The organism is Arthrobacter sp. 05T420 (assembly GCF_056396305.1).
Map to the genome: position 1 here is coordinate 168,844 of NZ_JBFTLG010000004.1, position 55,589 is coordinate 224,432.

The 55,589-nt window shown below is 66.8% G+C and carries 54 protein-coding genes and 1 pseudogene (2 of these 55 only partly in view); 32 read left to right on the plus strand and 23 right to left on the minus strand.

Translation table 11 applies throughout. The annotated features are described in order from the left end of the window. The 4 genes in view from AC1DEM_RS05935 to AC1DEM_RS05950 are tightly spaced (at most 40 nt apart) and all read left to right on the plus strand, a layout consistent with a single transcriptional unit that may run on beyond the window. Positions 1-25 carry the end of an MFS transporter gene (locus AC1DEM_RS05935; RefSeq protein ID WP_476883584.1) on the plus strand. The gene continues 1,364 nt to the left of window position 1, outside the view, so only the last 25 of its 1,389 coding nucleotides appear in the window; the start codon falls outside the window, past its left edge; the stop codon is at positions 23-25. Continuing rightward, positions 15-782 carry an SDR family NAD(P)-dependent oxidoreductase gene (locus AC1DEM_RS05940; protein ID WP_476883585.1) on the plus strand — a complete coding sequence of 256 codons (768 nt, stop codon included), beginning with the start codon at positions 15-17 and terminating at the stop codon, positions 780-782. Before AC1DEM_RS05935 ends, AC1DEM_RS05940 begins: the two co-directional genes overlap by 11 nt. Before the next feature lie 20 nt (positions 783-802). After that, a complete protein-coding gene (locus AC1DEM_RS05945; protein ID WP_476883586.1) occupies positions 803-1,525 on the plus strand; it encodes an SDR family NAD(P)-dependent oxidoreductase in 723 nt (240 codons plus the stop codon). 40 nt (positions 1,526-1,565) lie between these two features. Continuing rightward, on the plus strand, positions 1,566-2,087 hold the full coding sequence (locus tag AC1DEM_RS05950) for a hypothetical protein (RefSeq protein ID WP_476883587.1): 522 nt from the start codon (positions 1,566-1,568) through the stop codon (positions 2,085-2,087). A 138-nt stretch (positions 2,088-2,225) separates the two neighbouring features. Here AC1DEM_RS05950 and AC1DEM_RS05955 read toward each other — a convergent pair whose 3' ends face one another. Continuing rightward, a complete protein-coding gene (locus tag AC1DEM_RS05955) occupies positions 2,226-2,900 on the minus strand; it encodes an FMN-binding negative transcriptional regulator (RefSeq protein ID WP_476883588.1) in 675 nt (224 codons plus the stop codon). Positions 2,901-3,024: 124 nt separating this feature from the next. Continuing rightward, a pseudogene (locus AC1DEM_RS05960) lies at positions 3,025-3,980 on the minus strand (DMT family transporter). On the opposite strand from AC1DEM_RS05960, the gene AC1DEM_RS05965 reads away from it, so the two are divergent. Further along, positions 3,979-5,394: an aminotransferase-like domain-containing protein gene (locus AC1DEM_RS05965; RefSeq protein WP_476883589.1), complete on the plus strand. Its 1,416-nt coding sequence runs from the start codon at positions 3,979-3,981 to the stop codon at positions 5,392-5,394. The pseudogene AC1DEM_RS05960 and the gene AC1DEM_RS05965 overlap by 2 nt on opposite strands. 21 nt (positions 5,395-5,415) lie before the next feature. Here AC1DEM_RS05965 and AC1DEM_RS05970 read toward each other — a convergent pair whose 3' ends face one another. After that, positions 5,416-5,820, minus strand: coding sequence for a type II toxin-antitoxin system VapC family toxin (locus tag AC1DEM_RS05970; RefSeq protein ID WP_476883590.1), 405 nt, complete (start codon positions 5,818-5,820; stop codon positions 5,416-5,418). Positions 5,821-5,828: 8 nt separating this feature from the next. Next, entirely contained in the window at positions 5,829-6,167 is a 339-nt protein-coding gene (locus AC1DEM_RS05975; RefSeq protein ID WP_476883591.1) for a YnfA family protein, read from the minus strand. 140 nt (positions 6,168-6,307) lie between these two features. On the opposite strand from AC1DEM_RS05975, the gene AC1DEM_RS05980 reads away from it, so the two are divergent. The 4 genes from AC1DEM_RS05980 (at position 6,308) to AC1DEM_RS05995 (ending at position 9,501) form a co-directional block, all read left to right on the plus strand. Next, positions 6,308-7,105, plus strand: coding sequence for a dioxygenase family protein (locus tag AC1DEM_RS05980; protein WP_476883592.1), 798 nt, complete (start codon positions 6,308-6,310; stop codon positions 7,103-7,105). 66 nt (positions 7,106-7,171) lie between these two features. Beyond that, complete coding sequence (locus AC1DEM_RS05985; protein ID WP_476883593.1) at positions 7,172-7,486, plus strand: hypothetical protein; 315 nt, start codon at positions 7,172-7,174, stop codon at positions 7,484-7,486. A gap of 103 nt (positions 7,487-7,589) precedes the next feature. Next, the gene (locus AC1DEM_RS05990) at positions 7,590-8,096 is read left to right on the plus strand and encodes a universal stress protein (RefSeq protein ID WP_476883594.1); all 507 of its coding nucleotides are present in this window, start codon (positions 7,590-7,592) and stop codon (positions 8,094-8,096) included. Between the two features lie 199 nt (positions 8,097-8,295). After that, complete coding sequence (locus AC1DEM_RS05995) at positions 8,296-9,501, plus strand: DUF998 domain-containing protein (RefSeq protein WP_476883595.1); 1,206 nt, start codon at positions 8,296-8,298, stop codon at positions 9,499-9,501. 61 nt (positions 9,502-9,562) lie between these two features. Here the strand turns inward: AC1DEM_RS05995 and trxB are convergent, their stop codons facing one another. Both trxB and AC1DEM_RS06005 read right to left on the minus strand, forming a co-directional pair. Further along, positions 9,563-10,576, minus strand: coding sequence for a thioredoxin-disulfide reductase (trxB, locus tag AC1DEM_RS06000; RefSeq protein WP_476883596.1), 1,014 nt, complete (start codon positions 10,574-10,576; stop codon positions 9,563-9,565). A gap of 149 nt (positions 10,577-10,725) precedes the next feature. Further along, positions 10,726-11,370, minus strand: a complete 645-nt coding sequence (locus AC1DEM_RS06005) for a LysE family translocator (protein WP_476883597.1) — start codon at positions 11,368-11,370, stop codon at positions 10,726-10,728. A 324-nt stretch (positions 11,371-11,694) separates the two neighbouring features. On the opposite strand from AC1DEM_RS06005, the gene AC1DEM_RS06010 reads away from it, so the two are divergent. The 3 genes from AC1DEM_RS06010 (at position 11,695) to AC1DEM_RS06020 (ending at position 14,184) form a co-directional block, all read left to right on the plus strand. Next, entirely contained in the window at positions 11,695-13,290 is a 1,596-nt protein-coding gene (locus tag AC1DEM_RS06010) for an MFS transporter (RefSeq protein WP_476883598.1), read from the plus strand. Positions 13,291-13,565: 275 nt separating this feature from the next. Next, positions 13,566-14,024 carry a DUF6325 family protein gene (locus tag AC1DEM_RS06015; protein ID WP_476883599.1) on the plus strand — a complete coding sequence of 153 codons (459 nt, stop codon included), beginning with the start codon at positions 13,566-13,568 and terminating at the stop codon, positions 14,022-14,024. 1 nt (position 14,025) lies between these two features. After that, positions 14,026-14,184 carry a hypothetical protein gene (locus AC1DEM_RS06020; protein WP_476883600.1) on the plus strand — a complete coding sequence of 53 codons (159 nt, stop codon included), beginning with the start codon at positions 14,026-14,028 and terminating at the stop codon, positions 14,182-14,184. Between the two features lie 245 nt (positions 14,185-14,429). On the opposite strand, the gene AC1DEM_RS06025 is transcribed toward AC1DEM_RS06020, so the two are convergent. The 4 genes from AC1DEM_RS06025 to AC1DEM_RS06040 form a co-directional block, all read right to left on the minus strand. Beyond that, positions 14,430-15,098: a GAP family protein gene (locus AC1DEM_RS06025; protein WP_476883601.1), complete on the minus strand. Its 669-nt coding sequence runs from the start codon at positions 15,096-15,098 to the stop codon at positions 14,430-14,432. A gap of 39 nt (positions 15,099-15,137) precedes the next feature. After that, positions 15,138-16,292, minus strand: coding sequence for an AI-2E family transporter (locus AC1DEM_RS06030; RefSeq protein ID WP_476883602.1), 1,155 nt, complete (start codon positions 16,290-16,292; stop codon positions 15,138-15,140). A gap of 110 nt (positions 16,293-16,402) precedes the next feature. After that, positions 16,403-16,789 (minus strand): PLDc N-terminal domain-containing protein, encoded by a 387-nt coding sequence (locus AC1DEM_RS06035; protein WP_476883603.1) that lies wholly within the window; start codon positions 16,787-16,789, stop codon positions 16,403-16,405. Positions 16,790-16,884: 95 nt separating this feature from the next. Continuing rightward, a complete protein-coding gene (locus tag AC1DEM_RS06040) occupies positions 16,885-17,328 on the minus strand; it encodes a hypothetical protein (protein ID WP_476883604.1) in 444 nt (147 codons plus the stop codon). Between the two features lie 233 nt (positions 17,329-17,561). Between AC1DEM_RS06040 and AC1DEM_RS06045 the strand changes: the two genes are divergently transcribed. Continuing rightward, positions 17,562-18,392, plus strand: coding sequence for a class II glutamine amidotransferase (locus AC1DEM_RS06045; RefSeq protein ID WP_476883659.1), 831 nt, complete (start codon positions 17,562-17,564; stop codon positions 18,390-18,392). A gap of 130 nt (positions 18,393-18,522) precedes the next feature. On the opposite strand, the gene AC1DEM_RS06050 is transcribed toward AC1DEM_RS06045, so the two are convergent. Next, the gene (locus tag AC1DEM_RS06050; protein ID WP_476883605.1) at positions 18,523-20,079 is read right to left on the minus strand and encodes a hypothetical protein; all 1,557 of its coding nucleotides are present in this window, start codon (positions 20,077-20,079) and stop codon (positions 18,523-18,525) included. A 303-nt stretch (positions 20,080-20,382) separates the two neighbouring features. Continuing rightward, the gene (locus AC1DEM_RS06055) at positions 20,383-20,943 is read right to left on the minus strand and encodes an ion channel (protein WP_476883606.1); all 561 of its coding nucleotides are present in this window, start codon (positions 20,941-20,943) and stop codon (positions 20,383-20,385) included. Between the two features lie 248 nt (positions 20,944-21,191). On the opposite strand from AC1DEM_RS06055, the gene AC1DEM_RS06060 reads away from it, so the two are divergent. The 3 genes from AC1DEM_RS06060 to AC1DEM_RS06070 all read left to right on the plus strand — a co-directional run bounded on the left by AC1DEM_RS06060 (position 21,192) and on the right by AC1DEM_RS06070 (position 25,499). Then, positions 21,192-23,735 carry a helix-turn-helix transcriptional regulator gene (locus AC1DEM_RS06060; RefSeq protein ID WP_476883607.1) on the plus strand — a complete coding sequence of 848 codons (2,544 nt, stop codon included), beginning with the start codon at positions 21,192-21,194 and terminating at the stop codon, positions 23,733-23,735. Between the two features lie 225 nt (positions 23,736-23,960). Continuing rightward, a complete protein-coding gene (locus AC1DEM_RS06065; RefSeq protein WP_476883608.1) occupies positions 23,961-24,413 on the plus strand; it encodes a universal stress protein in 453 nt (150 codons plus the stop codon). A gap of 81 nt (positions 24,414-24,494) precedes the next feature. Further along, positions 24,495-25,499, plus strand: coding sequence for a hypothetical protein (locus AC1DEM_RS06070; protein WP_476883609.1), 1,005 nt, complete (start codon positions 24,495-24,497; stop codon positions 25,497-25,499). A 37-nt stretch (positions 25,500-25,536) separates the two neighbouring features. Here the strand turns inward: AC1DEM_RS06070 and AC1DEM_RS06075 are convergent, their stop codons facing one another. The 3 genes from AC1DEM_RS06075 to AC1DEM_RS06085 form a co-directional block, all read right to left on the minus strand. After that, positions 25,537-25,833, minus strand: coding sequence for a hypothetical protein (locus tag AC1DEM_RS06075; protein WP_476883610.1), 297 nt, complete (start codon positions 25,831-25,833; stop codon positions 25,537-25,539). Positions 25,834-25,910: 77 nt separating this feature from the next. Next, positions 25,911-26,765, minus strand: a complete 855-nt coding sequence (locus AC1DEM_RS06080; protein ID WP_476883660.1) for an IclR family transcriptional regulator — start codon at positions 26,763-26,765, stop codon at positions 25,911-25,913. A gap of 127 nt (positions 26,766-26,892) precedes the next feature. Next, a complete protein-coding gene (locus AC1DEM_RS06085; RefSeq protein ID WP_476883611.1) occupies positions 26,893-28,146 on the minus strand; it encodes a glycoside hydrolase family 1 protein in 1,254 nt (417 codons plus the stop codon). 372 nt (positions 28,147-28,518) lie between these two features. Here AC1DEM_RS06085 and AC1DEM_RS06090 point away from each other — a divergent pair, with 372 nt between their 5' ends. From AC1DEM_RS06090 to AC1DEM_RS06150, 13 genes are all read left to right on the plus strand, one after another. Continuing rightward, a complete protein-coding gene (locus tag AC1DEM_RS06090) occupies positions 28,519-30,072 on the plus strand; it encodes an ABC transporter substrate-binding protein (protein WP_476883612.1) in 1,554 nt (517 codons plus the stop codon). A gap of 62 nt (positions 30,073-30,134) precedes the next feature. Beyond that, the gene (locus AC1DEM_RS06095) at positions 30,135-31,088 is read left to right on the plus strand and encodes an ABC transporter permease (protein WP_476883613.1); all 954 of its coding nucleotides are present in this window, start codon (positions 30,135-30,137) and stop codon (positions 31,086-31,088) included. Next, complete coding sequence (locus tag AC1DEM_RS06100) at positions 31,085-33,154, plus strand: dipeptide/oligopeptide/nickel ABC transporter permease/ATP-binding protein (RefSeq protein WP_476883614.1); 2,070 nt, start codon at positions 31,085-31,087, stop codon at positions 33,152-33,154. Before AC1DEM_RS06095 ends, AC1DEM_RS06100 begins: the two co-directional genes overlap by 4 nt. Next, a complete protein-coding gene (locus AC1DEM_RS06105) occupies positions 33,151-34,158 on the plus strand; it encodes an oligopeptide/dipeptide ABC transporter ATP-binding protein (RefSeq protein ID WP_476883615.1) in 1,008 nt (335 codons plus the stop codon). Before AC1DEM_RS06100 ends, AC1DEM_RS06105 begins: the two co-directional genes overlap by 4 nt. A 66-nt stretch (positions 34,159-34,224) precedes the next feature. Continuing rightward, a complete protein-coding gene (locus AC1DEM_RS06110) occupies positions 34,225-36,969 on the plus strand; it encodes an alpha-L-rhamnosidase (RefSeq protein WP_476883616.1) in 2,745 nt (914 codons plus the stop codon). Next, entirely contained in the window at positions 36,966-37,979 is a 1,014-nt protein-coding gene (locus AC1DEM_RS06115; RefSeq protein ID WP_476883617.1) for an alpha/beta hydrolase fold domain-containing protein, read from the plus strand. Before AC1DEM_RS06110 ends, AC1DEM_RS06115 begins: the two co-directional genes overlap by 4 nt. 9 nt (positions 37,980-37,988) lie before the next feature. Then, entirely contained in the window at positions 37,989-38,348 is a 360-nt protein-coding gene (locus tag AC1DEM_RS06120) for a VOC family protein (protein ID WP_476883618.1), read from the plus strand. 182 nt (positions 38,349-38,530) lie between these two features. Further along, positions 38,531-41,242: a family 78 glycoside hydrolase catalytic domain gene (locus AC1DEM_RS06125; protein WP_476883619.1), complete on the plus strand. Its 2,712-nt coding sequence runs from the start codon at positions 38,531-38,533 to the stop codon at positions 41,240-41,242. Next, positions 41,239-42,252, plus strand: a complete 1,014-nt coding sequence (locus tag AC1DEM_RS06130; protein ID WP_476883620.1) for an alpha/beta hydrolase — start codon at positions 41,239-41,241, stop codon at positions 42,250-42,252. The genes AC1DEM_RS06125 and AC1DEM_RS06130 overlap by 4 nt, the downstream gene beginning before the upstream one ends. A gap of 113 nt (positions 42,253-42,365) precedes the next feature. Continuing rightward, a complete protein-coding gene (locus AC1DEM_RS06135; RefSeq protein ID WP_476883621.1) occupies positions 42,366-43,253 on the plus strand; it encodes an alpha/beta hydrolase fold domain-containing protein in 888 nt (295 codons plus the stop codon). Between the two features lie 142 nt (positions 43,254-43,395). Further along, positions 43,396-44,277, plus strand: coding sequence for a fumarylacetoacetate hydrolase family protein (locus AC1DEM_RS06140; RefSeq protein WP_476883622.1), 882 nt, complete (start codon positions 43,396-43,398; stop codon positions 44,275-44,277). Then, on the plus strand, positions 44,277-46,037 hold the full coding sequence (locus AC1DEM_RS06145) for an FAD-dependent monooxygenase (RefSeq protein ID WP_476883623.1): 1,761 nt from the start codon (positions 44,277-44,279) through the stop codon (positions 46,035-46,037). Before AC1DEM_RS06140 ends, AC1DEM_RS06145 begins: the two co-directional genes overlap by 1 nt. Then, complete coding sequence (locus AC1DEM_RS06150) at positions 46,015-47,313, plus strand: DUF3500 domain-containing protein (protein WP_476883624.1); 1,299 nt, start codon at positions 46,015-46,017, stop codon at positions 47,311-47,313. Before AC1DEM_RS06145 ends, AC1DEM_RS06150 begins: the two co-directional genes overlap by 23 nt. Positions 47,314-47,357: 44 nt before the next feature. Here AC1DEM_RS06150 and AC1DEM_RS06155 read toward each other — a convergent pair whose 3' ends face one another. The 8 genes from AC1DEM_RS06155 to AC1DEM_RS06190 form a co-directional block, all read right to left on the minus strand. Next, on the minus strand, positions 47,358-47,750 hold the full coding sequence (locus AC1DEM_RS06155; RefSeq protein WP_476883625.1) for a hypothetical protein: 393 nt from the start codon (positions 47,748-47,750) through the stop codon (positions 47,358-47,360). A gap of 72 nt (positions 47,751-47,822) precedes the next feature. Then, positions 47,823-48,170 (minus strand): DUF6510 family protein, encoded by a 348-nt coding sequence (locus AC1DEM_RS06160; protein WP_476883626.1) that lies wholly within the window; start codon positions 48,168-48,170, stop codon positions 47,823-47,825. Then, entirely contained in the window at positions 48,167-48,904 is a 738-nt protein-coding gene (locus tag AC1DEM_RS06165; RefSeq protein WP_476883627.1) for an FAD-binding oxidoreductase, read from the minus strand. Before AC1DEM_RS06165 ends, AC1DEM_RS06160 begins: the two co-directional genes overlap by 4 nt. A 10-nt stretch (positions 48,905-48,914) precedes the next feature. Next, the gene (locus AC1DEM_RS06170) at positions 48,915-49,418 is read right to left on the minus strand and encodes a molybdopterin-dependent oxidoreductase (RefSeq protein ID WP_476883628.1); all 504 of its coding nucleotides are present in this window, start codon (positions 49,416-49,418) and stop codon (positions 48,915-48,917) included. Positions 49,419-49,816: 398 nt separating this feature from the next. Next, on the minus strand, positions 49,817-50,116 hold the full coding sequence (locus tag AC1DEM_RS06175; protein WP_476883629.1) for a muconolactone Delta-isomerase family protein: 300 nt from the start codon (positions 50,114-50,116) through the stop codon (positions 49,817-49,819). 41 nt (positions 50,117-50,157) lie between these two features. Continuing rightward, positions 50,158-51,525 carry a dihydrolipoyl dehydrogenase family protein gene (locus tag AC1DEM_RS06180; protein ID WP_476883630.1) on the minus strand — a complete coding sequence of 456 codons (1,368 nt, stop codon included), beginning with the start codon at positions 51,523-51,525 and terminating at the stop codon, positions 50,158-50,160. Continuing rightward, positions 51,522-51,689 carry a hypothetical protein gene (locus tag AC1DEM_RS06185; protein ID WP_476883631.1) on the minus strand — a complete coding sequence of 56 codons (168 nt, stop codon included), beginning with the start codon at positions 51,687-51,689 and terminating at the stop codon, positions 51,522-51,524. The genes AC1DEM_RS06180 and AC1DEM_RS06185 overlap by 4 nt, the downstream gene beginning before the upstream one ends. A gap of 27 nt (positions 51,690-51,716) precedes the next feature. Then, the gene (locus AC1DEM_RS06190; protein WP_476883632.1) at positions 51,717-52,217 is read right to left on the minus strand and encodes a VOC family protein; all 501 of its coding nucleotides are present in this window, start codon (positions 52,215-52,217) and stop codon (positions 51,717-51,719) included. Between the two features lie 354 nt (positions 52,218-52,571). Between AC1DEM_RS06190 and AC1DEM_RS06195 the strand changes: the two genes are divergently transcribed. The 3 genes from AC1DEM_RS06195 to AC1DEM_RS06205 all read left to right on the plus strand — a co-directional run. Next, a complete protein-coding gene (locus tag AC1DEM_RS06195; protein WP_476883633.1) occupies positions 52,572-53,153 on the plus strand; it encodes a redoxin domain-containing protein in 582 nt (193 codons plus the stop codon). A 37-nt stretch (positions 53,154-53,190) separates the two neighbouring features. Beyond that, complete coding sequence (locus AC1DEM_RS06200) at positions 53,191-54,132, plus strand: DUF5996 family protein (protein ID WP_476883634.1); 942 nt, start codon at positions 53,191-53,193, stop codon at positions 54,130-54,132. Between the two features lie 605 nt (positions 54,133-54,737). Then, positions 54,738-55,589, plus strand: the 5' portion of a protein-coding gene (locus tag AC1DEM_RS06205; RefSeq protein ID WP_476883635.1) for an MFS transporter. The gene runs 546 nt beyond the window's last position; only the first 852 of its 1,398 coding nucleotides appear in the window; the start codon lies at positions 54,738-54,740; its stop codon lies beyond the right edge, outside the window.

Here is a 55,589-nt window from a genome sequence, read left to right on the forward strand (position 1 = left end):
CGAGGATCACCCCCATGACGTCTGAGAACAGGGTGGCCGTCATCACGGGAGCGGCCAGCGGCATTGGACGGGCCCTCGCGGTCCACTACGCCCACCGCGGCGTGCATTCGGTGATCGGCACCTTTCCGGGCGACCCGCACGACCCGGAGGAAACCCTTCGCCTGGTGAAAACCGCCGGCGGCCAGGGGGTCATCCACGAAGTGGACGTCCGCAGTACCCCCTCCGTCGACGCCTTTGCCGAACGCGCCGTCCAGGAGTTCGGCCGGCTGGACTACGCGGTGGCCAACGCCGGAATCCTGCGCAACTCACCGCTGGAGGAGATGACCGATCAGCGCTGGCACGACATGCTCGACGTCGACCTCACGGGCGTGATGCGGACCCTGCGCGCCGGGTCCGTGAGGATGTCCGACGGCGGAGCGATGGTTGCAGTGTCTTCCATTGCCGGCGGCGTCTACGGGTGGGAGGAACATGCCCACTACGCAGCCGCCAAAGCCGGCGTCCTCGGGCTGATCCGCAGTGTGGCCTCCGAGTTGGGGCCGCGCGGCATCCGCGCCAACGCCGTAATCCCCGGCCTGATCGAAACTCCGCAGTCCCTGGATCCGGTGAACTCCCTAGGGCCCGCGGGCCTGCAGCGCGCCGGTCTGGAAATCCCCTGGGGCCGCGTGGGACGGCCCGAAGAGGTGGCCAGCGTGATCGGCTTCCTGACCTCCGATGACGCTGTCTACGTCACGGGCCAGTCCCTGATCGTCGACGGCGGCCTCACCATCAAGATGCGTGCCTAAAAATCCCCGGAAGGACAAGCATGAACAACCCTGAGGCCTCCCGCAACACGGAGGGCCGCGCCGTTGTGGTCACGGGCGGAGCCAGCGGCATTGGCAAGGCCATCGCCGAAGCCTTCTCCGCCAATGGCGACAGAGTCGCTGTCCTGGACCGCTCGGGCGCGGCGGGAAGCATCGCCGTCGACGTCTCAGATGAAGCGAGCGTAAAGGCGGCCTTTGCCGCCGCACGCTCCCAGCTCGGCACCATCGACATTCTCGTGAACAGCGCCGGCCTGCTGACGGAATCGCCGCTGGAGGAGATGACGCTGGCCATGTGGAACGAGACGATTGCGGTGGATCTGACGGGTGTCTTCCTCTGCTGCCGGGAGGTGGTGGGGGAGATGCGGCAGCAGAAGTGGGGCCGCATCATCAACATCGCCTCCCAGCTGGCTATCAAGGGCGGAACCGGGCTCAGCCACTACAGCGCCGCGAAAGCCGGGGTCGTGGGGCTGACCAAGGCCCTGGCCCTTGAAACTGCCGCCGACAACGTGCTGGTCAACAGCATCGCCCCGGGCCCCATCGAAACGCCCCTGGTTGGTGGCATCTCCGAGGAGTGGAAGGCGGCGAAGCGTGCCGGGCTGCCGCTGCTGCGCTTCGGGCTGGCGGCCGAGGTGGCCCCGACTGCGCTGCTTCTCGCCAGCGATCCGGGCGGCAATCTGTACGTCGGGCAGACACTCGGGCCCAATTCCGGCGACGTCATGCCCTAGGAGGGACGCTCACATGTGCGGTGCCTGCGGACGAAGTGTGGTGAGCGATCCCGTCCTGGGCCCGACCAGGACGCTGCGGCAGCACCTGATCGTCGCCCAAACGATCAACGCGGCCTGCCAATCCTGGCCGGGAGCCCCGAAAGTGGCCGCCACCAGCGGAGGCTGGCTGGTCTCGGGACCGACGGGAGCCACCGAAGCCGTGTCGACCGTCGAAGCGCTGTGGACCACTGTCCTGCGGGGCAGGCCGGGGTTGACGTGGCGGGACTTGAGTGCCGCCGCGGACCTGGAAGCGGGGGACCTGGGCACGGAAGACCTGGAAGCTCCGGACCTGGAAGCGGCGGACCTGGGCACGGCAGACCTGGAAGCGGCGGACCTGGGCACGGAAGACCGGGAAGCTCCGGACCTGGAAACGGGGGACCTGGGCACGGAAGACCGGGAAGCTCCGGACCTGGGCACGGCAGACCTGGAAGCGGGGGAGCTGGGCACGGCAGACCTGGCGCTCCGGGTGCTGAGCCTTGGCCACGAGATGGCACAGGATTCCGCTATAGAAACGGGCGCGTGACGCGCAAAAGGTCCTTCGCTACGGGTATACCCGTAGCGAAGGACCTTCTGCGCGTCGCTGCTGCGAAATCGCAGCGAAAACGGCCGGGCTAGCGGCGCGGCCGGTGCCAGGCTCAGGAGCCGGGCCAGCCATCAGCCATCAGGAAGCAGGCCCGGCCGGGGCGTCGGAGTGTGGGCAGCGAATCTGCTCGCGGGCTTCACGCGCGTGCTCGACGTCGGCGGCGCTTTGCATCTGCCCGCGGGCCCGCAGCCCGGCCACCACACCGTCAACGTCGGCGTCGGGCCGGTTCTGGCTCAGCTTGTGCTTCGCCTCGATCCGGGTGATGAGGAGTTCGACGCCGACGATCGCGCGCAGCTGGCCGGCAATGTAGCGCTCGGGGGCGTCGTCAACAGTCCACGGCCGCTCGGAGCCGGCTTCATTGTGATCACTCAGCCGCCGCACATGGCTGGCCAGCCAGGCGGGATCGTCGTGGATGACGAGGTTGCCGTACACGTGGACGGTGGAATAGTTCCAGGTTGGAACGACCCGTCCGTGCTCTGCCTTGGAGGCGTACCACGACGGCGAAATATAGGCGACCGCACCTTGGATGATGGCGAGCGATTCGCCGGCGGCAGGCTCGGACCACTGGGGATTGTTGCGGGCGAGGTGCCCGTGCAAGGCTCCGTGTTCACCGGCCGTCGGGTCGAAGACAAAGGGCATGAGCGTGGCGAGGATGCCGTTCGCCGTTGCGGTGATCAGGTTGGCGGCGGCCGGGCGGCTTAGCAGCTGTTGGACTGAATCGGGGCCGGCAGCGAAATGTGCGGGGATGTACACGGGAATCTTCCATTCGGATGGCGGATGGCGGATGGGATACGGGTTGCGGAGTGTGGGGCGTTGGATGGGGCAGGGGTGCGGGTGCCGGCAAGGGCGTGGCCGGACCGGGGCGCGGTCAGGGGGACTATTGGGCCCTCACCTCCGCCATCTCCTTGGCTTTGGGCGCACCGGAGCGCGAGCGGACGGCCAGGCCTGCACAGCAGACCACCGCGGCGCCGCCGATGATGGTGGTCCAGGTCAGGTCCTCGGCCAGGATGAGTCCGGCCCAGCAGATGCTCAGCACCGGCTGGACGAGCTGGATCTGGCTGACCTGCGCCATGGGGCCGATGGCCAGGCCGCGGTACCAGGCGAAGAAGCCAAAAAACATGCTCACGACCCCAAGGTACGCGAAAGCCGCCCACTGCACAGGAGTGGCGGACGGCGGCTGACCGGCCATGGAGAAGGCGGCCATGCCAACCATCAGGGGAGATGCCAGAACAAGTGCCCAGGATACGGTCTGCCACGCGCCGAGTTCGCGGGCCAGTTTGCCACCTTCGGCGTAGCCGATGGCCGCTGACACGACGGCGCCGAAGAGCAGCAGGTCCGCGAGCTGCAGTTGTCCGATTCCGCCGGAGTGCACAGACGCGAAGCCGATGGCCGCCACCGCGCCGACGCCGGTGAGGGCCCAAAACGTGATGGACGGGCGTTCGTGGCCGCGAAGGACTGCCATCGTCGCCGTCGCGGCCGGGAGCAGCGCGATGACGACAGCGCCGTGGCTGGCGGGAACGGAGACGAGGGCGAAGGAAGTCAGCAGCGGGAAACCGACCACCACTCCGCCGGCGACCACGGCGACGCGGGCCCACTGGGCGCGGCGGGGCGGGCGCTGCCGGGTCAGGGCGAGGGCGCATGCGGCGAGGACGGCGGCGACAACGGCCCGTCCCGATCCGATGAACAGCGGCGACAGCCCGGCAACCGCCACCCGGGTGAACGGAACCGTGAAGGAGAAGGCCGCGACGCCGAGTAGTCCCACCACAGTCCGGTTGCCGGCCGGGTGGATAGCGGTTGGTCAACAACGATAGTAGCGCTACTGTTGTCTCTCATGTACAACGATAGCACCTCGCGAATTGCGGCACAGCTCCGGGAATGGATTGCCGATGCCGCGCCCGGCGCCCGGTTGCCCTCGACGCGGTCCCTGGTTGCCGAATACCAGGCCAGCCCGGTGACCGTGCAGAAGGTGCTCCGCATGCTCGACGCGCAGGGCCTGATCGAGAGTCGCCCCGGCGTCGGAACCTTCGTGCGGGCCGTCCGGACAGCCCGGCCTGCGGACTACGGTTGGCAAACATCCGCCCTGGGCTCGCCGCGGGCGCCGCTGCGGCCCGTTTCCGCCGCCATGCGCAGCGCCCCGAACGATGTCATCGCATTCCACTCCGGCTATCCGGAGCCGGAACTCCTGCCCGAGCGCCTGGTGCGGGCGGCCTTGACGCGCGCAGCCCGGGGCGAGGCGGCCCTGTCGCGTCCCCCCGCCGCTGGCCTGCCCGAACTGCAGTCGTGGTTCGCGCATGAACTCCGCACCGCTACGCCGGCCGGCGTCACGCCGCCAACCCCGAGCGACGTGGTCGTGCTCCCCGGCAGCCAGAGCGGGCTCAGTTCCGTGTTCCGGGCACTGGTTGGCAGCGGGCAGCCCCTGCTCGTGGAATCGCCGACCTACTGGGGGGCTATTCTGGCTGCGGCGCAGGCCGGTGTCCGGGTTGTTCCGGTGCCGAGCGGCCCCGAGGGCCCGGACCCGCAGGAGCTGGCCCGCGCCTTTGAGGAGACCGGTGCGCGGGTGTTCTATGCGCAGCCGAACTACGCCAATCCCACCGGCGCGCAGTGGCCGGCCCGGGCGGGGGAGCAGGTGCTGGAGGTGGTGCGGTCCTACGGGGCGTTCCTGGTTGAGGACGACTGGGCGCACGATTTCGGCATCACCACCGTTGCGGCGCCCGTTGCCGCCCGTGACGATTCCGGCCATGTGGTCTACCTCCGCTCGCTGACCAAGAGCGTGTCCCCGGGCATCCGCGTTGCTGCGGTAATTGCGCGCGGCCCGGCACGCGACCGCATCCTGGCGGAGCGCGGGGCCGAATCGATGTATGTCAGCGGCGTTCTCCAGGCGGCCGCGCTCGACGTCGTCACGCAGCCGGCGTGGCAGACGCACCTGCGCGCGCTACGGCACCAGCTCCTGGTCCGCCGGGACCTGCTGGTCAGCAGCCTGCGGGAGTATGCCCCCCGGGCCCATGTGGAACACGTGCCCACGGGCGGGCTGAACCTCTGGGCACGCCTGCCCGACGGGACCGACGTCGATCAGGTTGTCCGTGACTGCGAGCACGCCGGGGTCATTATCGCCGCGGGCACCGAGTGGTTCCCGGCCGAGCCGGCGGGACCGTACATCCGGCTCAACTTCGCTGGACCCAACCCGGGTGCTTTCCGGGAGGGCGCCCGGATCCTTGGCCAGGTGCTCGACCGTACTGCCGCCCGGTAGGGCTGGTCCGGAGGGTCCACGTTAGTCAAGGGCGAGCAGAGCCTGGGGTTCCGCGATGATCACCAGTCCCTGAACTGCCATGGCCAGCCCGGCATCGAGAGTCACAAATGCGTCTGCCTGAAGCTGGGTCAGGGCCACGTATTCTGCGGCGAAGGTGTCTTCCCATCCGAGATGCTCGGCGAGCCTCCACGCGGTGCGCTGCAGGACGCGGTCGCCGAGGAGCCGGATCCGAAGGCCGCGGAGGTAGTCGAGCTGACGGTCGGCGTCGGCCTGCGTCACCTCGCCGCGCCGGACCGACTGGTACAGGAGCGAGAGCGCCTGCGAGCGAAGGAGCGTCGGCGCCACCAGGTGGTGTTCGTCGGCGATCGCCGCCCCGGCGCGGGCGAGATGGAGGGCCACATCCGGGCCAATCACAAAGCGGGTCATTGTCGCCTTCAGCCTGCGTCGCGGGGAACGAACATGATGACGGCGACGCCGAACAGGCAGATCACTGTTCCCAGGACGTCCCACCGGTCGGGCCTAAAGCCGTCGAAGATCATGCCCCAGGCCAGGGAGCCGGCCACGAACACGCCGCCGTAGGCGGCGAGAATCCGTCCGAAATGGGCGTCCGGCTGGAGCGTCGCGGCAAAGCCGTAGATCCCCAGCGCCGCGACCCCCAGCCCCGCCCACCACCAGTCCCGGCCCTCGCGGACGGACTGCCAGATGAGCCAGGCCCCGCCAATTTCAGCGGCCGCCGCCAGGATGAAGAGCATGATCGTTTTCGCGATAGTCACTTGATCATGATGGCACTGCCTTGCTGACGACAGTGTCGCGATGCTGGCACAGTCTCCTCGTTTGGGCCGCGCCCGGGTGGTGACCGCGGGCAGCCTTCGAGAAACTTGAAGCTTCAATAAAATCGAGGTACGATATTTCCATGACTCAGACTGCCGACCGGCCTCCGGTCCTCTTCCTTAGCCATGGAGCGCCGCCGCTGGCCGACGACGCCACGTGGACCCGTGAACTCAATGACTGGTCCGGCACGTTCGGCAAACCCAAGGACATCCTCATGGTCTCCGCCCACTGGGAAAATGCCCCGGTGACGCTCAGCGCCACCGGGCGCGATCCGGGGCTGGTGTATGACTTCGGAGGCTTCGCCCAGAAGTACTACGAGGTGGCCTATGACGCCCCGCAGGCGCCTGAGCTCGCTGCCGAAGTGGAAAAGCTCGTGGCCGCCCACGGCCACCATGTGGAGCGCGATGAAAGCCGCGGCCTGGACCACGGAGCCTACGTTCCGCTGAAAGAGATGTACCCGGCAGCGGACATGCCGGTGGTGCAGATGTCCATGCCGACCCTAAATCCGCAAGGACTGTTCGACCTCGGGGTCTCGCTGGGGCCCCTGCGGGAGCGGGGCACCCTGATCGTCGGATCAGGCTTCACCACGCACAACCTGCGCTGGTTCAATCCCGCCGGCGGACCGGACAGCGCTCCGCCCGCTGTCTCGAGCGAATTTGACCACTGGGCCGAGGAAGCCATGACCCGCGGCGACGTCGACTCCATCCTCGACTTCCTGAACAAGGCGCCGGCCGCCCGCGAAGCGCACCCCCGCAGTGAGCACTGGGCTCCGCTCTATGTTGCCCTCGGGGCCGCCTACGCTTCGGGAGACATCCAGGCCAAAACGGCGATCGACGGGTTCTGGTTCGGGCTGTCCAAACGCTCGTGGACCCTGACGTAAACACTGGGCATATGTGTCGCACGACGTAGCGCCACGCGGGCAGACTACGCGGCCGCCGCAGCGGCCGTGCTCAGCTCCGCCGGGCACGATGGCCGCACGTACGAGCTCTCCGGCGACTACGCCTGGGACTTCAAGGAATTGGCGTCGGCGGTCGCCAAGATCGCGGGCAGGGAAGTGGTCTACCGTCCGGTTTCGGCACCCGAGCTGGTTGAGGTGCTGAGCACTGCCGGGCTGGACGAAGGCACCGCAGGATTCCTCGCCGCCCTGGACGTGGACACCGAAGCCGGTCTGCTGGCTACCGTTACGGGCGAGCTGTCCGGGCTGATCGGAAGGCCGACGACGCCGCTGCTGCAAGCTCTGGAGGCCGTCGCCGCGAGCTAATGCCTTCGCCGAAGGGCCAGCAATGGGCATAATGAAGGCGTGGATTCTCTGCACGCCCCGGGCATAGGCGGCCAGCGGGTGCAGGCCTCACCTGATGGGTTCCGTGGAACCGCCAGCTGATTTCGGGCAGGCCGGTGACGGGGCGTGGACGGACGGCCCGCTGGTTCTCGGCGTGCCATGGGCATTCGAAGAGCGGTTGGTCAGGGCTGCCGCAGGGCTGGCCGCGATCATGGGGACGCATTTGATCTGCGCATTCGTGGACCCGGCAAGCTATCTCACGGAGTGGGAGCCGGCCGGTGTCGTGGACAGCAGTTCCTTGGATCCCGCCCGCAACGTGGAAGCCGAATTCCCCGCCTCTCAGCTGCTCGGCGGCCTCGAGGGCATTCTCGGGCCGCCGGGAGGGGCATGGTCCTTCAGGGTGCTGAACGGGGAAGTCGCGCAGGCGCTGGGCCGGCTGGCGGAAAGCACGGATGCAGCCGCGCTGATAGTCGGCGGCCAGCGGCCCGGGCGGATTGCCCGGATGAGCCGGCTGCTGGAGGGCTCGGTCAGCGTGTCCCTGACACGTCTGCAGGCCAGGCCCGTGCTGATCATTCCGCACCTGGGGCCTTAACCCGCGGCCGGCCATGCCGCCCGCGGGAATAGGTACGGCGCTCACGCCCTCCCGCCCAGCACCGGGGGATTCATCCGCTCTGGGTGAGGGCACCAAGCCCACGCGGTCCTATCGTTGGGCTATCGTCGGCGGAGGCCGCCCAGGCTGGCCCCGCCGGCGGAACTGCACCGGTTGCCACGCCAGCGAATCGAAGTGAGTGATGTCGGATCCAACCCACCGCGCAGCCGTCACGGCCGAGTCGCGGGCCCTCGTCATCGGCAGCGCCAGCTTCCTGGCCCTCGGCGTCGTCGCGTTCCTTCTGGTCGGGCGGGAACCTGTCCCGTTGTCCGGACGAGGATCGGCCGGTGACATGGCGGCCCTTGGCACCGCGGTTCTGGGGGCCGGGGCAGTGGTGGCCGGTTGCGTGCAACGCGGGCAGCCCTGGTCACTGCCAGCCCCGTCATCATCAGCCCTGGCATCATCAACCCCGTCATCATCAGCACTGTCATCATCAACCCCGTCATCATCAACACGGGGCAGCCGGATTCGCAGTTTCATCGACATCACCGGCCTCGCACTGGCCCACGCGTGCATCTTCTTGCTCGGCTGGCTGGCGCTTTTCGCGATCTTCCAGCAGGCGTTCGTCGGGGCCGTCCTCTATCCGGTGGCGGCGGCCATCCTCGTCGGGACCACGGGCGCCATCAGCGCCTACACCGCTTACCTCTCCGCGCTCAGCATGACCGCCTACCGTCTCTCCGCACTCCTCGCCGGATTCCTGGTCATTGGAATACTCACGAGCATGCTCACCGCTGAGAACCCGCAATGGTGGCAGGAGAACCTCAGCGCCCTCGGCATGAGCTCCGACGTTTCCGGGGTGGCGTTCAACTTCACCCTGATCGTCGCCGGCGTCGTGGTCACCACCCTGGCGGGCTATGCGACGACGACACTCGCGGCGACCGCGACCACCTCCGCGGCACGGCATCGGGTCGGGGTGCTCGAAGGCGGCATCGTACTCATCGGCGTCTTCCTCGCCGGCGTGGGACTCTTCCCCGTCGATGAGCGCTTCGGGATCCACACCCTGTTCGCTTCCGGCATGGTAGTGGTGTTCGCGTCCCTGATCGTCCGCATCCGGGCCCTGGTACCCTCTATCTCGGCGACCTTCGCTGCGCTCGGATGGGTCTTCCTGGCAGTCATCGTCGTCGCTGCCGTGATGTGGTTCCCTGTCGGCTACTACAACCTCACCGCCGTCGAGCTCATCGCCGCCTCGCTGGTCTTCGCGTGGCTCATCGTCCTGATCCGCAACCTCGCTGCCGTCGACGCCGACCAGCTCGACGAAACCCTTCAAGCGCGCCCGCTGTCACAGCGCGCCGGTCCGGCAGCCCGGCCTGCCCCAAGCGCAACAGACGGAACCCCGGCCGAACCGTGAGTGTTCTGTCCCCGCAATTGCAGCGGGCAGGCGTGAAGCTGCCCGTGCCCGGCGCTGCGCTCTACGAGTGGGTGGGTTCCTCGACCAGGGCGGTGGCGATGCTGTCGGCATCGTCAAGCGCGGCAAGGTAGCGTTCGGCGTCGAGGGCCGCGGCGCAGCCGGTGCCGGCGGCAGTGATGGCCTGCCGGTAGCGGTGGTCCACGGCGTCCCCGCAGGCGAAGACGCCGGAAAGGTTTGTGACCGTTGTGGGGGAGTCCACTTTGATGTAGCCGTCGGCGTCGAGGTCCACCTGGCCGCCGAGCAGTTCGGTCCGAGGTAGATGGCCGATCGCGACGAAGATGCCGGTGGCGCCGTGGTGACGGGTTTCACCGGTTCGGGTGTCGGTCAGGGTGACACCGGTGACCTTGGAGTCGCCGTGGATGGCGGTGACTGCGGAGTGCCACGCGAAGCTGATCTTGGGGTTGTCCTTGGCGCGCTGGGCCATGATGCGGGAGGCGCGGAGCTCGCCCTTGCGGACCACCACCGTGACGGTCTTCCCAAAGCGCGTCAGGAAGGTGGCTTCCTCCATGGCCGAGTCGCCGCCGCCTACCACGATGATGTCCTGGTCCCGGAAGAAAAAGCCGTCGCAGGTGGCGCACCAGGACAGTCCGTGGCCGCTAAACTTCTTCTCCTCCGGCAGGCCGAGTTCCTTGTAGGCGGAACCCGTGGCGAGGATGACGGCGGGCGCCACATGCGCCTCGCCGGCTCCGGTGACCACGCGCTTGAGATGGCCGGCGAGGCGTACTTCGGTGACGTCGTCGAACACCACCTGGGCACCGAACTTCTCGGCCTGTTGCTGGAGTCCGTCCATCAATTCCGGGCCCTGAATGCCGCCCGGGAAGCCGGGGAAGTTCTCCACCTCGGTGGTGTTCATGAGGGCGCCGCCGGCGGTGACGGCCCCGGCGATGACCAGCGGCTCGAGGCCGGCGCGGGCGGCGTAGATTGCCGCGGTGTAGCCGGCAGGGCCGGATCCGATGATGATGAGCTGTTGGGTGCCAGCGGCTTCGATGGCTGGCTCGACTGGGTTGTGGGGCATTGGATTACGCCATCCCTCCGGGAGAGCATGTGGCGTTCATACTTGCACACGGTCCCAGTGCCGTCCATCACCCGTTTCGGGTGACCCGCAGGCCTTCGCGAGGTGGCGCGGCGGCGCGGTGCGGTGAAGGGAGCGGCTAGGGGGAGCGGCTATGCGGAGACCAGCGTCTGCGTCAGAATCGTGCCGCCGACCCCGACCAGGACCGCGCCAGAACTCCCGACGACGATCCGGCTGGTTCGGGGCTTGGCGAGAAAACCTGTCACCTTTTTGAGAGCGCTGAGCACCAGAACGTACCAGGCCAACGCGATCAGTAGAAAAATGCCTGCCATCAAGGAGTGCTGGGCGAGGGGCGGCAACGGGGCAACAGTGAATTGCGGGAACAGAGACAAGTAGAAGACGGCGACTTTCGGGTTGAGCAGGTTGCTCACTACTCCCTGCACGAAAGGCGAACTCCCGCCGGGTTGGCGTCCAGAGCCGGGTGCCGCGGGCAGGCTGTCTTTTATGGGATCTCTGGCGAACGCCTCTGCGAGCGCCCGGGCACCAAGGTAGAGCAGATACGCGGCCCCGGCGATCCGGATTATGGTCCCAACAACCTCCGATGTCCCCAGCAGCGCCGTGACACCGAGCACGGCCAGCGCGGCAAGAATAGTGTTGCCCACCATGATTCCGGCGACGGCCGTTGCTGCGGCCCGAGGGCCGCGGGCCGCATTCCTGAGGACGAGCGCAAAGTCCGGGCCGGGTACCAGGACCACGACGAGGCAGGTCAGCACAAAGGCCGTTAGCTGTTCGACCATCTTGGTTTACCTCCGGGGATCGGGCTCTTGGTGGGACGTGAAAAACTGCCTTGGATTTGAGCCAGGGCAGTCTTCTAGGTTAGGCCATCCCAGGTGTGGCCAGCGTTCCCTGGGCTTCGGAATCATGGGGGCTGAAACCTCACCCGCCGGGAATGATTCGGACTTGGTAAGTGGCCGCTAGCGTGGCAACAACATCGCATTACGGTGAGCAATGGCGAGATATGTTCCAGCAGCGCCGTGCTCCTGCGTGCGCCTGCCCAGAGGAGGCGGCATGTCCGGCTGTGAAACGACCAGGGACGCGGCTCGCCGCGGGGACGGCCAACCATGAACTCTCCCAACGACGGCGACGCGCAGACGGTGCCGTTCAACCAAAGACTCGCTCTGCTGCTGGCGATGGCGATGTTCGTCCTCGTCGTGGATACGTCAATCATGAACGTCTCGATCTCCGCCGTGGTGAACGACATCGGCGCGACCGTCAGCGGACTCCAGTCGACAATCGCCCTTGAGGCGCTGGTCTCCGCCGCCTTCATCCTGATCGGCGGCAAGATCGGCGACCTGATCGGGCGCAAGCGCGCCTACGTCATCGGGCTTTGTTGCTACGCCGTCGGCGCCGTGGCGATGACCCTGGCCCAGAGTCTGCTCCCGATCATCATCTGCTGGGCCCTGATCGGCGGCCTTGGCGCCTCGCTGCTCCTTCCCGCCATGCAGTCCCTTATCCACGGAAATTTCGAGGGAGATGCCCAGCACCGGGTCTACGCCCTGGTCGGCGCCTCGGCCGCGATCGCTGCCGCCGTCGGGCCTCTGCTCGGCGGCTTCCTCACCACTTTCTTGTCTTGGCGCGTCGCCTTCCTGCTTGAGGCCCTCATCATCGCGGTCGTCCTATCCGGCATCAGGCTCGTCAAGGACGTGCCCTACACCGGGCCCCGGGAGCTGGATCTCTTCGGATCATTCCTGTCCATTGTGGGCATGGGCGGCGTCGTGCTCGGCATCTTGGTCTGGCAGGAAGGCGGCGAGGCTGTGGGCGCACTCCTGGCCGTTGGTGCCGTCGGGCTGGGCGGCCTGGTCTACTGGCTCGTTCAGCGCAAACGCCGGGACAAGCCGACACTGCTGGACCCAGACCTATTCCAAACCAAAACGTTCCGCTTTGGTGCAACGGGACAAATGCTCCAGCAGATCGCTCTGGGCGGCACCATGATCGTGCTGCCCATCTACCTTCAGATGGTGCTCGGATACAACGCGATGCAGTCAGGGCTGTCGATCGCCCCGCTCTCGCTGACCATGTTCGCGGTCGCGATGCTCGCCGGGAAGAGGTCCGGGAGGCGGCGCCCGGCCGGCCTCATACGGTTTGGGTTCCTGTTCCTGATTGTGGGTTTGGTGGTGCTGGTCCCGATCGTCCCGCGCGCGGACTCCGGCTGGTGGCTCCTGATCCCGCTGATCATCGCAGGATCTGGCCTGGGGCTGCTGGTATCCCAGCTCAACAACTACACCTTGTCCCCGATTTCGGACGAGCGGGTCAGTGAGGCCGCCAGCGTGAACTCGGCCGCGGGATCGTTCGGGTTATCGTTCGGGCTCGCGTTCGCCGGCGGCATCATGCTGGCATCGTTGTCGACCATCTTCATCGGCTTGTCGAATGCCAGCACGGTCCTCCCGCCCGACGATAAGCAGCAGGTCGCGACGGTACTGGAAGACGACGCCCAGGTGATGAGCGACGCGCAACTCCAGGAACAGATCGCCGGCCAGCCGGAGGACATCCAGAACGAAATCATCCGCATCAACACGGAGGCACGGCCCCTGGCCCTTCAGATCGCACTGTTCGTCCCGATCCTTGCCGGCCTCGCCGGGCTCGGCACCTCCTTCCGCATGATGCGGATCCCTGACCCCAAGCCGGCCGGCACCGGCGAGGGGAGCATCCTGGGCTGAGCCTTGTGCCGACGGCGGCCCAGACCCGATCTGCGCAGCATTTCCGCTCAAGGTTGCAGGAGGCTGTAGCCGACGAAGAAGGGCCCGATCGCTTGGGCGAGCGTTGCCGCTATCCTGCGTCCGTGGCGCTGCAGCCAGAATGGGTACACCACTCTCATGTGGTCGGTAAGGTCACCCGGGGCGGGTGAGGCGCTGCGGCTCACCGGAGGCACAGGATGGAACTGCGGCGGTCCGTCGGATTGCCTTGTACCCACTGAGAAACGGAGGTCATCAGTATGGCTGAGACACTGGATGAACTAGGGCCGGTGGACTGGCTCGTCGTAGAGTTCCCCGGGCCCGACTTCGGCAAGGGCCAGATCGCCCCGTTCCTGGAGGACCTGGTCAAGCGTGATCTCATCAGGGTGCTCGACATGGTGTTCCTGAGGAAAACCGACGATGGCACGCTCGAGACGGCCGAAATCTCCGACCTCGACCCGAGCGAGCTCGGCGAGGTGCGCACGGCCGAGGCCGACCTTGCCATGGTGCTCTCTGAGCAGGACGTCATTGACCTGGCCGAGACGATCGAGCCAGGCCACTCCGCTGCGGTGCTCGTCTGGGAAAACCTGTGGGCAGCTCCGTTCGGCTCGGCCGTCCGCAAGGCCGGCGGCCAGCTCGTGGCCAGCGGCCGGATCCCGACCCAGGCCGTCATCGCCGCCTTCGAAGCCGACGCCGAAGAAGCAAAGGAAGGAGCCTGACATGCCACTGGCAGCACGACGCAGGCGAAGGACCGCCGCCGCCGTCGGCGGGGCCGTTGTCGTCGCCCACGGGATAAACCGTCGCGGGGACCGCCGTGACGACCGCCGTGACGACCGGCGGGACGACCGCGGCGACCGGCGGGACGACCGCCGCGACTGACACCACAGAGCCGGCTCCCGGCACCCACGTGTGCGCATGACCCTTCTGGGGTCATGCGCACACCACAGTACGGAGCCGGCCGGGCACACGACCGCACCCTCCGAGAGCTATCCGCCCAGGCAAGCCGGCCGCGTCTTCGCGCACATCCGCACCTCTACCGGCCCGGCAGTCCAGCAAACGAACTGCCGCCCGATCCACGGCGCCACCGGCTTAGGCCTAATCTCCAATCTGCGCGGCATTCCCGCTCAGAGTTGCAGGAGGCTGTAGCCAACGATGAAGAGCCCGATCGCCAGCGTGACGATCGCCGCTATCCTGCGCCCGTGGCGCTGCAGCCAGTTGTAGAGAGTAGTCAAGGGTGCTTGGGCGCGCTCCGGTGAGTGTAGCCACACTGCGACGGGAATGACGACGGCGGATTGGGCCACGGCGGCGTAGGCGAGGACCAGCAGGCTCCCTTCCAGCGGCGGCGGTTCCTGGACGCTGATCACGGCGCCTGCCGTGACGGCCAGCAGGATTGCCTTGGGACGCAGGTTCAAGCCCAGGCCCAGGGCGACGAATTCCCACGGCCGGGCGGAGCGGAACCTCGACGTCATTTTGCCAAGCATGGCGTTGTCCCGCTGGCCCTTGCTCACGAAGAGGTACACGGAGTACGCAATCAGAATTGCTCCGATCACAATGGCAATCTGGGCCAGCAGTTCGTCCTTGCGAAAAAGCGGCGGCCGGCCGGGAAGGAATTGCAGCCCGACCGCCGACAGGCCCACCACCATGATCGAACCCGCCAAGCTGCCGATCAGGAAGGGCAGGGCGCCGCGGCGCGGATTTGGGGAGAGCAGAATCACTATCGTCACACTGACAGGCACGGTGCTCATCGCACCGGCGAGGCCGAAGAGCACCAGGCTGGTGATGGTGCTCAGCATGCGTCTCTCACCGGCCCCGCGCAGCACCCTGACGGCGCTTCATGGCTTCGGCGCACTGCCGGTGTCCGGGCGGCCCTGCCGCGGTCTGCCGCGGCGGGCCCGGATCGCCTCGTCCTCTTGTTTGAGCAGCATTGCCACATCCGTCTGGTCGCCTGTCAATGGCCGCCACCACGCGATCCTAGGATCGGAATCGAGCAGGATGGCGCGAACGAAGAGTGTCAGTGGGACTGCGAGGATGGCGCCAACAGGGCCCAGGACCACGGCCCAGAAGAGGACGGAGACAAAGGTCAGAGTCTCGCTGAGCGACACAGCGTTGCCCACGTACTTCGGTTGAATGATGGACTGGATGACGCCGTTGATCCCGCCATAGATGACGATGATGGCCACTACAGTCGGCCAACCACCGGTGAGGAATCCAAAGAACAGCGGGGGGACGATCGCGATGAAGTACCCGATGTTGGGGATAAAGCTGCAGATGAACGAGAGCAACCCCCACAGCAGGGCACCGGGGACTTGGAGGATGACCAGGACCAGCCAGTTGAACACGCCTTGGGCGAGCCCGAGGACCGTAGTGGCGACCATATAGCGGCGCACGCCGGTTCCGAAGACGTCAAGCGCGGCGACCAGTGCCGGTCGGTGGTAGTTCAGATGAGTCAGAATCACCGGTACGCGCGAGCCATCCAGTGCCATGAGGATGAGCATTGTCAAAATGATCACCAGGCTGGCCACCAGGCTCGCAAGGTTGCCCAGGAGGCCGCCGAGGAACCCGATGATACGGCTCGGAGTAAACCCATTCAGGACTTCCTGGGCTTGTTCAGGGCCAAAGCCCACAGACTCCAGCGCACTGGCAATTGTGGCGCCGAGCTGCTGCACTTGGGGGGCATATTGCGGTAGCAGCGCGGAGAACTGTGCCAGTGAGGCAATGAGGACCGTGGCGAAGGCGGTCAGCAACCCGAAGACGGCCGCGATGGTGGTCCCCGTGGCTATGCCCCGGGATATCCCTCGTCCTTGCATCCAGCGGCGCACGGGATGAACGCACAAGGTGAGCACGAACGCGAAGAACACCGGTGTGACAATTCCTCGCATCGCACCAAGGCCGAAAGCGACTACGGCCGCGCCGGCCAGGGCGAGCAGGATGGTTACGCTGCGGGGGAGGGCCGGACGTGGATCGGATTCCGATGATGCCGGCTCCATTGGGCCCTCCTTGGTTCAACCTGGTTCCAGAGCTTTAGAGGCGAGGAGACGTGCTGAGTAGTGAGTCCATTGCGGCACGCTCCCCGATTATTAGGGTTCCCCAATCTGAATCAGACGACTACTTTGCTCTTGATCCGGTCGAACTCCTCCGGAGAGATGGTTCCAGCGTCCATGAGCACTTTGGCCTTGGCGATCTCCTCAGTCGGGCTCGCTGCGGCTACTTGGCGTATATACGCATCGGTTTCGGCCTGGCTCTTGCGGGCCTGGGCCATTGACCGCTCCGCCATCCCCTTGCCGCGCGCAATCATGTACGCCAGCACGGACAGAAGGGGTACAAAGACCAGGAAGATGATCCAGACGACCTTCCACCAGCCGCTGAGCTCGTGGTCACGAAAGAGGTCTCCGATCACCATGAACAACGCCCAAAGGAAGGCGAAGAACGCATAGAAGATAAACAGCCACCAGAAAATTTCCCAAAAATTCTCGAAGAAATTCATTTTTGGCTTCCCTACTTTCATTTGGCGAACGTTGTTTGTGGACGGGGCTCTGCGCGGGGGGATTAGTTCACATGTCCAGGTTCCGGGTGGCCGATCTAGCACTCCACGTCATTCGAGAGGTCGCTGAGTGCGGCCTGCACGTTCGCGGCCTCGTCCCGCAGGGAGTTGACTGCTTGGCTCAGTGTCGCGGTGTCGGGGACGGCGCTGACCGCGGCAGCAAACTTCTGTTGGGCAGACTTGACGGCATCCACCCGCTTTTTGGCCGCGTCACCGGCGGCATTAAGGAGATCGTCATAGGCTTTCCTGACCTGATCCCGGGCCGACTGAGTCTGCTCCACTGTGACACCCGGCTTGAGCGTGTCCTTAAAATTCGTCAGCGATGCGGAGAACGCATCCGCGGCAGCGCAAACCGGAGAGACGCTCTTAGTCTGGCTGGTCGCGGGGCTGGTGCTTGGGCTTGTGGTGCTGCAGCCGGCGAGTAACGCGATGGCTGCCCCCAGCGCCATCATCCGCGCCAGGACTGGTTGTGGTCTCGACATTGCAAAGCCCCTCTCTCCGTAGGCTTGCGCTCCTCATGGGCTGACGCCTGGCGGCCCAATCACTGGCAGGTACCACCAGTGTTGGCTTCGGACAACGCAGGCGCGTCACCCGCCGCGGGTGATCCTGCGGGCGGCGCCCGGACCCTCCCACAGCTGGCGGAATCACCCCCGGGTGATGATGTGCGGGCACGGAACGCGTGGTGGACTTCTATCCAAAAGTGGAGGAGGACGCCATGTGCCGTTGGCTCGCGTATTCAGGTTCGCCCGTGAAACTTGATGATCTTTTGTACAAACCTGTCCACTCGCTCGTCATGCAGAGCAAACATGCCCGTATGGGAGTCGAGACGACCAACGGCGATGGCTTCGGTGTTGGCTGGTATGGATCGGAGCCGACTCCCGGGGTGTTCCGCAGCACCGAGCCGGCCTGGCACGACCGCAATCTCCGCGAATTATCCGCGCTGGCATCGGCCGGCCGCGTTTTCGCACACATCCGCGCCACGACCGGATCGGCGATCCAACAGACAAACTGCCATCCGTTCCGGCACGGCCGCTGGCTGTGGATGCATAACGGGCTCATCACGGATTTCCCGACGGTCAAGCGCGACTTGGCCTTCGCCGTCGAGCCGTCGCTGTTTCCGTTAATTGAGGGAGCGACGGACTCAGAACTGTTCTTCTACGTCGCGCTCACCTTCGGCCTGGAGCAGGACCCGCGTGCTGCGGTCGCCTCCGCGGTTGGACTGATTGAAGACGTCGGAAAGCGCCACGGCATCCAATACCCCATCCAGATGACTGTGGCAACCACGGACGGCGAGAGCACGTGGGCATTCCGCTACTCGAGTGAAGGCATGTCGCGGACGCTGTTCCACAGTGCCGACATCTCCACGCTTCGCGCCCAGTACCCGGACAACTCCATGCTCCAAGAGCTCTCCTCCGACGCGCGCGTGGTGGTCTCCGAGCCGCTGGGGGACCTGCGGGGGGCGTGGAGGGAAATACCGGAATCGACGTGCCTCGTGGTGCACGGAGGCGGGGAAGAACTGTTCCCGTTCTCACCGACAGCTCCTTAAGCTGTAATGCCGCCGGCCGCATCCTGCCCGGCCGGCCCGCCGAAAAACAGGACACTGTGAAAGCGCAGGGCGCTCCTGATCTGGCGTCAGCCTCTCAGCAGGCGCGAGCCCTCAGGGGGAATGCGTGCCCTCAAGGGAGACGGAGTGTGGGATTCGGCTCGTCCGGGGGGCCACCCGCGCTGGCAGGCTTTGCTGGGGCGGCCTCCGGGGAACCAGCCGCACTGGCCGGCTCTTGGGGAGTCCCTGTTGCGGACCCCGCCGTGGGCCGTGGGGCGGGCCCCATGGCGGGCACGGCGACAGGTTCGGTGACGGGTTCGGAGACGGCTGGCTCGACGCCTGGGCCTGAAGCAACGGCGGGGCGGCACAGCAGTTCTATCAGGAGAATGGCCAGCACGGCCAGGACCGCCGTCCAGATGGCGACGGCCGCCGTCGGATCCTGCCAGAAGATCAGTACCAGCACGGCGATACCGACAACTACGGCTTCCAATATCCGCCGGTAGCGGGCCAACCAGAGTTGCCACGGTTGGGCTTGGCCTGCTCCGACCTTCCCGGTGATGTAGTCTCCCGCACTCGCCAGGCCGTGCCGGACAAACTCCGCCGGACGCGAGTGCCCGCCCAAAAACGCGGCCAGGGCGATGATGAGTCCCACCACGAAGACGAGGCGCAGACTGGTGCGCAGCGGCACCAGGAATGTCTCGACGAGGTTTTGAGCCGCCGCCGGGGTGACAGAACCCGGCGGAATCGAGTTGAGGAGGACAGCGCGCCCGATGACAAGTGCCAGGGCCAGTAACGCCATGGCTATGGCCACGGCCAAACCGACACCGCTGGTGGTGCTCCGTTTCCGGCCACGTGGAGCCACAGCGATTGCGCCTACGGCGGTAATCACCGTCAGCCACGCCAATATCGGGGCGGTCGCATCCAGCGTTCTGATGGCGTTCGTGGCCCGGACCAGCTCGGGCGACTGGAACAGGGTGATCTGCCTGTCAATGTCCGGGATCCTGGCGGCGATGCCGACCCCCTGGGCGACGAGGGCGGTCTTGACCCGGGCAACGATTTCCTTGGTTGAGATTGTCACCGTACCGCTTTGATCGATACTGACGGCGCCGCCCGTGCTACCGGTCGCGAGATTCACGATGCCTTGGTGCGCCACCCGGTTGACCTGGATCCAAAGATCCTGGAACTGCGGTGTGGTCACGAAGTTGGACACGGTGGAATGGATGAGGTTCTTGGTCTGCTCCGCAATCACTGGTGCGAGCCCGGTGATCACCGCGGCCACGCGCGGCGCCGTCTTACTGATTTCGTTGAGCGCATCCCGGGTGACGGCCTCGAAGTCCACGGAGTCGGTGATCTGTTGGGTGACCTTGTCCGCGATCTCGGCCTGGATCGCGGGGTCCGACGCCAGGGGCGCCACCATTGCCACGTATCGATCGGTGTCCAGGATTTCACTGCGCAAATACATGGCAGGCACGGCGGCGAAGGCCAGCACGGCCGTCAGAACCACCAGCACGATAGCCACTATCCGGCGAGCCAGCCCCTGGTGGCGTGGTCCGGAGGGCCTCGGTGGGGCCTGTGTGGCCTGCCTTGCGTCGTCCCGCTCGCGCTGCAACCGGGCAACTTCTGCCCGTAGCCGCAGTATTTCTTCCTGTTCGGTGCTGCCGGAGCTCGGGGGCTGTTCTTGGAGAGACATGGGGTACCGCCTAGGTAGCAACTCGTCGACCCGGCCCGATGTACCGCGATTGGGCACTCATGACAATTTTCATTGTCCACGCGGGTCGTTCGTGCAACCCCACCCACACCGGGTGATCTAACCCTGCGGACAAGGGCCCGCAGCGCCTATGACGGCGCTGCGGATCGAGACCCGCAGTGTCGACTGGCCCACGGCATTGCCGTCCGGCCTAGAGTTCTGGTTGTCCGCCGCTTCATTTCCCGCCGAGCTGCTTCCAATGGGCCTGCATCATCCGTTTCGGGTGATAGCGAGGGCGGCCTAACTTCACAGGCCCAGACGCCGGCCCGCCGCGAAAAAGGCCACCTTGGCGACTAATAGGAGGGCCCCCAAATCAGCAATCATTTGGACCGAAACGACCGACCGCGCCAGCTGACTCACCGGTGTAATGTCGCCGAACCCGACGGTGGCAAAGGTGGACGTAGTGAAGTAAAGGGCGTCTGTTTTGGTGAGCGGATGGCTAAACGACGCCGGGTCTGTCAACGACAGAGACATGTAAAGCAACGAGAAAAGACACAGAAACATGAGCACGGCCTCGACTACGGTCACGGCCGCCCGGAGCTGGGGGATGTGCGCTGCAAGAATCATCCGCAATTGCAGGGACAGCGCGGCGAGAAAGACTAAGACGATAGCAGCCAGACGGATCCATGCGGCGGCCGGATTGGCCTCGTTGAATCCCCCTACCGGAATAACGTAGTAGAGGCTGAGGATTAGCACCGTAAATGCGGCCAGCCGTATTCCCGCCCAAATAAGGACCTGCCTCCGGCTGGCTTTGTCGAGGTCATGGAGGAAAATCGGGTCCGGCTGGCTTCCGGGCTGCGTCGCCATGCCTGATGATACCCCCGGCCCCGCAATTCACGCCGCGCCGTAGATGGGGAGTACCGGCCGCCATTTGGCCGCACCACGCGGAGGTGCACAAGGGGTCTTTGCGCCCTGTTTGGGCCCTTTTGAGTCGGCCTAGCATGTGGTACGTGGGAGAAATGCCAAATGTCGGATGGCTGCCTGGTCCTCAGTTCAAGATCCGGCCACCCTTGCGCGGCCTTGGAGCGTTGGAGCGTCCGCGTCTGGAACACGCCTTGTCCGCGTCCGCCGATTCGCACCGCCTGACGCTCGTCGCGGCGCCGGCTGGCTACGGCAAGTCCACGTTCTTAGGAGACTGGGTCCGCAACTGCGATCTGCCGTGCGCCTGGCTGTCCCTCGATCGGTTCGATACCGAACCGGCCCGGCTGTTTCACGGGGTTGTCGGGGCAATCCAGCGTGCGGCCAGCACGTTGCCCCTGCCGGGCAGCGATGCACTGCTGGCCCTTGACCAGGGCCTTGCCCATGACCGGGCCGCCTCCTACGACCTTTTGCTCCGGGCCCTCGAGGAGTTAACGGAGCCGATTGTCCTGGTAATTGACGACGTCCATTTGGCCGGGCCGGGGCTGGCGAACGGAATCGTGGGGGTGCTCGCCGCGTCGGCACCCCCATCATTGCGGCTGGTCCTCTCAGGACGGGGCCATACGTCCATCCAGCTGGAACGGTTCCGGTACGGCGAGGGCCTTGGTGAACTGCGGGCCCCCGAGCTTGCCTTCACGCAGGAGGAAGTCGCACAGTTTGCCTGGTCACTTGGACAGGACGCGGCCTTCGACGCCGGATCCCTCTGGACGATGACTGCCGGCTGGCCGGTCGCCGTGCACGCGAGCATCGTCTCGCTGGCGCAGTCCGGCAACGCGCCGGTCACGACGGCGCCGGGCGCCACGGCTAAGCACGTACCACTGGCCGACTACGTCGCGGAAGAGATCCTCGACCAGCTCGAACCGTCGCTGGCGGAGTTCATCTTGCGAGCCACTACCTGCGACTGGCTTGGCCGCCGACTCGCCGTCGAACTCTACGGCCGGCCCCACGGCGGCGTGCTGCTTGAGGAATGCCTACGCAACGGCCTGTTCATCGAGGAGCACGATTACCGCGGCGGTGAATCGATGTACCGCTGGCATTCCCTCTTCGCGGCGCAGTGCCGGCGAATCCTCGAGCGGCGCGACCCCGTCCTTGCCGAGCGCCTTCACCGCGTGGCGGCGCGGTACTACCAGGACGCCGACGTCGTCGAGTGCGCAACCCAGGCGCTGCAAGGGCGCGCTCCACGCCAGGCCGTGATGTCGCTGGGAGCGCACTGGCTCGACTTCGTTCTCGGCAATGACGCCCAGAGTCTCGAAAGGCTGTGCCGGGACCTCCCCACGCCGTGGAATGAGGACCCCGAGATATTGATGATCAGATCCGTCTGCCGTGAACTTGCCGGCGACGGCACCGCGGCATCCGAGCTCACCGATCGGGCGCTATCGCGGACCTTTGTCCTGGACGCGCTTCGCCGCCGGAGGCTTGAGGGTTGCCGGGCCCACTTCGAACGGACGCCTGGCATCGGCCGGACGGATCACCACCCCGCCCCGGCTGAGGCCGGCCGGCCGGGCAGGGACGTTTCGGCAGACGGCCACTCCGCCGCCAGTTCGTCAGGACTCTTCTTACTCGCCCAGGCGGAGTTTCGGCTGCACCGCACCGGCGAACTGGCCGCTGCCCTGCTCCAGGCGGCCGGCGGGACCGGCGACCCGGAGGAGTTGGAATCGATTGAAATCTGCGCCCAGGCCGATCTGGCGTTGGCTTTTGCCGGAGCCGGTGATCTGGTGCACGCTTCAGAGCATGCCACGCGGGCGGTGGAACGGGGAGACACGCTCGGCTGGAGTTCGCAGGAGCGGATGGCTCCGGCCTGGCTGGCACGCGGAATGGCGTGCTACTGGAATGACAACCTGGCAGCTGCGCAAACCTACCTGGCGAAGGCCCAGAAATTGGGCAGTGACCTCTTCCCGTCCGGGCCGCTGAGTGTCATTTATCGGGTTCTGACTGACTGTGCCACTGGCGATCCAGAGCGGCTTGCCGAATCCAGCTCGGTGCTGGAGTCCTTCCACGCACGTGGGCTGTACAGCGTGTCATGGAATGCCTTGCACACGATTGCCGTGGCGAAGGTCGCTGAAGCCCAGGGCGACTTGGACGGTGCGTTGGCGGTCGCGCAACCCCTGGGCGCCGGCGGGCACGGGGCACTGGTGGATACGCTGCTGGCGGAGCTGCTGCGTCGCGGAGGGGAGATCACCGCTGCCCAACGCTGCACGGAGTCACTGGCTCATCGTCGCGGCAACCCGTATGTCGACACCTGCGCGAGCCTGACTGAGGCGCTTGTGGCGCACGGAACCGGAGACACCGCCGCGGCGCATGAACGGATTGAACATGCGGTCCACCGGGCCGAGCCAGGGTCCGTCCTGCGCCCCTTTGCGGAGCGGAGGGAGGAACTCGCAGAATTACTCGCGCAGCACGCTGTCTGGGGCACCGCCCACGAATCCTTCATCGCAGCCCTCATGGCACGTGACAGCCAGGGCGACGCGCGGCTTCGGACACAGTCCTACTGGAGCCTGACGGAGCGTGAACGCGAAGTCCTGGCCTACATGCGTTCCATCATGACCGCGGCTGAAATCGCGGAGGCGCTGTACATTTCGGTCAACACGGTCAAGACGCACGAACGGTCCATCTACCGGAAACTCGGGGCCGGGAGCCGGCGCGATGCCCTCAAAACGGCAGCCAAACGCGGCATCGTCTAACCCCACGGACGGACGCGTCCGGGGCCAGGAAGTTCACCCGAACCGGGTGAGGCCAAGGGTGGGTCAGGGATCGACACTGGTGGTAGCCGTCAGTGATTTCCGGCTCCCGGCGGACGGTCCCCTTAGGAAAGATTCTCCAGTGATGAGAACAGATCAAGAGCAAGGTAGTCCGCTGAGGGCCGGAGGCCTCTAGGCACCCCATGGCCGTGGTGAAAGTCTGGAATCATGACAAATTCGGATCCTTTTGTGATTGTGGTCGGGTTTGACGGCTCCAAGCAGTCGCGCGGCGCCCTCGACTGGGCCGTCGACGAGGCCCGGTACCGCGACGCCGAGCTGCGGATAGTCACTGTTTGGAGCAAGGCGCCCATGGCGTGGTACCCCGCGCTGCTGGAAACCGCCGCAGGGGAAGTCGTGGCGGAAGCGTCTCCGGAGCAGCAAGCGGAGGCCCTTTGCGCTGAAGCGGCGAAGGTTGCGGAGGGCGTGAACGTGGTGACGCGGACCGTCCACAGCGACTCAGCGGCATCGGCAATTCTGGACGCCGCTCGGGAAGCCCATCTGGTGGTGGTCGGCTCCCGAGGCCACGGCGGTTTCGCGGGCCTGCACATCGGATCGGTCTCTGCCCAGGTGGCCGGCCACTCGCCGTGCCCGGTCTTGGTGGTCCGTCCGATACTGTCCTGAGTCTCCGGCTGTCAGCCTGCGGACTTTCGGCAGCGGTGACCACTAAATGCCAGCGCAGGCCGGGAGCGCTATCATCGGCCCATGACTGTCCTGGACTGGCTGCTGAATTCGGATCCGTCCCTGCGGTGGCAGGTGCTGCGTGATCTAGCCGGCGCCCCGCCGGAGGCGGTTGCCGCCGAGCGCGCACGGGTCGCAACCGAGGGGTGGGGTGCCCGCTTGCTCGCATTGAGGGACGACGACGGCCAATGGGCGCACGGCGCGTACTTCCCCGCCGACGTCGCCATCGCCGACGTCGAACGTCCCGCAAGCGACAGCGGGGATGACTCCGGCGGTGACGAAGGCTGGGACCGCGGGCCCCAGCCGTGGACTGCTACGACGTACAGCCTGCTCCTGCTGCGTGACTTCGGGATCGATCCGCGCAGTGAACCGATGCGCCGGACAGTGGATTTGGTCCGGGACAACTGCCGCTGGGAGGAAGGCGGTCAGCCGTATTTCGGCGGCGAGGTGGAGCCGTGCATCAACGGCATGACGGTGGCGCTCGGCGCCTACTTTGATCAGGACGTTGACGGAGTCGCCTCCCGGCTTATCAGCGAGCAACTGGACGACGGCGGCTGGAATTGCTGGGCGGAGTCCGGCGCCGTAGTGTCTTCGGCCGCCACAACGATCAACGTGCTCGAGGGCCTGCTGGCCCATGAACGGGCTACCGGGGGCTCAGAGCAGTCCGCGGACGCGCGGCGGCGAGGGGAGGAGTATCTGCTGGAGCGAGGGCTGTTCCGACGCAAGAGCACAGGCGAGGTCATCGACCAGGCCTGGCTCAAGTTCTCCTTTCCGGCCCGCTGGCACTACGACGTGCTCCGCGCCCTGGAGTACTTCCGTTCGGCAGGAGAACCGCCGGACCCGCGCGTGGCCGAAGCCATGGAGCTGCTGCGGACCAAGCGGCAACCCGACGGGACCTGGCTGCTCGAAAACACGCACCCCGGGAAAGTCCATTTCCCGCTTGAGGATGGCGATGGCCAGCCCAGCCGGTGGAACACTCTTCGGGCGCTGCGTGTCTTGGACTGGTACGAGGGCGGGTCCACTGTGTGAATGAGCCGGCGCGAATTGGGCCGAGTGAATTACGGTTTTAGGGCAGGACCTTGTAGAGGCCGATGACCGTCTCTTCGGGCTGAGCCGTGAAGCCGCCCTCGATTCCCTGTTGCATCCGGGGCATCAGGATCGTGTCCCGGAACTTCTCCCAGCTCTCCTTCGAGTCATGGACCGCCAAGATGGTCCAACCGCCTTCTGACGGCCCGGCGGCGTGGAAGATTTGACCCTCCGGCAGGAGCCCCTCGCCTGGATGGACCGCCGCCAGCGACGCCTCGTACTGCTCCTTGGTGCCTCCCCGGAAAAAGTGCACGATTCCGTAGGGCGTGGTATCCATGGCTACTCCTAGGCTGGGGTGGGACTGACAAGGCCAGTCGTAGACTCCACCGCCGGGCCTGTCAAGGGGCTGATGCCTTACGCCGGTGCCTGGTGCCGCACTCCGGCGCTGGCCTCGGCGTTGAACCCGAGATTTCGGGACACCGCCCTGGCCGTTGCCTGGACTGCCGGCGCCAGGACGTTCGGGGGAGTCGCGCCGTCGGGTACCACTATGGAAAGCGCTGCGACAACGGCCCCCTGGGCATCGAAAATGGGCGAGGCCACGGACACGGTGCGGGAGGGCGCCGACCTTCTGATCATGGCGACGCCCGTGCGGCGCACGTCGGACAGCGTGCGTCGGAGCTGCCCCTCCGGCATGGCGTCCACGCCGGCCTCCTCATCAGCGGGTTGCTTGATGACGGCTTCCTGGAAGGCCGTGTCCGCGCCGGCCAGCAGCACCAGGCCGACAGCTGTGGACCGAAGAGGGGCCCGACCGCCCACCCGGTAGGCCACCTCGGTAGCCTGCTTGGACGACAACCGTTCGATCAGCACGGCCTCTTCCTTGTCGCGCACCGCGAGGAGGACGTGATGGCGGGTTACTTCGAAAAGATCCTCGAGATAGGGCAGCGCGATTTCCCGCACGCCATGGCCGCGGGGCGACAGCGATGCGACTTCCCACAGCCGTACCCCCACGACGTAGCGCCCGTCGTCGAGCCTTTCCAGCGCACCCCAGGCCACCAGCCGGGCAATCAGCCGGAGCGCCGTCGGCGCCGGAATGTCCGCGTACCTGGCCATTTCGGAAAGCGTCAGAGCGCGACGCCGGTCCGTGAACACTGCCAGAAGGCTCAACGCACGGTCGATGACGGGTTCGCCCTGCTTCGGCCGCTTGCCGCGCGCAGGTGCGGGGGTTGCGGGCCCGGCGCTGTCGGGCTCCCGTTCCGGGACTGCTGTCATCTCAAACCGTTCCTCATTCGCCGCCAGTGACCCCCACCACAGTAGTGTTTCGTCCAATGAAACTCCTAGCTGATGTTTCATAGCCGCGGCACTGTTGCGGTGGGGCTTCATCTGCGCCGGCACCGGTTCACACGGACTCAGTCACCCTTCCCCCGGCCAGGCTGCCGAGGAACTTGGCGCTCTCCTTCGGGGTCCGTTCCTGCGTGGTCCGGTCCACGGCGATGAGGCCGAACTTCGGCCCGTAGCCAAAGATCCACTCGAAGTTGTCGAAGGCTGTCCAGGCGATGTAGCCGCGGACGTCGATGCCGTCGGCCAGGCAAGACTCCACGCCGGCTACCGCCGTGCGGAGGTAGGCCAGCCGCTGGGCGTCGTCGTCGGTGGACAGGCCGTTCTCTGTGACGATGACAGGGATGCCGGCGATGGCGGCTGCCTCCCGGATGGTCGCTTCGAGAGCCTCGGGGTAAATTTCCTCGCCCATCTGGTTCGTCGCGGCTCCCTCGGGGACCGGCGCCAGTCCGTCCGGACCGAACACCGTCCGGCCGTAGGTCTGGATCCCCACGAAGTCGTCGTCGCGGGACGCCACGAGGAAACGTTCGTTGACCTCGTGACGGATCCTGTCCGCCCGGTCCTGGCCGCCTTCGGCTGCCTGGATGTCGGTGTTGGCCAGGGTCCACCCGACCGGGAGCTCCGGCCGGATCGCTTTGATGGCGGCCCGGCCCTGCTGATGTGCAGCGAGCTTGACGTCGAAGCCGGCCTCCGAGACCGTGAACTGGAAGGGTGCCACCCGGCTTGCGTCGATCCCGAGCCGGTCTGCTGCGGCCGCCCACAGCGGCACCTCTGCCCTGCGTTCGGGGGCCTCGCCGCCCAGGCCAAGCTCCTTGAGCAGCCACGGGAGGTTGGGCTCGTTGAGGGTGCAGGCGACGCCGATGAGGTCGCCGAGGTGTCTCATAGCCCGGTCACAGTAGCGGGCGAACCGTTCGGGGGTCTGCGGGTCCTCCCAGCCGCCGGCCGCCAGGAGCCATCTGGGCGAAGTGAAGTGATGGAAGGTGACCACCGGGGTGAGCCCGTGCTCATGGCAGGTCTCCAGCACACGGCGGTAATGGTTCAGTTCCGCCACCGAGAAGTAGCCTTCCTCGGGCTCGATGCGGGCCCACTCCAACGAGAAGCGGTAGCTGGTGAAACCCAGGCCAGCGATCAGGGCAATGTCCTCGCGGTATCGGTGGTAGTGGTCGACGGCGTCCCCGGACGGTTCGGCGAAGATCGTTCCGGGGAGCCTCTCCAGGAACCAGCAGTCACTGTTGACGTTGTTTCCCTCGACCTGGTGGGCTGCCGTGGCGACGCCCCACAGGAAATCGTGCGGGAAGGCAAAAGAGTCGGTCATCTGGTTCCTTTCGATCTGAGCGCCAAGCGACTGTGCGTGGGCTGACTGTCCATCCTCCGCGTTCAATGGCAGGGGAGGGACGGTCGTTTTCATTGGTTGAAAGGCTCGTCCCTAGACCACGCGGACATTGCGCGTCTGGCCGGCCCCGTGCGGAGTGACCCCCGCCACAATACCTTTCCAATCAATGACATTCTCGTGTTTCCGTTTGAGGCGCCGCCGTGATCCTTGAGTGAGCCGGTCACCGAGACCCATCGAGGCGAGGGGCACCGGCGCAACGGCCCGGAAGCCGGTCACGGACGATCGGCATACAGGCCGCCAGGCTCCTCCGGATGTTGACCCCGTTAGCTTAGAAAGAATGCGAAGGCGCACTACATGAAACTTCTGAACTCCACCGCACGACGGAGCGCGGCCGTTCTGGCCGGGGCGCTTCTGCTCAGCCCACTGACCGCCTGCGGCGGCGGGACCCAGGCGGCATCCGCCGTCAATAAGGACACCTTGACCATCGCAATCGACAGCGACAGCGCTTCCTTCGGTTTCGATCCACTGCGTGTCGCCGACGCGCAACGGCAGTTTTTTGAAGGGCTCTACGAAAACCTCATGACCCTGCAGCCGGACGGCTCCGTTGGACCGGGCCTGGCCAAGGAGTTCAGCTACAGCGTGGACAACACGGTGCTGACCCTGACCCTCAAGGAAGGCGTCACCTTCACGGACGGCGCCACCTTGGATGCGGCACTAGTGAAGGCAAACCTGGACCGCCGCAGCGACCCCGCACTCAGTGCGTACTCCGCAATCGCCAAGGGCGGAGCCCAAGAAATCACTTCGGTGAGTGTTGTCAGTCCCACGCAGGTGGCCATCAAGTTCGCCAAACCGCAGCCAGGGTTCGAAAAGAACCTCGCCTCCACCATGGGCATGGTTGTCGGTAAGAGCGGTGTTGCCGATACGGCCAGCCTCGCCAAAACCCCGGACGGCTCCGGTCCCTACACGCTCGATGCCTCCACGGTTAAGGGCAACAAATACGTCATGGTGAAGAACGACAAGAACGCCGACGCCGCAGGCTACGCCTTCAAGAAGATCACCTTCAGCGTCATCCAGGATCCGCAGGCGCGCGCCAACGCTCTCGTCTCCGGCCAGGCCGACGTCGCCATGCTCACGTCCTCCACGGTGGACTTCGCAAAGTCCAAGGGCCTCGGCGTTTCCCAGATCGGTGGAACCCTGCACACCATGGTTTCCTTCGACAAGACCGGGAAGACCGCTCCCGCCTTTGCCAGCGAGAAAGTCCGGCAAGCGTTCCAGTACGCCATCAACCGCCAGTCACTGGTGGACGCACTGCACAAGGGTGACATCGCGGCCTGGAATGCACTTCCCAAGGATTCCGCGGGCTTCACCGACGCGCTGAACACCAAGTTTGCCTACAACCCGGCGAAAGCCAAGAGCCTGCTGGCTGACGCCGGCTACGGTAGCGGCTTCGAGTTCACCATTGTTGCCAGTGCTGAAACCCAGACGGACCTGCAGGCCGTCCAGAAGGATCTGGCCGCCGTCGGAATCAAAATGAACGTCAAGATGGCTTCCTCCACCGATGAAGCCTTCGCGGCCGTCGCAACCACACCCCTTGGCTACGCCGCGCTCGGCTGGGACAACCCTGTGGGCCTGATGTACGGCGTGGTTCTGAACGGGTTCACCAATGTGCAAAAAGCCTCCGATGAGCAACTGACGGCCGCTACGGGCGAGGCCGCAGCCGCGAAGGACGACGCCGCCAAGAAGACCGCCCTCACCAAGCTCAACACACGCCTGGTGGAATCCGGCTGGATGATCCCGCTCTACGAGTCACTCACCAACCAAGGCTACAACACCAAGAAGGTTCAGCAGGTGGAGTTCGCAGGTTCGAACGCATACCCGCTTCTCTCGTCCTACGCACCGGCTAGCTGATCACTGACCCTGCCGGGCGGCCCTTGTGAACTTCGCAAGGGCCGCCCGGCAGGTCCTGACCGATGGAGGTCACCATGGCACTATTCATCACCAAGCGCCTGCTGATGGCGCTGGCCACCGTGCTGGTGGTTGCCGTCCTGGCATTCCTGCTGGTTCACGCGATGCCCGGCAGCCCCGGCGCGGTGTCGCTGGGCGCCGGCGCGTCGCAGGAGGCCATTGACGAGGTCAACGCACGGCTTGGCTGGAACGATCCGCTTCTCACCCAGTTCTTCCGCTGGCTCGGCGACGCCGTACAGGGCAACCTCGGTTCGTCGCTGATCGATGGCCGGTCGGTTAGCGCTGACCTGGGCAACAGGCTTCCGGTGACGGCATCACTGGCGGCCGGCGCCACCGTGCTGAGCGCGGTCGTCGGCATCGGCCTGGGCGTGAGCGCTGCGGTCCGCGGCGGCATTGTGGACCGGATCGTGGGCGGGATCTGCGGCCTGGCCGTGGCCCTGCCTGCCTTCTGGATCGGCATCATCTTCGTGTACCTGTTCGCCGTTCAGTCCTCGGTCTTTCCCGCCACCGGGTACGTGCCGTTCGAGGTCTCACCGCGGGACTGGGGCATGTCCCTGGCCCTGCCGGTCATCACGCTTGCCGTCGGCGGCGCGGCCTTCATCGCGCGCCAGACCAGGGCCTCGATGCTTGATGCGCTGCAGCAGGAGCACATCCGGACGCTGCGTGCCACGGCCACCCCCACCTGGAAGATCCTTTACATCCACGCCCTGCGCTACGCCAGCCTCCCCATTGTGGCTGGCATCGCGCTGCAGTTCATCGGCCTGTTCGGCGGCTCGGTCATCGCGGAGCAGCTCTTCGCCATGCCGGGTCTGGGCCAGGCCGTCCAGACCTCCGTCAGCACCCACGACGCCCCCGCCGTCCAGGGCGTGGTGGTCATCGCCACCGTCGTGGTGGTGGCCGTGAACCTCGTGCTGGAACTCGCCACCAAGTTTCTCGATCCGAAGTTGCGTGCCTCATGATCCCCAACGTCGCCCCCGCCCCTGCCGACAGTGCGCCAGCCACGGCTGCCGCAGCTATTCGGTCCAACGCCGGTCAGCGGACCGCCTTTAGCAAAGTTTCCGCAAGCCGGCTCTTCGCCTCGCCCGGGGGTGTGGCCGGCGTCCTATGGCTGGCAGCCCTGGTGGTAGCCTCGCTGACTGCCCTGTGGTGGCTGCCCTATAAAACGGAGGACCAGGACTTCACCGCCGTCCTGTCCGGTCCCACCGCCGCGCACTGGCTCGGCACCGACGAGCTCGGCCGGGACCTTCTTAGCCGCATTTTCGCTGCCGCCGCAGGCACGCTGGGAACCTCCCTGATCACAGTAATTGTCGGCGTCGGGCTTGGAACCGCCCTGGCGATGGTGGCCGCCGGCGGAGACCGGACGGAAGGAGCGATCAGCCGCGTCACCGAGATCATGATGTCGCTGCCGGGCACCGTCATCATCCTGGCGGTCATCGGTGCCGTGGGAACCGACATCCCGCTGATCATGGCCATCCTGGGCGTCCTCATCTCCGCCGGCATCTACCGGGTCATGCTGGGCCAGGCCAAGTCGCTCCAGTCTCAGCTGTACGTGGACGCCGCCAGGGTGGACGGCGTCAGCACCCTGGGGATCAGCCTCCGCCACGTCTTGCCCGGACTGACCAACACCGTGGTGGTCCAGTCCGCCCTCATCTTCGCCGTCGGCATGCTGATCCAGGCCGGCCTGGCGTTCATCGGCTTCGGCCCGCCCATCCCGCAACCCAGCTGGGGCGGCATGATCCAGGGCGCCTCCCAGCACGTCTACGATGCCCCATGGCTGATGGTTCCCACCGGCGCGGTCCTTGCCCTGACCGTCCTGGCCGCCAACGCGATCGGCAACGCCCTGGGGAAGGCGCCGAACGCTGGCGTCTCGCACCTGCCGTCGGCAGCAAGGCGCCGCCAGCGTGCGCGTGCTGGTGCCGCGGGAAGCGCCGAAGCGGCCGGCTCCGCTGCTTCGGTGGCCGTCACGGGAGCCATCCCGGTCAACGGCCACCTGAGCGTCCGCGGACTCACTGTAGGGGTCGACGGCGGGACTCCGCTGGTCACGGGCGTCTCGTTCGGCGTCGAGCAGGGAACCGTGCTGGGCCTGGTGGGGGAATCCGGCTGCGGCAAGACCATGACCGCGCTGTCGCTGCTGGGACTGCTGCCCGCCGGGGTGTCCGCCACCGGCGGCCAGATCCTGTGGAACGGCAAGAACCTGGCCGCCGCCACGGAACGAGAGATGGAAGGCATCCGCGGCCGGGACATCGCCCTGATCTCGCAGGAACCCATGCGGGCCCTGGACCCCATGTTCACCGTGGGTTACCAGCTCACCGCGGCCATCCGCCGGCTGCGGAACGTGCGCAAAGCCGAGGCCCGTGCCGAAGCCGTAAGCCTGCTCGAAAAGGTGGGCATCGTGGACGCCAAACGCATCCTCAAGACCTACCCGCACCAGATCAGCGGCGGCATGGCCCAGCGCGTCGCCATCGCCCTGGCACTGTCCGGCCGGCCCCGGCTGCTGGTGGCTGATGAACCCACCACAGCGCTGGACGTCACCGTGCAGGCCGAAATCCTCTCGCTGCTGCGTTCCCTGGTGAAGGACACCGGGATGTCCGTGGTGATGGTGACGCACGACCTCGGCGTGGTGGCGGACATCTGCGACAACGTCGCCGTGATGTACGCAGGCCAGGTGGTGGAAAGCGGCCGGACCGCCAATATTCTCGACAACCCCCGCCACCCTTACACCCTGGCGCTTCTGGCCGCCGACCCGCACGCCAACACCGCCGCGGACATGCCCGAACGCCTGGCCACCATCAGGGGACAGGTTCCGCAGCCAAAGGACTGGCCCACCGGCTGCCGCTTCATGGCGCGCTGCCAGTTCGCCGGCTCCGCGTGCGCGGCACCGGTGCCGCTGCTGTCTTCCGGCTCCGAGGACGGACTGGTCCGCTGCGTCAAGGCGGACGAACTGGCGGTGGAGGGTCTGGAATGGCTTGCCACCGAAGTGCCCACCCACCGAGTACTGAAAATCGTCGAAAAGGACCTGGCATGAGCATCGAGACGGCAGAACGGCAGGACACGGCGCCAGTTGCGCCGGAGCAGCCCATGCTGGAGGTCAAGGACTTGGTGGTCCGGTACGGCCGCGGCCGGAAAGCGGCAGCGGCCCCGGCAGCAGTGGACGGCGTCAGCTTCACCATCCGTCCCGGCGAGACGGTAGGCCTGGTAGGGGAATCCGGCTCCGGAAAATCCACCATCGGCAAGGCGATCCTTGGCCTCCAGACGAGCGCCGGCGGCACCATCAGCTACCAGGGCAAGGACATCACCCACGCCGGTGCGGCAGAGCGCCGCGCCCTCGGCGGTGAACTTCGGGCGGTCTTCCAGGACCCCAACTCCTCGCTGAACCCGCGCCAGAGCATCGGTGCTTCGCTGGCGGAACCGCTGCGGATCCGCGGAGTTGACGCCGCAGTGGCGCGCGAGAAAGCCGAAGCCATGCTCGAACGCGTGGGGCTGCCCCGCGAGGCCGTGGACCGCTACCCCAGCCAGTTCTCCGGCGGCCAGCGCCAGCGGATCGTCGTTGCCCGAGCCTTGATCTGCGAACCGAAGCTCGTGGTGTGTGATGAGGCCGTCAGCGCCCTGGATCTCTCCACCCAGGCCCAGGTGCTCAACCTCCTGGCTGACCTCCGCGACGAGCTCGGCCTGAGCTACCTGTTTATCGCCCACGACATCTCGGTGGTCCAGTTCCTGGCGCAGCGCGTGGTGGTGCTCTACCGCGGCCAGGTGATGGAAAGCGGGCCCGCGCCAGCCGTCACGGAGTCGCCCAGGCATCCGTTCACCCAGGCCCTCGTGGCTGCCTCGCCCGTGCCGAGGCCCGCGGAACAGGCCGAGCGGAGGATGCTGCGCGAATCCCTCGGCGTCCGCACGGCCGCTGCAGTGGCGGCGTCGCCGGGGGGCTGTCCCTTCAGCCAGCGGTGCCCGCTCGCCACAGATCTGTGCACCGCCGAGCGTCCGGCCCTCCGCCGGGTGGGAGCCGCCGACGTCGCGTGCCACTACGCCTGACCCCGCGCAGCGGGGCGTCAGTACCGCCTCAGCCAGTTGAGCCCAACTTCAGGGAGCTTTCCCCGCATGAACCAGCCCACGCACCTTCGGACCGATCACCTCAGCGAAGCCTTCGGAATCACCAACACGCTGCCCAAATTGAGCTGGACCCCGCCCCGCGGCACGTTCCGGCAGACCGCCTACCAGCTGACCACGAGCAACGGCTGGGACACCGGGCGCGTGGACGGCGGCACCCACGGCTTCGTGCCCTACGTGGGGCCGAACCTTGGTTCACGGGACCGCTTCGACTGGACGGTCCGGACCTGGAACGTGGCCTCTGACGGTACCGAACTTCTCTCAGCCTGGTCCGAGCCGATGGCCGTGGAACTGGGCCTGCTGCATCCCACAGATTGGACCGCGCGGTGGATCGGCCCCGACGAACCGGCGGTTCCGGAACCAGGGGAGCGCCCCGGCTATGGGCTGTCCAAGACCTTTACGTTGGACGCCGCACCGGGTTTTGCCCGCGCCTATGCCACAGCCCACGGCATCTATGAGTTGTTCATCAACGGCGTGCGGGTGGGGGACCAGCAGCTCACACCGGGCTCGACGAGTTACCACAGCACGCTCCAGGTGCAGGCCTTTGATATCGCCGGCCTGCTCCGGCCCGGCGCCAACACCGTCCGGGCCGTCCTCACCGACGGCTGGTACCGCGGCACGTTCGGGTACACGCGCGACGCCGACATGTACGGAACGCAGACGGCCTTCCTGGCTCAGCTGGAACTGGAATCCGGCGGACAACGGACGGTCATCGGCTCCGACGGCTCGTGGCGCGTTTCCGCGACGGAGATCGTTAGCGCCGATCTTATGGCCGGCCAGCGGGTGGATTTCCGCCGCAACCAACAGAGGTCCGGGCACGCGGTCCTCCGCGACGGCAGCTTCGCCGCCCTCACCGGCCCGGTGGCACCGCCCACGCGCATCGTGGAAGAGCTCAGCCCGGTTTCCATCACCCGCCTCAGCAACGGCAACCAGATCGTGGACCTGGGCCAGAACATCAACGGCTGGATCCGCCTGAGCCGGCTTGGCGCCCCGGGCAAGACTGTCACGCTGGTCTACGGCGAAGCCCTCGGCGCTCACGGCGACGTCACCCAGGACCACCTCCGCCCCCATGATTTCCGCAATCCGGGGCAGTTCCTCGGCGCCGGACAGGTGGATTCCGTGGTGGCCTCGGGAGCCCCGGGCGAGGTGTTCGAGCCGCGCCACACCACCCATGGCTTCCAGTACATTTCGGTGCAGGGCCTGGACGCAGACCTGGAACCGGCGGACATCGTGGGCTGCATGGTCCAGACCGAGCTGGAACGCCTGGGCACCTTCAACTGCAGCGACGATCGACTCAACAAGCTGCACGACATCGTGGAGTGGAGCTTCCGCGGCAACGCCTGTGAAGTTCCCACCGACTGCCCGCAGCGGGAAAAGGCCGGCTGGACCGGCGACTGGCAGCTGTTTGTGCCCACGGCCGCCTACCTCTTCGACGTGGCAGGATTTACGGCGAAGTGGCTCAGGGACGTCCGCGCGGACCAGTGGGACACCGGCGTGGTGGCTAACATCTCTCCCTCGCCGGGACCGGAGGTAACCAGTGCCGAATTCACGGCCTTCACCAATGGGTCCTCGGGGTGGGGGGATGCGGTGGTCATGGTGCCCTGGGAGATCCATCTCGCCACCGGTGACATCGGCATCCTGGAACAGAACTGGGAGGCAATGGAACGCTGGCTTGGCTTCGTCCGCAGCACCGCTGAGGGCTACCGGCACCGGGCCAGGGCGGCGGCGCACGCCACGCCGGAGCCGCACGAGCAGTATCTGTGGGACACGGGCTTCCATTTCGGGGAATGGATGGAACCGGATGGCCCGGCGCCGGACCTCTTCGCCTCCCGGTCCGCCGACAACGGCATCGTGGCCACCGCCTACTACCGGAACTCCTCCGCCATCATGGCCAGGATTGCCGCCGTTCTGGGCAAGGGGGACAAAGCCCGGGAACTTGGGGAACTCTCCGAAAACGTCCGCCGCGCCTGGCAGCGGGAATACCTGCGGGCCGACGGAACAGTGGGAAACGGGACAGTGGGGAACGGGACAGTGGGGAACGGGACAGGGGCCGACGGAACAGCGGGAAAAGGAAGAGGGGACGGCGGCACGCAGGCCAATTGCGTGCGCGCGCTGGCCTTTGACCTGGTTCCGGACAGCGGCCGGCAGGCGGTGGTCAAGCAGCTGGTCACGCTCGTCCGCGACGCGGGCACGCACCTGGGCACCGGTTTCCTGGCCACCCCGTACCTGTTGCCGGTGCTGGCCGAGAACGGACAGCCGGACCTCGCCTATGAACTGCTCATGCAGGACTCCGAGCCCTCCTGGCTGGTGATGGTGGACCGCGGTGCCACCACCATGTGGGAAGCCTGGGACGGACTAGGTGCGGACGGAACAGCGCGCCAGTCGCTGAATCACTACAGCAAGGGCGCCGTTATCTCGTTCCTGCACCGCTACACCGCCGGCCTGCGCCAGGCACCCGGGAGCGCGGCGTACGAACGGATCATCATCGAGCCCCGTCCGGGCGCCGGGATCACCTCCGCGGCCACGACGCACCGCGGCCCGCAGGGCCCCATCGGCGTCGGCTGGGCAATCGACGACGGCGAGATCACCCTCATTGTGACCGTCCCGCCCGGCACCACAGCGGAAGTCCGCCTCACCGGCCGGCCGAACGCCGTCGTCGGGCCCGGAACCCATACCTTCACCGCCCCAGCCGGCGGCGATGACCACCAGCCCCGACTTGCAAGGAGTGCATCATGACCCCGGACGCCGCCACAGCCACAGAGACCGCCCCCGTCGAAACAGGGCAGGCGGCAACGGCCGGGCTGCCGGCCCCGGCCTTCCCGGCGTTCCTGCCCCCGGGCACGGCCGACGTCGTGTCGGAAAACTCTGCCGTCCACCGTGAAGTCGGCTATGCAATCGCCATCGGATTCCGCCGGCTCGCCATGGACATCTGGCTGCCCCGCAACAATGCCGGGACGCCGGTGCCGCTGGTTGTGTGGATCCACGGCGGCGCCTTCCAGCTGGGGGACCGCCGCGAGCTGCCGCCCACCTTCGCCCCGGACTCAGTTTTCCGGCTGCTGAACGAGGCCGGCATCGCCTGCGCCAAGATGGACTACCGCCATGCCCTCGAAGCGCCGTTCCCGGCCCAGCTGCACGATCTCAAGGCCGCCGTCCGGTACCTCCGCGAACACGCAGACATGCTGGGGATCGACGCCGGACGGATCGGCGCGTGGGGCGAATCGGCCGGCGGGCACCTGGCCGCCCTACTGGGACTTACCGGCGCCAGGGAGGACCTCGAAGGTGGCCTCGGAGTCCAGGGGCATTCCAGCGCAGTAAGCGCCGTCGTCGACTTCTACGGGGTGTCCTCGCTGCCGGACATGCCCGCCATGAACATCCCCCCGGGAATGATGGCCGGACCGTTGAGCGCGGCGGTGCCAGACGGCATGACCCTCGAGCCCGGCCCCATGCTGGTGGGCGGCACCGCCGATCCTGCCCTACTGGCCGCCGCGAGCCCGCTGGACTGCGTGACCGCCGACGCACCGCCGTTCTTGCTGGTCCACGGCGACAGCGACGGCCTGGTTCCGCTCTCCCAGAGCGAACTGCTGGCCGCCGCGCTCGCTGAAGCGAACGTCCGCCACGAACTCATCCCCATCCGGGGCGGCGATCATTGCTTTTTCGGCGCGGAGGACCAGCTGGAGCGGATCCTCGGCTCAGCGGTGGACTATTTCGCCCGAGGCTTTAGAGACAGGCCCAATTTTCGGCGGTAGCATTCCCGCATGGCTATCGCACGGTTCCCAGGTCTCGTCATTGATTGCCCCGACGCTGGCGCCCTCGCGGGCTTCTACGGTGCCCTGCTCGGCTGGAACGTGAAGGACGACGGCGACTGGGCCGAGATCCGTCCTGAGGACGGCAGTAACTGCATTTCGTTCCAGCAGGTGGACGGCTACCGGGCGCCGGAGTGGCCGGGCCAGGAGGTGCCACAGCAGATGCATCTGGACTTGATGGTGCAGGACCTGGACGAGGGCGAGAAGGTCGCCGTCGAGCTGGGGGCTACCAAAGCGGACTTCCAGCCCGGCACCACCTTCCGGGTCTTCCTCGACCCGGCAGGCCACCCCTTCTGCCTCTGCGTGGACTAAGGCTTCTTCACTGACCAGGCACTTCGTCGTGCCCGGTCAGCCTCGGGAGCAGGAGGGCGGCCGAACCCGCCGGCTCTCCTACCCGGTTTCCAGTCAATGAAACATCGCTAGCGGGCCCAGTGCCGTTCCCGGGACGCTGGGGGGAGCCCAAGTCTTCCCCTTCGTGACGAATCGAGCCGACGTTGACTCCCAACACCCTGCGTTCCCCGTTCCAGGACCACGCCCGCGCGGGAGCCGCCGTTCCCTCCGCGCCCCGCTTTGAACACCATGAGGAGCCCTTCGGCATCGGCGAGGACCGGCCGAGGCTTTCCTGGCAGGTCGCCACCGACCGGACCGGCTGGGTTCAGACCGCCTACGAACTCCAGCTCGGCCCCGATCAGGCCAGCCTGACAAGCTACGGCCGCACCGAGACCACGGAGCAGCTCCTGCAGCCCTGGCCCGCGCCGCCGCTGCAGAGCCGCCAGCGCGTCGCCGTCCGCGTCCGCGTCTGGGGCGACGACGGCGACGCGCCCTCCGAATGGAGCCCCGTTGCCTACGCCGAGGCGGGATTGCTAAACGCGTCCGACTGGCAGGCAGCCATGATCCGCCCGGCCTGGGAGGAGTCCAGCGACGCCAACGAGCCGGCAGCGCGCCTGAGCCGGACGTTCGAAGTGGGCGGGCCCGTGGCGTCCGCCCGGCTCTACGCCAGCGCCCACGGCGTCTACGTGGCGCACGTCAACGGCCGCCGCGTGGGCCGGGACATCCTGACCCCGGGCTGGACCAGCTACCACCACCGGCTGCGCTACCAGAGCTACGACGTCGCTGAGTATCTCCTGCCAGGCACTAACGTGATCGGCCTTGAGTTCGCGGACGGCTGGTGGCGCGGCAATCTGGGCTTCCAGGAGAAGCGGAACACGTACGGCAACCGCACCGCCGTGATCGCCCAGCTGGAAATGACCGACGCCGGCGGGGCAGTCAGCGTGATTGGCTCGGATGCGTCGTGGCTGGCCGGGCGGGGGCCGGTGCTGTCCGCAGACCTGTACGACGGCGAAACTTTCGATGCGCGGCTCCAGAACCGCGGCTGGGCTGAGACCGGAGCGGAGACCGGTGTGGGCACCGACACGCTCCACCCCGCCGTCGTGGTTGACAGCTTCGATCCCGCAGTCCTGGTCGCACCCGACGGCCCGCCCGTCCGTGCCACCGACGAGCTGCCGGTCAAAACCGTGCTGGGAACGCCCTCGGGCAAGACCATTCTGGACTTCGGCCAGAACCTGGTGGGCCGGGTGCGTTTCACTGTAAGGGGTGCGACGGGCACTGAGGTGGTGCTGCGGCACGCCGAGGTTCTGGAGCACGGCGAACTCGGCGTCAGGCCGCTGCGCGTCGCCAAGCAGACCGATCGCTACATCCTGCGCGGCGATTCGGGCGCCGAAACCTGGGAGCCCGAGTTCACCATCCACGGGTTCCGCTATGTGGAGGTGAGCGGCTGGCCCGGCGAGCTGGACCCCGAAGCTTTCACCGCCGTCGTGATCCATTCCGACCTGGTGCGAACGGGCACCTTCGGGTGCTCCGATCCGATGCTGAACCAGCTCCACGCAAACGTGGTGTGGGGGATGCGCGGGAACTTTGTCGACGTGCCTACGGACTGCCCGCAGCGCAATGAGCGGCTCGGCTGGACGGGCGACTTCCAGATCTTCGCCGCCACCGCGTCCTTCCTGTACCGGATTCCCGGATTCACCACATCCTGGCTCAAGGACCTCGCCGCGGAGCAGGGGACCGACGGGCCGCCGCCGCTGGTGGTCCCGGAAGTGGTGGCCGAAAAGCCGCCGTTCCCGGACCGCCCGGTGATGGCCGCCTGGGGTGACGCCGCCGTACTTGTTCCCTGGGTGCTGTACCAGCGCACGGGAGACCTCGAGTTCCTCCGCCGGCAGCTGCCGGGAATGATGGCCTGGCTGGAAGCCGCGGCCCAGGCCGCCGGGCCGGGACTGCGCTTTGAGCAGGGCTTCCAGTTCGGCGACTGGCTGGACCCGGCCTCACCGCCGGACTCGCCCGGCGATGCGCGCACCCCGTGGCAGCTCGTGGCGCAGGCCTACCTGGCGTACTCGGCCTCCGTGGCCGGCCAGGCGGCCGCTCTGCTGGGAAAGGACACGGGAGCGGAACGGCTGCGCGAGCTGTCCGCCCGGTCCCGGACGGTATTCCGGGAGCTGTATGTTGACGACGACGGCCGGCTCCGGCCATCCACGCAGACGGCCTACGCGGTGGCCCTGCGTTTTGGACTCCTCGAACCGGCCGAACACGCCGCCGCGGGCGCCCAGTTGGCCGACACCGTCGAAGCCGACGGCTACCGCATCGCCACCGGGTTCGTGGGAACCCCGCTGGTCTGTGACGCGCTCAGCGATGAAGGCCACGCGGCGGCGGCCTACCGCCTGCTCCTCCAGACCGAGTGCCCGTCCTGGCTGTACCCCGTGACGATGGGCGCCACCACCATCTGGGAGCGCTGGGACTCCATGCTCCCGGACGGCAGCATCAATGAGGGTGAAATGACGTCCTTCAACCATTACGCCCTGGGGGCGGTGGCCGACTGGATGCACCGCAGCGTGGCCGGTCTGGCACCGGCTGAACCCGGGTACCGGAAACTCGCCGTCCGGCCGAGGCCCGGCGGGGGACTGGCGTGGGCAGCTGCCCGGCACGAGACCCCTTACGGTGAGGCGGCGGTCCGGTGGGAGCTGGACGGCGACGTGTTCTTGCTGTCCGTGTCGGTCCCGGCCGGCTGTACTGCCGCGGTGTACCTGCCAGACGGCGGGACCACCGGCGTCGAGGTCGGTTCCGGGACGCATTCGTTCAGCTGCGCGGTTCCTGCAGACACGGTTCCTGCAGCCGCAGCCGGGGGCGCACGCGAGCCGGTGTTTCAGCCATGAGCCTGGACGTGGAGCTGGCCGATCTTATGCACCATGTGGCTGACGCCGGCTCCTTCGCCGATCTCCTCGCCGATCCGGCCGGGATGCAGCGGCTGGAGGCGTTCAGCGGTGCGGATCTGCCCTACACGGCCCCTGCCGTACCCATCCGCTCGGTGGATGCGCCGGGGCCCAACGGACCCGTGCCCATCCGGATCTACGGCCCCGGCCTCCTTCCCTTTGACGGTGACCGGTGCTCCGCGGCGGCGGATGCGTCCGGTGCGGGGCTGCCCGGCCTGGTGTGGCTGCATGGCGGCGGTTTCGCCGGAGGCACGTTGGAGATGCGGGAGGCCGACCAAGTCGCCCGGGAGCTGGCTGACCGGACCGGCGGCCTGGTGTTCGCCGTCGACTACCGGCTGGCCCGCGACGGCGTTCACTTCCCGGTCCCGCACGAAGACGCGCTCGCGGCGTGGATCTGGGCGGAGGCCCACGCCGAGGGCCTTGGCGTGGCGCCCGGAGTGCTCTGCCTTGGCGGGGCCAGTGCCGGCGGGAACCTCGCCGTCGGCGCCGGGATGTATCTCAAGGACGCCGGCCTGGCACTGCCCGCGAAGCTGCTGCTGGCGTACCCGTTCCTGCACGCTGTGCTTCCCCCTCCGGATCCGGCCGCGGTGCCCGACGGCACGGTGCTTTCCAGCCTGCCGCGGATCCTGCGCTTCACCGAGGACGACTGCCGGGCGATGGTGGAGAACTACATCGGTGGCCCAGCCGGGATGGCGTCCTCGTATGCCCTGCCCGGCCATGCCGATCCCTCGGGGCTCCCTCCGGTGGCGGTCATCGCCTGCGAATACGATGACCTGCGTCCGTCGGCTGAGCTCTTCAGGGAATCGCTCAGCGCGGCCGGCGTTCAGGTGGCCTTCCGGCTGGAAGCGGGGGCGACGCACGGGTACCTCAACCACTCGGCGGCGCTGGGGATCGTGCGGCAGGGACTGGCATTCCTTGCGGCGGAACTGGCCTCGGCAAAGCCCTTTCAATGATTGAAATCCGTGGTTTGCGCCGGCCCGGTGATCCGACAGTCTTAGGGGAGACGCCGGGCATCACGGAACCGGCGCAACAGTGAACGGGCGCAGGACAACGGATGGAGTCGACGATGACGGAAGGTCGGGTGCTGAGCGGCATCGAATTCGCCCGCGCGGGCAACGACCGTTCCCGCCCGCTGCTGGTGGACCTCTACCTTCCCGGTCCTGAGGCCGGGGCGGCTCCCCGGCCCGCGGTGGTCCATTTCCACGGTGGCGGCTGGCGCATGGGGGAGCGGTCTTCCCTGGGCCCGGTCCTGGACCGATTCGGCTTCAGTCCCTTTGAAACGCTCACTGACGCCGGATTCGTGGTGGCATCTTCCGACTACCGGCTGAGCCAGGAGGCGCACTTCCCGGCCCAGCTGCACGACGCGAAGGCCGCCGTCCGCTGGTTGCGGAACCATGCCGCCGACTACAACGTGGACCCGGACCGGATCTACGCGTGGGGCGACTCCGCGGGCGGCCACCTCGCCAGCCTGGTAGGACTCGCCGCCGATGCCGATGCCGATGCCGATGCCGTCGATGCTGACGCCGCCGTCGCGGCGGTGGCGGCCTGGTATCCGCCCACGGACCTGGTCCGGATGGCGGAACAGAGCCTGCCCGCCGCCGTCGCCCGGGCCGACGATCCCGGATCCCGCGAGGAACTCCTCGTTGGTGCCGTCCTGGCCGATGAGCCGGCGAAAGCGGCGGCGGCCAGCCCCATCAGCTATGCCAGCCGCTCGGCGCCGCCGTTCTTCCTGGCCCACGGAACCGCCGACCGCTTTGTTCCGCCCGCCCAGTCGCGTTCGCTGGCTGCCGCACTGGAAGGCGCCGGCGCCGCCGTCGAACTTCTCCTGATCGAGGGCGCGGACCACATGTGGATCCTCCCCGACCACAGCCAGGCTGCGGCCGAAAAAGCGATGGCGGCAACCGTCTCCTTCTTCCTCCGGCAATCCGGGCCCCCGGACACCCAGGCCACTTGACCGGCCACTCCACCACAGCACTCCACTAACCCGCCCGCCTGCGCAGGTTCCCAAATACAGGTCTTCGACCATAGGGCCTCTCATTGCCGTGCCCACCTACCAACCCCCGCCCGCTCCGGGCGGCACCAGAAAGGCCCACCACATGCAGTACATAGGCTTCAATCACGACGGCGGCGTATGGGCGGCTGTCCTCCTCGGCTCACGGGTGGTTCCGCTGGCCCCGGTTCCTGACTTCTGGGCCGATGCCGCCGGTTGGCAGGAGAAAGCACTCTCCCTGTCAGCCGAGGCGCTGGCGGATCTCTCCGGTGACTCGGCCGGCTCGCTGGATCGGGCCGACGTCACCGAGGTCCCGCTGGTGCCGGCCTCGGCCCGGGTGATTTGCGTTGGCCTGAACTACAAGGCACACGCCGCGGAAGGCAGCTTCAAGGACCAGGAACTGCCTCCCCACCCCACACTGTTCGGGCGCTGGACGGCGTCCCTTTCGGTGGGAAACGTGCCGGTCCCCGTACCCGTGGGCGAAGACGGCCTGGACTGGGAAGGTGAAGTGGCCGCCTACATCGGCCAGCGTGTGGAAGCCGCCGACGAGGCCACGGCCGCAGATTCGGTCTTCGGCTACTCCACCTTCAACGACCTCACCGCCCGCCGGGCCCAGAAACTCACTTCCCAGTGGACCTTGGGCAAGAACGGCGACTTCAGCGGACCTCTTGGCCCGCTGGTCAGCCGTGATGAAGTGGGGGACTTGCGCGACGGCCTGCAGGTCCGGACCCGGGTGAACGGCACCGAAGTCCAGAACGGCAACACCAGGGACATGGTTTTCTCCGTCCCGGCGATCATCGCGCTGATCAGCCAGACTTTCACCCTGCACCCAGGCGACGTCATCGCCACCGGCACCCCTGAGGGAGTGGGCTATGCCCGGACCCCGCAGTGGCTGCTGCAGCCCGGGGACACCGTTGAGGTGGAAATTGACCGATTGGGGACCCTCACCACGCCCATCGGCACACCGGACCTCAGGGCGAGGGCCTGATGACCACCATCGAGAACGCCTCCCTGGAGGACCTGCCGGAGGAAATCCCGGTCCTGATTGCCGGCGGGGGGCCCAGCGGGCTGTTCCTGTCTTTGGACCTTGCCCGGCACGGCATCCCCAGCATCGTCATCGAACCCCGGGCGTCCATTGATCCGGACAGGCCGCGGGCGAAGACCACCAACGCGCGCACCATGACGCACCTGCGCCGGCTGGGCCTGGCGGACACCCTGCGGAACGCGGCGCCCCTGCCTGTCTCCTACGCCCAGGACGTCATCTTCTGCTCGGGGCTGACAGGAGACGCCGGGCGGGAGATCACCCGGTTCCGCCAAGCCTTCCAACTGGTTCCCGGCCGCTACGAACAACAGCCCGAGTGCGGGCAGCAGGTTCCGCAGCCCGTGATGGAAAACGTCCTGCGCGACGCCGTGGCAGGGTCTCCGCTGGCCACCCTGCTGACCGGGCTGATTGTTGGCGACGTTGACTACGGCCGCCGAAGTTCCAGCCGGGACATCCCGGGTCCGCACAGCCCGCGAGCCCGGGTAGATGTCTCCGACACCAGCGGACGCCGCCGCGCCGTCGCGTGCCGCTATCTGGCCGGAGCCGACGGCGGATCCTCCGCCGTCCGGCGCAGCCTTGGCATCAGGTTGGAGGGCGGCTCAGCGGAACTGTCGAACATCAGCGTTTTGTTCCGTTCCCGGGACCTGGGCGACGCCATCACCCTGGATCCAGCTGTGCAGTATTGGGTCCTGGGTCCGGGCGTGGCCGGCATGGTGGGCAGGATGGACCTCGAGGGCACCTGGTGGGCCATCATCCAAGGCGTGGACGGGCGTAAGTCCTTCGACGCCACCGCCCTGGTGCGCTCACTGGTGGGGGCCGAGGTGGACCTTGAGATTCTCGCCACCGACCCCTGGACGGCCCGGATGCTGCTGGCCCCCGGCTATGGCCGCGACGGCGCATTCCTTGTGGGCGACGCCGCGCACCTGAACCCGCCCTGGGGCGGCCACGGCTTCAACACCTGCATCGGCGACGCCGCCAACCTGGCCTGGAAGATCGCCGCCGCCCAGGAGGGCTGGGGCGGCCCGGCACTCCTCGGTAGCTATGAACTGGAACGGCGCCCGGTGGCCGAACGGACCATCCGGGACGCCGCCGCCAACGGCCAGGCTCTCGCGTATCACTTCGCGGACCCGGCCCTGCGCAGCGGCGGAGTTGCGGGCGAGGCCGCGCGGGTCCAGGCAAAGGAGGCGCTCGGGGTCAAGCAGAGCGAATTCGATTCGCTGGGACTGGTTTTGGGCTACGAGTACTCTTCCTCACCCCTCACTGTCCCGGACGGCTCGCCCGTCCCGGCCGAGGACCCCATCCGGTACGTGCCCTCGGCCAGCCCCGGCGCGCTGCTGCCCCACGCCTGGCTGGACCGCTCGACGTCGCTCTACGACATCCTTGGCCCCGGCTTCACGCTGCTCGTCGACGCCGGGAGCCTTGCCGGCGTGCCCGCACAGGAGGTCTATGAGCCGGTGTTGGCTGCCGCGGCCCGGCACGGCATTCCGGTGACTGTCACCGCCGTCGGGCCTTCCGACGGCGGGACCGCGATGGCCACGCACTGGCAGGCCGCCGCGGTGCTGGTCCGGCCGGACCAGCACGTCGCGTGGCGGGGGACCGACCCGGCGGAGGCCGCCGCTGCCATTGGCGTAGCCGCCGGCTGGCCTCTGGCCACACCATCCGAAGATCCAGACAGGAGTTCGCGTGTCCGAGCCGTCATTCCGTGACTATCTCTACCCGCCCGACCACCCGAGGGTGGCGCAGATCCGCGGCCTCGATGCCAGGGGCTATGCCGAGGCGGCGAAGACCGACTCCTTCGCGGGTCCCATGATCGAAGCCTGGGCCGCCCAGTATCCCGAGCCCTTCACGGGGGTGACCAGCGACGGCGTCCTCCGGCCCGGGCTGTATGCCCTCGAGCCGGCGCCGGCGGGGGAGGAGGCGCCCGCGGCAGAGATGACAGCCGCCGCCCGGGACCTGTTGGCCGGTCTTACCCCGGCCCAGGCACGGCGGCTTCGCTACAGCGTGGACGCCCACGAATGGCAGAGCTGGGCCAACCCGGAGTTCATGCAGCATGACACGGGCCTGCGCTTGGACGAGCTGGCGCCCGACATCCGGCAACGGATTTTGGCCGTCCTGGCAGCGAGCCTGAGCCCGGCCGGGTACGGGCTGGTCCGGAACCTCATGCGGATCAACGGATTCCTCGGCGACCTCGTGGAGCTGCCCGAACTCATGAACGAGTACAGCTACAACTTCGCCCTCTACGGTGAACCGTCGGAGAGGGCCCCGTGGGGCTGGCAGCTCTTCGGGCACCACGTGGCGCTCAACGTCCTGGTGGCCGGAACACAGCTGGTGGTCTCCCCGGTATTCATGGGTGCTGAACCGGACGTCATCGACGCCGGACCGCACCAAGGCGTGGCGGTTTTCAAGGAGCGGATCGCCCTGGCCCGGCGCCTCATGGAATCGCTGCCCGGGCCGCTGCGGGAGAAGGCGACACTCTTCGCGGATATGCAGGACCCGGCGATGCCCGAGGGCCGGCTGCACCCCGGGGACGAACGGCACCTGGCCGGCTGCTTCCAGGACAACCGCGTGATTCCCTACGAGGGCATCCCGGTCAGCGCGATGCCCGCCGCGGCACGCGCCATCCTGGACGAGCTCGTGGCAGATTTCATCGCGGTCCTCCCCGACGGGCCGCGGTCCGCCCGGCATCGGGAGATCGCGTGCCACTGGGATGAGGCCTGGTTCTGCTGGATCGGCGGATGGAAGGGCCAGGACGCCTTCTACTTCCGCCTGCAAAGCCCCGTGCTGGTCATGGAACTGGACCACCACACCGGGGTCTTCCTCAGCAACGACACCCCCGCGCCGTTTCACATGCACACGGTGATGCGCACGCCCAACGGCAACGACTACGGCCGCGCCCTGGTTCGCCAGCATCAGGAGGCGATCCAGCATCAGGAGGCCGGCCGGTTCCAGGGCGCTGGCCAGGCCGGAAGCTTGACCGAATGACCGACGACGACGCGCGGTTGGGCCCGGGAACGCGAATCGAGGACCTACGGCGGGGGCTGCAAAGTCACTATCCAGGCTTGCCCGAGGACGCCGTCGGGGAGGTCGTAGCCTTCAAATTGTTGGCGACTGATCGGTGATGCTTCGTGATGTAACTGCAAGTACAAGGTCGTCCACCGGCCGGGAGCTGTCGAGCCGCAGCACGGGGCAGGACAGCGATGCCAGCCACTGTTCGTGCCGTCGGCGATTCCGGCCCGCAAAATCGGGGTCGTCATATCTCCGCGCCCACGACAAAAACTCTTCGTGGGCTGCCAGAAGTAGTCGTCGGCGTCGGCGTGGGGTACTGCCCATTCGTTGGCGATCGCCCGGCCGAGCGTCGTCGTCCCAGATCCGCTGGCACCCATGATGAACAGGCGGCAGGGGTTGAGGATGTTCAGCATCGTCGCAGATTACCTCCACACAGTCCGCGTCCGGGGTCCCGAGCGCGGCGGGGCGGAAACCAGAACCGCGCCTTAGCTCTCCCGGTCGATCTGAAGGTAGCTGAGGCCACTGACATCGAGCCAGAATTTGGTCGGAGTCTCTACGAGACGCAGCAGGACGCCACCACAGGAACTGCACCGCACAACTATTCCCGGGGCGTCGGTATAGACCGCTGCTTCCCCGAAGACCCTCACGGCGCCACAGTTCTTGCACCGACCGATCGCCGCAATGACGTCAATGCGGAACAATTCCCACAGCGGTCCTGCCGCCGCGTTCCCGTCAAGATAAGGTATTGGATTTCCTGCGGTTCCGGCGATGTCCTGGTCCTCGGGGCGCGGGTCCTCAGCACCAGGGGTCGCGGAGCCGTTATTGCCAGTCACCGTATTCCTCCCGTTCCGCCGAAGCGTTCGGTTTTAATCGAGGCGGACGAATAGCCCGATCGCACCAGCCACTCCGTGACCGTCTCGACAAACATCGTCTGACCGCAGATGAAAATGTCGGGGGCAACGTCCGCCGGCAGGATGTTTGCCAACAGTGTTCCAGCGGTGAGTCGCGTCGGAGGGCTAGGCCAGCCCTCAGGAACTTTGCGTGTATAGACGTAGTCGACGGTCAGCTTGGGAGATTCCTGGCCCAAGGTGAGCAGCTCCTCCCGATAGAACCCTGTCTCGGGCGACTTGAGCGAGTACAGCAACCGGAACTGTGAGGAATTCTCGGATGCTTCGTGGGCGCGGATCATGGACATGAGCGGGACGATGCCGGATCCTCCGGCGATCAGCTGAATCGGGTTCGGGTCCGTCGGTCGCCAGACGAACCAGCCGCCGACGGGGCCCCGGATCTCCAACTGGTCTCCGACCATCAGGTCTCTGACCAGATAGGGGGAGACCTCCCCGTTGGCCAACTCGTCGACCGTGATCTCCAGGATTTCCTCCATCCCGGCTGTGGCCACGGAGTAGGACCGCACTGCCGTGTAGCCGTCGTCGGCTGTGAGCCGGACATCGATGTGCTGGCCGGCAAGGTTGCCGTTCAGACCGTCCACGCGCAGCCCGATGGTTCTGGACGATTCCGTTTCGGGGACGCCGCTGACGACGTCGGCGACGCGCCACAAGGTGCTCATGTGTCCTGCCTCATGAGTAGCGCTCCTCCCGCCACGGGTCGCCGTAGATGTGGTACCCGTTGGATTCCCAGAAGCCGGGAACATCATGCGGCATCAACTCGATGCCGTTGATCCACTTCGCACTCTTCCAAAAGTACAAGTGGGGTACCAGCAGGCGGGCGGGGCCGCCGTGGGCCCGTTCCAGTGGCTCACCGTCGAATTCCCAGGCCACCCATGCCTGGCCGTCCTGCAGGTCCTGCAACGGGACATTGGTCGTATAGCCGCCGTAGGAGTGGGCCGTAGTGAACTCGGACGTTGTTTCCACGTCCTCCAGCAACGTGTCCAGAGACACCCCGCGCCACGAGGTGCCCAGCTTGGACCAGCTGGTCACGCAGTGAATATCGGTCCGGATATCAGCCTGCGGCAGCGCCAGAAACTCATCCCAGGACCAGGCCCGGCGCTGCCCCGTCTCGGTCGTGATGAAGAACTCCCAGTCAGCGGTGGCGACATTGGGTGCAGGGCCCGCCGTCAGCACGGGAAAGCTTGCTGTTTCGTATTGGCCGGGTGGTAACGCTGGGTTGTCGGTGCGGCGTTTTCCATGAAAACCAGACGAAATGATTCCCATCTTGTACCTCCGATGCGGGGCTCCGCCGGTCGAATGTAATCGGTGCCCCAACGATATGGCAACCGCGGGGCAGAGACCAGACATAAAACCTCCCGGTCCGGTCAGCGGCCTCCGTGATTCCTGTCATCGTCAATCAGAGTGGAGAACACGACGTCGAGACGGCCTGGAGCGGGACGTCGTTGCGTGGTTCGGGTAACTCACTGCTTGGCAGGTCACGGATTCTCAGGACTCGGATGTGGGGAGTCTTTGCGTGGCTATTTCCCCACTGCTGGCGAGATGTTCAGCAACGTAGTTACGATATGACGGCGTCAGGCCTTCTTGCTTGCGGGGTCGTTAGGGTGCGGCTGAAGGGGGATGATTTCGACCGCCATCCATACGTGCAAAGGCAGGCTTGCGAGGACGCGCATGAGCTCGTTTTCATTTTCCGCACTCCAAAGGCCAAGACTTCGCCACTCACCCGGTGCCGCCGGGGGCTTCCACAGCCGGAGAAGATAACCTTCGGCCGCTAGTTCTGCCGCCCTGATCGCTTCCCGTGACCTGGTTTCGTCCACGGTTGCGTCCGGTGTTCCTTCGGGCACAGTGGTGACAAGGTGCGTCAGAAACTCCATGTCGGCCTTCCTTCTTCAATTCTGATGGCCTTCGTGAGCCCTCATTCCGCCGTGGATGGTCCGGCGCCGACCGGTCTGCGGGTGGCTGCGATCTCAGTACGTAGTGTCTTGAGCGCGGTGACGTAGATTTCCGAGAATGTCGGGAACGGCTGGATGGTGTCGCTGAGGACATCGATGGGGATGCGGGCCCGGATGGCCAGGGTTGCCTGTTGGAGCCACTCACCGGCTTCGGGGCCGAGCGCGTAGGCGCCGGTGAGCCGGTCGCCGTCGCTGAGGAGGGTGAGGAAGCCGTTGCTTTCGGCGTAGGCGCGGGTGTAGGTGGCAGTCTTTGACACATCAGAGACGGGCGCTGTGGCGCTGAAGCGGCCGTCGGCGGCGCCGACCGCGGCGGCCTGCGGGTCGGTGTAGGTGACGCGCGGGACGGCTTCGTAGTTTGCCTCACGTGGCTCCCCGAGGATGTTCGCGGCGACGACGTCGCCCTGGTATTTGCCGACGTGGGTCAGCGGCCATAGGCCGGTGATATCGCCGATGGCCCAGAGCCCGTCCGCGACGCGCAGGTGCGCGTCCACGGGTACTCCGCGGGGGTCGGGATCGATGCCGACGGTTTCCAGGCCGATCCCCTGGATGCGTGGGCGCCTGCCGGTGGCGATGAGCAGCCGGTCACCTCTGAGTTCGCGTCCGCCGTCGATCTCGACGATGTAGTCCCCGTTCTCGCGCCGCGCCGCGGTCGAGGTCGCCGGGAGCACGAGTTCGATGCCCTCGGCGGTGAGGACCTCCCCGAGTGCCAGGCCCAGCGGTGCCGGTTCCCGGGCCAGGACGTGCGCGGACCTGTCGATGACTGCCACCTCGCCGCCGAATCGGCGCACGGCCTGGGCTATCTCGACGCCGACCGGGCCGCCGCCGAGGATGAGCAGGCGTCGGGGGACGGTCTTCATGGAGGTCGCCTCGCGGCTGGTCCAGATGCCCTCGAGCCCGCGCAGGCCCGGGACCGGGGGGATGACCGGATCGGCGCCGTTGGCGAGGACCACGTGCTCGGCTGTGTGCCGGGCGCCGTTGACCTCGACGGCGCCGGGACCGGCGAGCCGGCCGGTGCCGCGCAGCAGGTCGATGCCGTGATCGGCCAGCCAGCGTTCCTGTCCGGCGTCGGAGTAATCCGAGACCATGAAGTCCCGCCAGGCCAGTGCCGCCTCGACGTCGACGTCGGCGGTGGCGGCGGCCGCACGTGCGGCGTGGACCGCCTCACTGGGCCGCAGCAGGGTCTTGGATGGGATGCAGGCCCAGTACGAGCACTCGCCGCCGACGAGTTCGCGTTCCACGACGGCCACGCGCAGGCCGCCCTCGGCGAGGGCGCCGGCGCAGTGTTCGCCCGGTGAGCCGGCGCCGATCACGATCACGTCGTAGTCGCTCATGTCGGCAACTCCTCCCCGGCGTGTTCGCGGACCATGTAGAGCGCGTACCAGTCTGGCCAGTCCGGGTCTTCCTGGCCGGTGAGTTCCTCGTGCTTGCCGTGGGCTGTTGCGGCGCGCCTGAGGGCGTCCGCGAGTTCGCCCACGGACTCGTAAGCGGTGGCCATCGGGTTCTCCTTTCAGCGTGGGATGCGTCAGCGGCCCGGGAGCCGGGTCTTGATTTCCTGGAGGACCCAGCCGTTGCCGTCGGGGTCGGTGAAGGACGCGAACGAGCCGTAGTCCCGGTGGTCAGGCGCCGGGCCGTCCAGGCGTGCCTCGGTCCCGGCGTGATGGAAGACGCCCGTGCTGTCGTGGAATGTCGCGCTGACGTCAACCCCGCGGGAGATGAGGTCGGCGCGGGCAGCGTCGATGTCATAGACCGCCAGGTGCAGGCCCTGGGCCGAGCCCGGCTGCGCGGAGGTGACGCCCTCGCCGAAGATGATCGAGCAGCCCGAACCCGGGGGCGTCAGTTGCATCAGCCGGTAGCCGTCCTCGATGGCGGCTTCGGCGTCGAGCCGCCAGCCCAGGGACTCGTAGAATTGCTTGGCCCGGTCGACGTCGGAGACCGGCACGACGATGACCTCGAGCCTGAACTCCCCGGGCTTCACCGGCGGGCTGCCGATAGCGCTTTGGCTGTTTGTATCGACACTATTCATTTCGGCCTCCCTGAGCCGGGCGCGCTGAACAGGGCGACACCAGACTAGTGGACCCGGGAACGCTGCCGAACGCCGGTCAAAATGCTGACGCTGCGGGCCGCGCTGCGGGTTCGCAGCAAGCTTTTCCTGGTCGCCCCCCGGCCGATCTCCGGACCGGGGACGCTGCCCTCGGAACCCCACATTTGTCCGCTCCAGAGCGAAAGTCAAGGGTAAATTACCGTCCACTCCAAGCACCCTTGCTGGCTTCCCGGCCTCGGCGTAGGCTCGCCCGCAGGAGCGGCGGAACCATGGCGCCGGCAACGACGTCGTGGGCGGGCTATCGCTGCTTACCGTTATCTGAAAGGCGGCCCAATCGTGCGCTCCGACATTGCACCTGGCGGCATCTTCCCCGATTACGAGTTGCCCGACCACGAAAACGTTCCCCGTAGGCTCAGTGAGTTGCAGGGCGAGGACCCGTTGGTGCTGACGCTTTCACGCGGACACTACTGTCCGAAGGAGCATCAGCAACATCTCGAGCTTGCAGCGTTCTATCCGAAGGTCGCTGTCGCCTACACGCAGATGGCAACCATCGCGACCGATGACCACCACGTGCTCCAGGAATTCCGCGCGTCTGTGGGGGCGCAATGGCCGTTCCTCTCTGATCCTGGCCGCATCGTGCAGAAGGATCTGGACATCCAGGAGTACACCGACCCGGACCACGATCCGATGATCCCGCACACCCTGGTTCTGAAGCCCGGCCTGATCATCCACAGCATCTACAACGGCTACTGGTTCTGGGGGCGCCCCTCCGTCGAGGACCTGCGCCACGATCTGCGCGCCGTGATGAGCGAGATCCGGCCGGACTGGGACCTCAGCACCCCGGGCCTCCGCGACGCCTGGGACGCGGGCAACTGGGCACCGTTCCACGGATGGAACAAACGGGTGCGGCCGGACTGAACTCGTCGAGTCGGTATTCGGCACGGAGGGACCTGCGATGAACGCGGCTGAAGTTCCCGGCGCCGGCAACGGGTGGCCCGAACTCCGGGTCGGAGACTGGATTCAAACCCGGGACACCGTGCACATGTGGATGCAGATTGTCGGCAAGATCCGCATGGCGCTCACGCCAATGCTGAACCACTGGTGGCACGTGACGCTGTACGTCACACCGCGCGGATTGTCGACGTCGAAAATCCCCTGCGGGGGAGGGGCATTCGACGTCGAATTCGATTTCTGCGACCACCAGTTGCATGTTCGCGCCAGCGACGGGACTGCCCGGAGCATCGTCCTCGAACCAAAGTCCGTGGCCGCGTTCCATGCAGAAGTGTTTGACACCCTCGCCAAGCTCGGCATTCAGGCACCCATCCGTGCGGTCCCGAACGAGGTGGAACCGGCCATACCCTTCGCCGAGGACTATCAGCACGCTTCCTACGACCCGGGTGCCATCCGCACGTTCTGGCAGCAATTAATCCAGGCCGACCGGGTTCTGAACGAATTTCGCTCCAGCTTCCGGGGCAAGGCCAGTCCCGTCCACCTTTTCTGGGGGTCCATGGACCTGGCCTACGCGCGCTTCTCCGGCCGGCCGGCGCCCACCCACCCCGGCGGGGTCCCGAACTGTGCCGACTGGGTGATGGTGGAGGGCTACTCCCACGAGCTGAGCAGTTGCGGGTTCTGGCCCGGCGTGGGGGAGGAGGGTGCCTTCTATGCCTATACCTATCCCGAACCGCCAGGCTACGCCCAGTACTTGAGCGAAGCCGACGGAGTCGTATATCGCCAAAGCGACAGGCTCTACCTGCTTCCATATGAAAGCGTCCGCTCTGCGCCGGACCCCGACAGCAAGCTGCTGGGGTTCCTTCATTCCACCTACGAGGCGGCCGCGGAGACAGGACACTGGGACCGTGCGGGCCTCGAGGTGAACCGGAACCGTTGGCGGCGGTGACCCGGCACCCCAGCAGCCGGGGCGCGGCACTTCAAGGGCCATCCGCGCGGGGGGCGTATTCCTTCGCTGTGCCCGAACCGCCGGCCACCCGGTCATCCGCAGCTTCGAACCCGGCGAAAACCCAGAGACTGGCTGCGGCACCTGCACTGACGACGAGCCACGGAAAACCGCTCCCCGCGGCGGGATGGGTGGCGGACTTCCTGGGGAGTGGGTCGAAGGGTGTGGGGGTCACCCAGGGGTGAGGAGTCTCGCGGTGGTCGTGGTTGGGGCGCTTCCGGGGGCATCCGCTCCGGCCGTCTTCGCTTGCGGCCTGCTCATCGCATCCTCAAACGACATCGCAGCTCTCCATTGTTGATGCGTCGCTTCGGCTACGCGAGTCTGGAACCTCGCCCCATAATACTTCCCCCGCTTCATCCGGAGGCTGAAGGACGTCCCATGTTCATCGAACCATCACCCAGCCACGCGCGGACTGGGTGGCGGCCGCCAGTCGCAGCCGTCTGGGTACTTCGTTGCGTGAGAGTGTCCGGGATTGCGTCCGGCAACCGCCGGTGCGGGTGTTAACTGGGAGGGTGAATTCACTACCGTCGGCGCGTACGCAGAGGCTTGTGCTTTGGATCGCGATTCTCGCCTCTTTCGTGTCGTTTCTCGACAGCAGCGTCATCAACGTGGCACTCCCGGCCATTTCCCGTGACCTGGGCGGCGGACTGACGACGCAGCAGTGGGTTGTCGATGCCTACCTGATCACCCTGGGTTCCCTGATCCTGGTCGCCGGTTCGCTCTCCGATTTGCTCGGACGCGTTGTGGTTCTCCGGGCCGGGCTGATCGGGTTCGGCGCGACGTCGGTGATGTGTGCGCTGGCACCCACGGCCGAGGTGCTGGTCGTGGCCAGAGCGCTTCAAGGCGTCGCGGGCGCGTTGCTGGTGCCCAGTTCCCTGGCGCTGATCACATCAAACTTCGACGAGGCACCGCGGGCGAAGGCGATCGGCCAGTGGACAGCTGGTACCACCGTGGCTTTCATCGCCGGCCCCCTGCTCGGCGGAGTGCTGGTCGATTCGGTGGGTTGGCGCTGGGTCTTCGGAATCAACGTCCTGCCCATTGCTGTGACCTTGTATCTGTTAGGCGTGCTGCGGGTCAAGGATGTTGGCAAGGAGGGGGTGAGCATCGACTACCCGGGCGCCGTGCTCTGTGTGCTCGGGTTGGCCGGGCCGGTCTACGCGTTGATCGAACAGGCCAATTACGGCTGGGGGAGCCCGCTCATCATGATGCCTTTCGTCCTCGGCATCCTGTGTCTCGCCGGATTCATTTGGCGGGAAAAGACCGCGAAGCAGCCGCTCCTGCCGCTCAGCCTCTTCTCCGTCCGAAACTTTGCCGTCGGCAATGTGGCCACGGCCTTCGTCTACGCCGCCTTGTCCATCGGGGGTTTCATCATCGTGCTTTTCCTGCAGCAGGTCGCCGGC

Bases quoted from the DNA above. Each gene is read 5' to 3' on its own strand.
- AC1DEM_RS05940 (WP_476883585.1), top strand. From the start codon at position 15: ATGACGTCTGAGAACAGGGTGGCCGTCATCACGGGAGCGGCCAGCGGC.
- AC1DEM_RS05945 (WP_476883586.1), top strand. From the start codon at position 803: ATGAACAACCCTGAGGCCTCCCGCAACACGGAGGGCCGCGCCGTTGTG.
- AC1DEM_RS05965 (WP_476883589.1), top strand. From the start codon at position 3,979: ATGTACAACGATAGCACCTCGCGAATTGCGGCACAGCTCCGGGAATGG.
- AC1DEM_RS05970 (WP_476883590.1), bottom strand. From the start codon at position 5,820: ATGACCCGCTTTGTGATTGGCCCGGATGTGGCCCTCCATCTCGCCCGC.
- AC1DEM_RS05980 (WP_476883592.1), top strand. From the start codon at position 6,308: ATGACTCAGACTGCCGACCGGCCTCCGGTCCTCTTCCTTAGCCATGGA.
- AC1DEM_RS05995 (WP_476883595.1), top strand. From the start codon at position 8,296: ATGTCGGATCCAACCCACCGCGCAGCCGTCACGGCCGAGTCGCGGGCC.
- trxB (WP_476883596.1), bottom strand. From the start codon at position 10,576: ATGCCCCACAACCCAGTCGAGCCAGCCATCGAAGCCGCTGGCACCCAA.
- AC1DEM_RS06005 (WP_476883597.1), bottom strand. From the start codon at position 11,370: ATGGTCGAACAGCTAACGGCCTTTGTGCTGACCTGCCTCGTCGTGGTC.
- AC1DEM_RS06010 (WP_476883598.1), top strand. From the start codon at position 11,695: ATGAACTCTCCCAACGACGGCGACGCGCAGACGGTGCCGTTCAACCAA.
- AC1DEM_RS06015 (WP_476883599.1), top strand. From the start codon at position 13,566: ATGGCTGAGACACTGGATGAACTAGGGCCGGTGGACTGGCTCGTCGTA.
- AC1DEM_RS06020 (WP_476883600.1), top strand. From the start codon at position 14,026: ATGCCACTGGCAGCACGACGCAGGCGAAGGACCGCCGCCGCCGTCGGC.
- AC1DEM_RS06025 (WP_476883601.1), bottom strand. From the start codon at position 15,098: ATGCTGAGCACCATCACCAGCCTGGTGCTCTTCGGCCTCGCCGGTGCG.
- AC1DEM_RS06030 (WP_476883602.1), bottom strand. From the start codon at position 16,292: ATGGAGCCGGCATCATCGGAATCCGATCCACGTCCGGCCCTCCCCCGC.
- AC1DEM_RS06035 (WP_476883603.1), bottom strand. From the start codon at position 16,789: ATGAATTTCTTCGAGAATTTTTGGGAAATTTTCTGGTGGCTGTTTATC.
- AC1DEM_RS06040 (WP_476883604.1), bottom strand. From the start codon at position 17,328: ATGTCGAGACCACAACCAGTCCTGGCGCGGATGATGGCGCTGGGGGCA.
- AC1DEM_RS06045 (WP_476883659.1), top strand. From the start codon at position 17,562: ATGTGCCGTTGGCTCGCGTATTCAGGTTCGCCCGTGAAACTTGATGAT.
- AC1DEM_RS06050 (WP_476883605.1), bottom strand. From the start codon at position 20,079: ATGTCTCTCCAAGAACAGCCCCCGAGCTCCGGCAGCACCGAACAGGAA.
- AC1DEM_RS06055 (WP_476883606.1), bottom strand. From the start codon at position 20,943: ATGGCGACGCAGCCCGGAAGCCAGCCGGACCCGATTTTCCTCCATGAC.
- AC1DEM_RS06065 (WP_476883608.1), top strand. From the start codon at position 23,961: ATGACAAATTCGGATCCTTTTGTGATTGTGGTCGGGTTTGACGGCTCC.
- AC1DEM_RS06070 (WP_476883609.1), top strand. From the start codon at position 24,495: ATGACTGTCCTGGACTGGCTGCTGAATTCGGATCCGTCCCTGCGGTGG.
- AC1DEM_RS06075 (WP_476883610.1), bottom strand. From the start codon at position 25,833: ATGGATACCACGCCCTACGGAATCGTGCACTTTTTCCGGGGAGGCACC.
- AC1DEM_RS06080 (WP_476883660.1), bottom strand. From the start codon at position 26,765: ATGACAGCAGTCCCGGAACGGGAGCCCGACAGCGCCGGGCCCGCAACC.
- AC1DEM_RS06085 (WP_476883611.1), bottom strand. From the start codon at position 28,146: ATGACCGACTCTTTTGCCTTCCCGCACGATTTCCTGTGGGGCGTCGCC.
- AC1DEM_RS06090 (WP_476883612.1), top strand. From the start codon at position 28,519: ATGAAACTTCTGAACTCCACCGCACGACGGAGCGCGGCCGTTCTGGCC.
- AC1DEM_RS06095 (WP_476883613.1), top strand. From the start codon at position 30,135: ATGGAGGTCACCATGGCACTATTCATCACCAAGCGCCTGCTGATGGCG.
- AC1DEM_RS06100 (WP_476883614.1), top strand. From the start codon at position 31,085: ATGATCCCCAACGTCGCCCCCGCCCCTGCCGACAGTGCGCCAGCCACG.
- AC1DEM_RS06105 (WP_476883615.1), top strand. From the start codon at position 33,151: ATGAGCATCGAGACGGCAGAACGGCAGGACACGGCGCCAGTTGCGCCG.
- AC1DEM_RS06110 (WP_476883616.1), top strand. From the start codon at position 34,225: ATGAACCAGCCCACGCACCTTCGGACCGATCACCTCAGCGAAGCCTTC.
- AC1DEM_RS06115 (WP_476883617.1), top strand. From the start codon at position 36,966: ATGACCCCGGACGCCGCCACAGCCACAGAGACCGCCCCCGTCGAAACA.
- AC1DEM_RS06120 (WP_476883618.1), top strand. From the start codon at position 37,989: ATGGCTATCGCACGGTTCCCAGGTCTCGTCATTGATTGCCCCGACGCT.
- AC1DEM_RS06130 (WP_476883620.1), top strand. From the start codon at position 41,239: ATGAGCCTGGACGTGGAGCTGGCCGATCTTATGCACCATGTGGCTGAC.
- AC1DEM_RS06135 (WP_476883621.1), top strand. From the start codon at position 42,366: ATGACGGAAGGTCGGGTGCTGAGCGGCATCGAATTCGCCCGCGCGGGC.
- AC1DEM_RS06140 (WP_476883622.1), top strand. From the start codon at position 43,396: ATGCAGTACATAGGCTTCAATCACGACGGCGGCGTATGGGCGGCTGTC.
- AC1DEM_RS06145 (WP_476883623.1), top strand. From the start codon at position 44,277: ATGACCACCATCGAGAACGCCTCCCTGGAGGACCTGCCGGAGGAAATC.
- AC1DEM_RS06155 (WP_476883625.1), bottom strand. From the start codon at position 47,750: ATGCTGAACATCCTCAACCCCTGCCGCCTGTTCATCATGGGTGCCAGC.
- AC1DEM_RS06165 (WP_476883627.1), bottom strand. From the start codon at position 48,904: ATGAGCACCTTGTGGCGCGTCGCCGACGTCGTCAGCGGCGTCCCCGAA.
- AC1DEM_RS06175 (WP_476883629.1), bottom strand. From the start codon at position 50,116: ATGGAGTTTCTGACGCACCTTGTCACCACTGTGCCCGAAGGAACACCG.
- AC1DEM_RS06180 (WP_476883630.1), bottom strand. From the start codon at position 51,525: ATGAGCGACTACGACGTGATCGTGATCGGCGCCGGCTCACCGGGCGAA.
- AC1DEM_RS06185 (WP_476883631.1), bottom strand. From the start codon at position 51,689: ATGGCCACCGCTTACGAGTCCGTGGGCGAACTCGCGGACGCCCTCAGG.
- AC1DEM_RS06190 (WP_476883632.1), bottom strand. From the start codon at position 52,217: ATGAATAGTGTCGATACAAACAGCCAAAGCGCTATCGGCAGCCCGCCG.
- AC1DEM_RS06200 (WP_476883634.1), top strand. From the start codon at position 53,191: ATGAACGCGGCTGAAGTTCCCGGCGCCGGCAACGGGTGGCCCGAACTC.